This window comes from Pontibacter sp. GD13, from assembly GCF_058216355.1.
In genome coordinates, this window is record NZ_JBYZMQ010000017.1 from 1 (window position 1) to 44,733 (window position 44,733).

Annotated in this window: 51 protein-coding genes; 15 read left to right on the forward strand and 36 right to left on the reverse strand. The window is 49.2% G+C overall.

The window, feature by feature from the left end:
• Nucleotides 1–571: 571 nt before the first annotated feature.
• Entirely contained in the window at nucleotides 572–1,570 is a 999-nt protein-coding gene (locus AC4BAN_RS16595; protein WP_490565537.1) for a quinone oxidoreductase family protein, read from the reverse strand.
• A 173-nt stretch (nucleotides 1,571–1,743) separates the two neighbouring features.
• Here AC4BAN_RS16595 and AC4BAN_RS16600 point away from each other — a divergent pair, with 173 nt between their 5' ends.
• Nucleotides 1,744–2,244, forward strand: a complete 501-nt coding sequence (locus AC4BAN_RS16600) for a GNAT family N-acetyltransferase (protein ID WP_490565538.1) — start codon at nucleotides 1,744–1,746, stop codon at nucleotides 2,242–2,244.
• Nucleotides 2,245–2,305: 61 nt separating this feature from the next.
• Here AC4BAN_RS16600 and AC4BAN_RS16605 read toward each other — a convergent pair whose 3' ends face one another.
• Nucleotides 2,306–3,526, reverse strand: a complete 1,221-nt coding sequence (locus AC4BAN_RS16605; RefSeq protein ID WP_490565539.1) for a S8 family serine peptidase — start codon at nucleotides 3,524–3,526, stop codon at nucleotides 2,306–2,308.
• A 414-nt stretch (nucleotides 3,527–3,940) separates the two neighbouring features.
• Here AC4BAN_RS16605 and AC4BAN_RS16610 point away from each other — a divergent pair, with 414 nt between their 5' ends.
• A complete protein-coding gene (locus AC4BAN_RS16610) occupies nucleotides 3,941–4,705 on the forward strand; it encodes a peptidylprolyl isomerase (protein WP_490565540.1) in 765 nt (254 codons plus the stop codon).
• Nucleotides 4,706–4,775: 70 nt separating this feature from the next.
• Here the strand turns inward: AC4BAN_RS16610 and AC4BAN_RS16615 are convergent, their stop codons facing one another.
• Nucleotides 4,776–6,869, reverse strand: coding sequence for a M13 family metallopeptidase (locus AC4BAN_RS16615; protein ID WP_490565541.1), 2,094 nt, complete (start codon nucleotides 6,867–6,869; stop codon nucleotides 4,776–4,778).
• 159 nt (nucleotides 6,870–7,028) lie between these two features.
• Nucleotides 7,029–7,715: a TIGR04283 family arsenosugar biosynthesis glycosyltransferase gene (locus AC4BAN_RS16620; RefSeq protein WP_490565542.1), complete on the reverse strand. Its 687-nt coding sequence runs from the start codon at nucleotides 7,713–7,715 to the stop codon at nucleotides 7,029–7,031.
• 211 nt (nucleotides 7,716–7,926) lie between these two features.
• Between AC4BAN_RS16620 and AC4BAN_RS16625 the strand changes: the two genes are divergently transcribed.
• Together AC4BAN_RS16625 and AC4BAN_RS16630 are read left to right on the forward strand one after the other, a co-directional pair.
• Entirely contained in the window at nucleotides 7,927–8,352 is a 426-nt protein-coding gene (locus AC4BAN_RS16625) for a hypothetical protein (RefSeq protein WP_490565543.1), read from the forward strand.
• A gap of 74 nt (nucleotides 8,353–8,426) precedes the next feature.
• Nucleotides 8,427–8,711: an NAD(P)H-dependent oxidoreductase subunit E gene (locus AC4BAN_RS16630; protein ID WP_490565544.1), complete on the forward strand. Its 285-nt coding sequence runs from the start codon at nucleotides 8,427–8,429 to the stop codon at nucleotides 8,709–8,711.
• Nucleotides 8,712–8,775: 64 nt separating this feature from the next.
• Here AC4BAN_RS16630 and AC4BAN_RS16635 read toward each other — a convergent pair whose 3' ends face one another.
• Both AC4BAN_RS16635 and AC4BAN_RS16640 read right to left on the reverse strand, forming a co-directional pair.
• Nucleotides 8,776–9,309, reverse strand: coding sequence for a ferritin (locus AC4BAN_RS16635; RefSeq protein ID WP_490565545.1), 534 nt, complete (start codon nucleotides 9,307–9,309; stop codon nucleotides 8,776–8,778).
• 184 nt (nucleotides 9,310–9,493) lie between these two features.
• Nucleotides 9,494–9,844: a hypothetical protein gene (locus AC4BAN_RS16640; protein WP_490565546.1), complete on the reverse strand. Its 351-nt coding sequence runs from the start codon at nucleotides 9,842–9,844 to the stop codon at nucleotides 9,494–9,496.
• A 103-nt stretch (nucleotides 9,845–9,947) separates the two neighbouring features.
• On the opposite strand from AC4BAN_RS16640, the gene AC4BAN_RS16645 reads away from it, so the two are divergent.
• The gene (locus AC4BAN_RS16645; protein WP_490565547.1) at nucleotides 9,948–10,328 is read left to right on the forward strand and encodes a cupin domain-containing protein; all 381 of its coding nucleotides are present in this window, start codon (nucleotides 9,948–9,950) and stop codon (nucleotides 10,326–10,328) included.
• A gap of 19 nt (nucleotides 10,329–10,347) precedes the next feature.
• Here the strand turns inward: AC4BAN_RS16645 and AC4BAN_RS16650 are convergent, their stop codons facing one another.
• The 4 genes from AC4BAN_RS16650 to AC4BAN_RS16665 form a co-directional block, all read right to left on the reverse strand.
• Entirely contained in the window at nucleotides 10,348–11,337 is a 990-nt protein-coding gene (locus AC4BAN_RS16650; RefSeq protein ID WP_490565586.1) for a hypothetical protein, read from the reverse strand.
• Nucleotides 11,338–11,561: 224 nt separating this feature from the next.
• Nucleotides 11,562–12,308, reverse strand: a complete 747-nt coding sequence (locus AC4BAN_RS16655; RefSeq protein ID WP_490565548.1) for a LytR/AlgR family response regulator transcription factor — start codon at nucleotides 12,306–12,308, stop codon at nucleotides 11,562–11,564.
• Nucleotides 12,309–12,413: 105 nt separating this feature from the next.
• On the reverse strand, nucleotides 12,414–13,517 hold the full coding sequence (locus tag AC4BAN_RS16660; RefSeq protein ID WP_490565549.1) for a sensor histidine kinase: 1,104 nt from the start codon (nucleotides 13,515–13,517) through the stop codon (nucleotides 12,414–12,416).
• Nucleotides 13,518–13,626: 109 nt separating this feature from the next.
• Nucleotides 13,627–13,965: an MGMT family protein gene (locus AC4BAN_RS16665; protein ID WP_490565550.1), complete on the reverse strand. Its 339-nt coding sequence runs from the start codon at nucleotides 13,963–13,965 to the stop codon at nucleotides 13,627–13,629.
• 227 nt (nucleotides 13,966–14,192) lie between these two features.
• Here AC4BAN_RS16665 and AC4BAN_RS16670 point away from each other — a divergent pair, with 227 nt between their 5' ends.
• From AC4BAN_RS16670 to AC4BAN_RS16680, 3 genes are all read left to right on the forward strand, one after another.
• Nucleotides 14,193–15,266 carry an efflux RND transporter periplasmic adaptor subunit gene (locus tag AC4BAN_RS16670; protein WP_490565551.1) on the forward strand — a complete coding sequence of 358 codons (1,074 nt, stop codon included), beginning with the start codon at nucleotides 14,193–14,195 and terminating at the stop codon, nucleotides 15,264–15,266.
• Nucleotides 15,267–15,344: 78 nt separating this feature from the next.
• Nucleotides 15,345–18,473, forward strand: coding sequence for an efflux RND transporter permease subunit (locus AC4BAN_RS16675; protein ID WP_490565552.1), 3,129 nt, complete (start codon nucleotides 15,345–15,347; stop codon nucleotides 18,471–18,473).
• A 49-nt stretch (nucleotides 18,474–18,522) separates the two neighbouring features.
• Nucleotides 18,523–19,869 carry a TolC family protein gene (locus AC4BAN_RS16680; RefSeq protein WP_490565553.1) on the forward strand — a complete coding sequence of 449 codons (1,347 nt, stop codon included), beginning with the start codon at nucleotides 18,523–18,525 and terminating at the stop codon, nucleotides 19,867–19,869.
• A 102-nt stretch (nucleotides 19,870–19,971) separates the two neighbouring features.
• Here AC4BAN_RS16680 and AC4BAN_RS16685 read toward each other — a convergent pair whose 3' ends face one another.
• From AC4BAN_RS16685 to AC4BAN_RS16735, 11 genes are all read right to left on the reverse strand, one after another.
• Nucleotides 19,972–20,877, reverse strand: coding sequence for a DUF5777 family beta-barrel protein (locus tag AC4BAN_RS16685; RefSeq protein WP_490565554.1), 906 nt, complete (start codon nucleotides 20,875–20,877; stop codon nucleotides 19,972–19,974).
• A complete protein-coding gene (locus AC4BAN_RS16690) occupies nucleotides 20,861–21,409 on the reverse strand; it encodes a YceI family protein (protein WP_490565555.1) in 549 nt (182 codons plus the stop codon). The genes AC4BAN_RS16685 and AC4BAN_RS16690 overlap by 17 nt, the downstream gene beginning before the upstream one ends.
• A 124-nt stretch (nucleotides 21,410–21,533) precedes the next feature.
• Nucleotides 21,534–22,064 (reverse strand): c-type cytochrome, encoded by a 531-nt coding sequence (locus tag AC4BAN_RS16695; RefSeq protein WP_490565556.1) that lies wholly within the window; start codon nucleotides 22,062–22,064, stop codon nucleotides 21,534–21,536.
• Between the two features lie 117 nt (nucleotides 22,065–22,181).
• Nucleotides 22,182–23,330 carry a CHRD domain-containing protein gene (locus AC4BAN_RS16700; RefSeq protein WP_490565557.1) on the reverse strand — a complete coding sequence of 383 codons (1,149 nt, stop codon included), beginning with the start codon at nucleotides 23,328–23,330 and terminating at the stop codon, nucleotides 22,182–22,184.
• 112 nt (nucleotides 23,331–23,442) lie between these two features.
• On the reverse strand, nucleotides 23,443–24,003 hold the full coding sequence (locus AC4BAN_RS16705) for a fasciclin domain-containing protein (protein WP_490565558.1): 561 nt from the start codon (nucleotides 24,001–24,003) through the stop codon (nucleotides 23,443–23,445).
• Nucleotides 24,004–24,375: 372 nt separating this feature from the next.
• The gene (locus AC4BAN_RS16710) at nucleotides 24,376–24,645 is read right to left on the reverse strand and encodes a thioredoxin domain-containing protein (protein WP_490565559.1); all 270 of its coding nucleotides are present in this window, start codon (nucleotides 24,643–24,645) and stop codon (nucleotides 24,376–24,378) included.
• Between the two features lie 162 nt (nucleotides 24,646–24,807).
• Nucleotides 24,808–25,497: a cytochrome c biogenesis CcdA family protein gene (locus AC4BAN_RS16715; RefSeq protein ID WP_490565560.1), complete on the reverse strand. Its 690-nt coding sequence runs from the start codon at nucleotides 25,495–25,497 to the stop codon at nucleotides 24,808–24,810.
• Entirely contained in the window at nucleotides 25,494–25,865 is a 372-nt protein-coding gene (locus tag AC4BAN_RS16720) for a heavy-metal-associated domain-containing protein (RefSeq protein WP_490565561.1), read from the reverse strand. Before AC4BAN_RS16720 ends, AC4BAN_RS16715 begins: the two co-directional genes overlap by 4 nt.
• 29 nt (nucleotides 25,866–25,894) lie before the next feature.
• Entirely contained in the window at nucleotides 25,895–26,224 is a 330-nt protein-coding gene (locus AC4BAN_RS16725; protein WP_490565562.1) for a heavy-metal-associated domain-containing protein, read from the reverse strand.
• 57 nt (nucleotides 26,225–26,281) lie between these two features.
• Nucleotides 26,282–26,656, reverse strand: a complete 375-nt coding sequence (locus AC4BAN_RS16730) for a metal-sensitive transcriptional regulator (protein ID WP_490565563.1) — start codon at nucleotides 26,654–26,656, stop codon at nucleotides 26,282–26,284.
• A gap of 91 nt (nucleotides 26,657–26,747) precedes the next feature.
• Nucleotides 26,748–27,071, reverse strand: coding sequence for a four-helix bundle copper-binding protein (locus AC4BAN_RS16735; RefSeq protein WP_490565564.1), 324 nt, complete (start codon nucleotides 27,069–27,071; stop codon nucleotides 26,748–26,750).
• A gap of 921 nt (nucleotides 27,072–27,992) precedes the next feature.
• Between AC4BAN_RS16735 and AC4BAN_RS16740 the strand changes: the two genes are divergently transcribed.
• From AC4BAN_RS16740 to AC4BAN_RS16755, 4 genes are all read left to right on the forward strand, one after another.
• On the forward strand, nucleotides 27,993–28,808 hold the full coding sequence (locus AC4BAN_RS16740) for an SDR family NAD(P)-dependent oxidoreductase (protein ID WP_490565565.1): 816 nt from the start codon (nucleotides 27,993–27,995) through the stop codon (nucleotides 28,806–28,808).
• A gap of 100 nt (nucleotides 28,809–28,908) precedes the next feature.
• Nucleotides 28,909–29,673 carry an alpha/beta fold hydrolase gene (locus AC4BAN_RS16745; RefSeq protein ID WP_490565566.1) on the forward strand — a complete coding sequence of 255 codons (765 nt, stop codon included), beginning with the start codon at nucleotides 28,909–28,911 and terminating at the stop codon, nucleotides 29,671–29,673.
• Nucleotides 29,674–29,740: 67 nt separating this feature from the next.
• Nucleotides 29,741–30,217, forward strand: coding sequence for a hypothetical protein (locus AC4BAN_RS16750; protein ID WP_490565567.1), 477 nt, complete (start codon nucleotides 29,741–29,743; stop codon nucleotides 30,215–30,217).
• Between the two features lie 91 nt (nucleotides 30,218–30,308).
• A complete protein-coding gene (locus tag AC4BAN_RS16755) occupies nucleotides 30,309–31,430 on the forward strand; it encodes a lactonase family protein (RefSeq protein WP_490565568.1) in 1,122 nt (373 codons plus the stop codon).
• 43 nt (nucleotides 31,431–31,473) lie between these two features.
• Here AC4BAN_RS16755 and AC4BAN_RS16760 read toward each other — a convergent pair whose 3' ends face one another.
• Nucleotides 31,474–31,740 carry a nucleotide-binding protein gene (locus tag AC4BAN_RS16760; RefSeq protein WP_490565569.1) on the reverse strand — a complete coding sequence of 89 codons (267 nt, stop codon included), beginning with the start codon at nucleotides 31,738–31,740 and terminating at the stop codon, nucleotides 31,474–31,476.
• Between the two features lie 183 nt (nucleotides 31,741–31,923).
• Between AC4BAN_RS16760 and AC4BAN_RS16765 the strand changes: the two genes are divergently transcribed.
• The 3 genes from AC4BAN_RS16765 to AC4BAN_RS16775 are packed head-to-tail and all read left to right on the forward strand — an operon-like array spanning nucleotide 31,924 to nucleotide 33,823.
• Complete coding sequence (locus AC4BAN_RS16765) at nucleotides 31,924–32,349, forward strand: hypothetical protein (RefSeq protein ID WP_490565570.1); 426 nt, start codon at nucleotides 31,924–31,926, stop codon at nucleotides 32,347–32,349.
• Complete coding sequence (locus AC4BAN_RS16770) at nucleotides 32,327–32,848, forward strand: hydrogenase maturation protease (RefSeq protein WP_490565571.1); 522 nt, start codon at nucleotides 32,327–32,329, stop codon at nucleotides 32,846–32,848. Before AC4BAN_RS16765 ends, AC4BAN_RS16770 begins: the two co-directional genes overlap by 23 nt.
• 39 nt (nucleotides 32,849–32,887) lie before the next feature.
• On the forward strand, nucleotides 32,888–33,823 hold the full coding sequence (locus AC4BAN_RS16775; protein WP_490565572.1) for a hypothetical protein: 936 nt from the start codon (nucleotides 32,888–32,890) through the stop codon (nucleotides 33,821–33,823).
• A 276-nt stretch (nucleotides 33,824–34,099) separates the two neighbouring features.
• On the opposite strand, the gene AC4BAN_RS16780 is transcribed toward AC4BAN_RS16775, so the two are convergent.
• The 14 genes from AC4BAN_RS16780 to AC4BAN_RS16845 all read right to left on the reverse strand — a co-directional run bounded on the left by AC4BAN_RS16780 (nucleotide 34,100) and on the right by AC4BAN_RS16845 (nucleotide 44,335).
• Nucleotides 34,100–35,704: a PQQ-dependent sugar dehydrogenase family protein gene (locus AC4BAN_RS16780; RefSeq protein ID WP_490565573.1), complete on the reverse strand. Its 1,605-nt coding sequence runs from the start codon at nucleotides 35,702–35,704 to the stop codon at nucleotides 34,100–34,102.
• Between the two features lie 176 nt (nucleotides 35,705–35,880).
• Nucleotides 35,881–36,681: a DsbA family oxidoreductase gene (locus AC4BAN_RS16785; RefSeq protein WP_490565574.1), complete on the reverse strand. Its 801-nt coding sequence runs from the start codon at nucleotides 36,679–36,681 to the stop codon at nucleotides 35,881–35,883.
• A 25-nt stretch (nucleotides 36,682–36,706) separates the two neighbouring features.
• Nucleotides 36,707–37,645 (reverse strand): manganese catalase family protein, encoded by a 939-nt coding sequence (locus AC4BAN_RS16790; protein ID WP_490565575.1) that lies wholly within the window; start codon nucleotides 37,643–37,645, stop codon nucleotides 36,707–36,709.
• 434 nt (nucleotides 37,646–38,079) lie between these two features.
• Entirely contained in the window at nucleotides 38,080–38,334 is a 255-nt protein-coding gene (locus AC4BAN_RS16795; protein WP_490565576.1) for a type II toxin-antitoxin system RelE/ParE family toxin, read from the reverse strand.
• 378 nt (nucleotides 38,335–38,712) lie between these two features.
• The gene (locus AC4BAN_RS16800) at nucleotides 38,713–39,309 is read right to left on the reverse strand and encodes a hypothetical protein (protein WP_490565577.1); all 597 of its coding nucleotides are present in this window, start codon (nucleotides 39,307–39,309) and stop codon (nucleotides 38,713–38,715) included.
• A 109-nt stretch (nucleotides 39,310–39,418) separates the two neighbouring features.
• Nucleotides 39,419–39,742, reverse strand: a complete 324-nt coding sequence (locus tag AC4BAN_RS16805) for a type II toxin-antitoxin system PemK/MazF family toxin (RefSeq protein ID WP_490565578.1) — start codon at nucleotides 39,740–39,742, stop codon at nucleotides 39,419–39,421.
• Nucleotides 39,733–39,978, reverse strand: coding sequence for an AbrB/MazE/SpoVT family DNA-binding domain-containing protein (locus AC4BAN_RS16810; RefSeq protein ID WP_089320658.1), 246 nt, complete (start codon nucleotides 39,976–39,978; stop codon nucleotides 39,733–39,735). The genes AC4BAN_RS16805 and AC4BAN_RS16810 overlap by 10 nt, the downstream gene beginning before the upstream one ends.
• Before the next feature lie 104 nt (nucleotides 39,979–40,082).
• On the reverse strand, nucleotides 40,083–41,204 hold the full coding sequence (locus AC4BAN_RS16815) for a Fic family protein (RefSeq protein WP_490565579.1): 1,122 nt from the start codon (nucleotides 41,202–41,204) through the stop codon (nucleotides 40,083–40,085).
• Between the two features lie 482 nt (nucleotides 41,205–41,686).
• Nucleotides 41,687–41,923, reverse strand: coding sequence for a hypothetical protein (locus AC4BAN_RS16820; protein ID WP_490565580.1), 237 nt, complete (start codon nucleotides 41,921–41,923; stop codon nucleotides 41,687–41,689).
• Between the two features lie 178 nt (nucleotides 41,924–42,101).
• Entirely contained in the window at nucleotides 42,102–42,455 is a 354-nt protein-coding gene (locus AC4BAN_RS16825; RefSeq protein WP_490565581.1) for a DUF5615 family PIN-like protein, read from the reverse strand.
• Nucleotides 42,452–42,688, reverse strand: coding sequence for a DUF433 domain-containing protein (locus tag AC4BAN_RS16830; protein WP_490565582.1), 237 nt, complete (start codon nucleotides 42,686–42,688; stop codon nucleotides 42,452–42,454). Before AC4BAN_RS16830 ends, AC4BAN_RS16825 begins: the two co-directional genes overlap by 4 nt.
• A 127-nt stretch (nucleotides 42,689–42,815) precedes the next feature.
• Nucleotides 42,816–43,622, reverse strand: a complete 807-nt coding sequence (locus tag AC4BAN_RS16835) for a hypothetical protein (protein WP_490565583.1) — start codon at nucleotides 43,620–43,622, stop codon at nucleotides 42,816–42,818.
• A 97-nt stretch (nucleotides 43,623–43,719) separates the two neighbouring features.
• Nucleotides 43,720–44,094, reverse strand: a complete 375-nt coding sequence (locus AC4BAN_RS16840) for a hypothetical protein (protein ID WP_490565584.1) — start codon at nucleotides 44,092–44,094, stop codon at nucleotides 43,720–43,722.
• Nucleotides 44,095–44,176: 82 nt separating this feature from the next.
• A complete protein-coding gene (locus AC4BAN_RS16845) occupies nucleotides 44,177–44,335 on the reverse strand; it encodes a hypothetical protein (RefSeq protein WP_490565585.1) in 159 nt (52 codons plus the stop codon).
• Nucleotides 44,336–44,733: the final 398 nt, after the last annotated feature.

Consider the following 44,733-nt stretch of genomic DNA (forward strand, 5'->3'; position numbering starts at 1 on the left):
GCAGGTTCGCTATGGAAATCAGAAACCTGGCTATTGCCATCGTGGTGGCTCATTGCCAAGGAGACTTGGACAAGCTCTTTAAAACATAAAAAGTGGTCAGAATTTCTTCCGACCACTCCTGGGGCCAAAACGGCCCCTCTCTTTTTATAAGCATCAACCTGTTTGCGGGAAAACCCTCCTCCTAGCCGCCTATACTGGCAGGAGCAAAAAAACTCCCTTGCCACTTGGGGAGCCGGGCTGAAGTGAGGGGAAAGTATTTGGGCAGGTAGCCGTAATGCAAACCCTCCTCCTAGCCTCCTCCCAAAGGGAGGAGGGACATAAAAAATTGCCTTAATGATGTTCCGAATTCGAAGTTGATGGAGCAGGAAAAGTATAAAATCTGCCTGTTATTTACGGGAGTTCCCCTCCTGTTTTCAGGAGGGGTTAGGGGAGGTAAATTTTTACTTATCGCGCTGCGCACAGGTGAACTGCAACCAAGGTTATCATCCGTTAGGAACTGCAGAGTTACCAGCCCCATTGGCTATATAAAACGCTTGAGCCAAACTAACCCAATGCACTCCCAAAGTATACTTTACGCTATTTTCAGAACAATTTTCCCGAACTGCTTGCCAGCCTCTATGTAACGCATGGCTTCTTCTGCTTTCTCCAAGGGGTACACAATATTCACCACCGGGCGGATGCCTTTTTCATCCACGAGCTTCACCATTTGTGCGAAGTCTTGTGCGGTGCCCATGGTGCTCCCGTATATGGCCAGTTGTTTCCAAAAAATCTCGGCTGGGTTCAGCTTTCCGATCATGCCGGTGGTACCGCCATACATCCCGATACGTCCGCCGGGTTTTGCCAACTTTACCAGTTGCACAAAGCCTTCTCCGGCTGCGCCGTCTATTATAACATCAAAGCCGCCGACCAAGGCCTTTAGCTCTTTGCCCCACTGTTCTTTTTTGTAATTGGTGCCGCCTGTTGCACCCAGGTCTTTTGCCAGGCCAATTTTTGCATCCGACCCGGAAGTTACCCATACTTCGGCGCCGGCGGCTACGGCAAACTGAATGGCGAAAAGGGCCACGCCCCCGCCTGCGCCTGTCACCAACACCCGTTCCCCCTCCTGCAGCTGGCACTTCGTGAACAGGGTTCGGTAAGCCGTTACGCCTCCCAAAGGCAAGGCGGCAGCCTCCTCGAAACTCAAGTGTCCCGGTTTCTGATGCAGATTTGCTGCCTGCACTTTCACATACTCGGCAAAAGCCCCGTCTGCAGGCATTCCCAGCACTTTATACGCTACCGCATGCGCCCGCGGGTTGTTTCCCCAATCAGTTGACGGATCAACGATCACCTCCTGCCCTAGCCAGTTAGCATCAACGCCTTCCCCTACCTCTGTCACGATACCTGCGCAGTCGGAGCCAAGTATGGCCGGATATTCTTTCGTAAAATACTTGCCCTGCTGTATCCACACATCGCGGTGGTTCAGGGCGGCGGCTTTTACTTGCACAATGGCTTGGCCGGGGCCTGCTGTCGGTTGCTCTTTCTCTATCAGTGTAAAAGGTTTGCCTATGTCTTCCAGGTATATCGCTTTCATCAGGTTGTGGTTAAGAGCGCATGTTTACAATTTGACTTTCGGAAGCGAAACTTAAACATGTCCTCAGGTTCTGTGTTCGGTGCAAATTTACTATTTACGGACAAAGTATCAGGTTGCATTGGCAATTTGTGTAGCAGGTTTTAACTTGCACGCACAGCAGCCCGCTATACCCCATGACGCCTAGAACTTTTATACGCACTGCATCCCTGGCAGATATCCCGACCATTGTAGCATTGGCAGAGGCCACTTGGTCGCCTACATATAGCAGCATTCTGGCCAAAGAGCAGGTAGATTTTATGTTTGGGGTAATTTATACACCGGAGGCACTGCGACGGCAACTGCAGGAGGGACAAACTTTCCTGCTCCTTTATGAGAACGGCCAGCCCGTTGGGTTTGCCTCCTACTCTCTGAAAGAGCAGCAGGAGAAAATATTCAAATTAAATAAGATTTACCTGTTGCCCGATTGCCAGGGGAAAGGCTTGGGTAAGATGCTTTTAGCTGCCGCTGAGAACGCGGTAAAAGAAATGGGCGCCACCATGCTGGACCTGAACGTGAACCGCTACAACAAGGCCAGGGATTTTTACGAGCGATGCGGATACCAGGTGCACCAGGAGGAAGACATTGCCATTGGCCCTTACTGGATGAACGACTACGTGATGCGTAAAAAGCTTTAAATGAAAAAGGGGCAGCCATTGATTGGCTACCCCCTCTATTCACTATCCTTTAAAGGTAAGGTTATTTGTGTGCGATTGCATCTGGGTTACCATCCGGATCGCCAATTGCATAACCGCTTGTAGTAACACTGCCTAACAGCAACAATCCCGCAACGTGCGGGGAAGCCATAGAAGTACCGCTTATCGTGTTATAGCCGCCATCTTTCCAGGTAGACTGGATGCTAACCCCAGGAGCAGCAAAATCTACAGGAGGGTTACCGAAGTTTGAGAAATAGGCAAACTTGTCGTTCACATCAATAGCTGAAATTGTATAAATATTAGTACCATTGATATGGGCAGGAGAAGAATTGTTAGCATCCGTACTCTCGTTACCTGCTGCAAGTGCAAACTTCACCACAGAAGAACCTGCCAGGATGGCATCATCCAGTGCTTTGGAAATAGGTCCGCCTAAGCTCATGTTGGCCACATCCCCAGCTTTACCGTTGGCTGCCACGTAATCTACGCCGGCAATTACAGTAGAGTAAGCACCGCTTCCGCGTGAATCAAGCACTTTAACCGCTACTACTGTAGCACCTGCTGCCACACCTACAACGCCGATAGAGTTGTTGATCGCTGCAATTGTGCCCGCTACGTGCGAACCGTGTCCGTTTCCATCATCTGCAGAACTGGCATCTCTGCCAGTCGTAAACATGGTTCTGCTTCTGGCCACGTCCACGTTCAGGTCTGGGTGATCCAGATCGATGCCTGTGTCAATGATCCAGGCAGTTTTGCCCACGCCGTCTGTAGCCCCGCCAATTCTGGTAATGCCCCAAGGCGTTGTTTGGGCGGTTGGCGTACCACCACCTGAACCTGGCTTGCCAAGCGACACCACTCTATCCTGCTCAATATAAGCAACCCGTGGGTCCTTGCGAAGCACTTCTACCTCACTTGGCGTTAAGCTGGCTACAATACCGCTAATCGCTTTACCGTAAGCCTGGTCAATCACAACGTTCTTTACGCCATTGGATTGCAGTATTTCATGGCCAGCATTACGGGCCGCGTCCACGCGCTGCTCATATGTTGCATTCGGATCCATACGAAGGGTTTCGTTTTTGTGGAACACAACGATGTACTTGCCATTAATTAAGGCACCGTTCTGATTGTTAGCTTCAACTTCCTGCTGTGGGCTTGTAACTTCTGCGCCTTCCTGGTCGCAAGCTGTAAAAGTACAGGCTGCTGTTGCCATGGCTGCACCGAAAAGGATAGAGCGCATTGTGCCTCGGAAATGTAAAGGGTTTCTCATACTGTTTAAGGTGTTAAGGTTAAATAAAAGAGTGTATTAAATAAGTGACGTCATCTCTAAAGTATATATTCCAGATTTTATATGCAACATAAAAAGTGCTTTTTTATGTTAAAAATGCCCTCAGTTACGCTAGGCTAAAATTATATTTTTTCAGTGTTGCAACACCTAAAGGCCATTTTACGCAGTTCTACGCAATCTCCACTAACAGAAGACCTTAATTTTATTTGTGTAACATGCAGCTCGTGTTACACAGTAAAAGCCATTACGTTAAACCGGTTTAAAAAAGATACGTTCTGATCAAAATTCAACGATTATTACAACAAAAATAAATATATTTATATGAACACTTTCGCATAAAGTGCGCTTCACAGATAAGATTTCTTCGTAGCTTGGTAAAACAAAAAATCAGACAAAATGAAAAAACGACATCCCCTCATTTTCGTGGCTTGCCTCCTTCTGACCGCCGGATATCTAGTGGCACTAACCTCCTGCAACCAAGCCGGGCCGGAGCAGGAAGAGACCAACAGCGCCACCGAAGCGGAGCAGACGCTCAATCCGCTTACCTCCGAAACCACCGTAGCGGTGCTTACGGCTTACGAAAAGCAAAACCCGGACAGCATTGCTGTGATCAGCACACGCCTCGGCGACATTAAAGTACGCCTTTACCAGGATACGCCGCTGCACCGCGCCAACTTTGTACGGCTTGCCAAGGCAGGTTTTTACGATGAGGGGGAGTTTTACAGGGTAGTGAAGGGCTTTGCCATACAGGGTGGCGACTCAGATAACCGCGAGATGAAGAATGGGGCCTACAAGATACCGCAGGAAACGAATCCCAGACATATCCACAAAAAAGGCGCGCTTGCCATGGCCCGCTATGGTGACGAGCGTAACCCCGACAAAGAGTCATCCTCGCATAACTTTTACATTGTGCTCGGTGAGCCTGTACCGGAGGCTGAACTAAGGGCCTATGAGGCGCAGCACGGCATACAGTACACGCCCGCGCAAATTGAAACCTATAAAACCGTGGGCGGCGAGCCGGGCCTGGATACGGAATACACCGTGTTTGGCGAAGTGATAGCGGGGATGGATGTGGTGGAGAAGATTGCACAGGAACCTGTAGACGGCCAGAAATGGCCTAAGGAACTGGTAAAGCACACTATTAAAGTAACTAATAAGTAGGTATCTCCTATCTTAAAAACAGGAAGGGGCAGCTATTACAGCTGCCCCTTCCTGTTTTTAAGATAGGTATTTACCAGATCTTTATTCTGTTTGCGTCAGCTTTAAACATCGGATCGTTCTGCTCACACCCGAAGGCTTTGTAAAACTGAGGCATGTTAGATACCGGTCCGTTGGTTCTGAAGCGACCCGGAGAGTGGGGGTCAGTCAGGATCTGCCTGTTCAGGTACTCGTCGCGGGCATTGGCTCGCCAGATCTGCGCCCAGGCCAGGAAGAAGCGCTGCTCTGGCGTAAAGCCGGCAATCTTACCCGGGTTGTTTTTTTGCAGCGCCTTCTGAAGCGCGGTATAGGCAATGTTTAAGCCCCCGATGTCCGCGATGTTCTCCCCCATCGTCAGGTTGCCGTTTACGTGCAGGTTGTCCAGCACGGTGTACTGGTTGTACTGGTCGGCCACTGCGTTGGCGCGGGTGGTAAATTTATCCAGGTCTTCTTTAGACCACCAGTCTTTCAGGTTTCCCTCATAGTCATACTTGGCGCCCTGGTCGTCGAAGCCATGGGTGAGCTCATGCCCGATCACGGCACCCATTCCGCCGTAATTCACCGCGTCGTCAGCCTCCGGATCGAAAAAGGGAGGCTGCAGGATTCCGGCCGGGAACACGATCTCGTTCATAGACGGATTGTAGTAAGCGTTTACGGTAGGCGGCGACATAAACCACTCCGACCTGTCGATGGGCTGTCCGATCTTGCCAATATTATCCCGAAACGCATACTGGCTGGCGCGCATCACATTGGCAGCGTAGGAATCGCGTGTAATATCCAGGCCTTTGTAATCTTTCCACTTATCCGGATACCCGATCTTGGTCTCGAAGGCCTGGAGTTTCTGGAGCGCCTGCTTTTTTGTATCCTCACTCATCCAGTCCAGGCCCTGCACATGTTCTCTGAAAGCCTCCTGCAGGTTCTCTACCATGGTCATGGCCTTCTGCTTGGCTTCCGGCGAAAAAGCTTTCTGCACATAGAGCTGGCCAAGGGCCTCGCCCAGCGCGGCATCTGTGGTGCGGAGCGTGCGTTTCCAGCGCGGCTGCATTTCCGTGGCTCCGGTCAGGGTTCTGCCATAGAAGTTAAAGTTCTCCTGCACAAAGTCCTGACTTAAATAAGGCGCCATGGTGCGGGCCAGGTGCCATTTGGTATAAGTTTTCCAGTCGTTTAGCGGTTTATTTTTCAGCATGCCGTTCAGTTCCTTAAAAAAAGCCGGCTGCCCCACAATTATCTCTTTGGCCGCCTGTGCCCCCATGTCGGTCAGCATTTCCGTCACTTTCAGGTTAGGGTTCTGTTTTGCAAAGTCCTGAATCGTCATCTTGTTGTAGTTGGCGTAGGGGTCGCGCAGGTCCACGCGCGCTTTCGATGCCTTGGCCAGCTTCATCTCAATGTCCATCACCGTCCGGGCCTTCTTCTGGGCCGTGGTGGCATCGTCTCCGAGCAGCTGGAATGTATTTGCTATGTGGGCCAGGTACGCTTTCCTGATATTTTTTGAGCGGTCATCATCCTTTAAATAATAGTCCCGGTCGGGCAAACCTAAGCCCCCCTGCCCAGCCTGCAAGGCATATTGGGTACTGATCTTATCATCCTGGGCTACATACAGGCTAAAGAAACCACTGATCCCCTTTGCCTTCAGGTCGGCCACTGTCTGCGAGAGCTGCGCCGTGTTTTTTATGTTCGAGATACGGTCAAGCTCCGGTTTGATGGGTGTGATGCCCGCTTTGTCTGCTGCCACAGAGTCAAGGCCTACTGCATAAAAGTCGCCCACCAGCTGTGCCGCTGATCCCTTCGCAGCCGATGTGTTGGAGGCCGCCTCGTTGAGCAGCTGCCGCAACACGGCGTTGTTCTTTTCGGCCAGTTCGTTAAAAGAGCCCCAGCGGCTTTCGGAAGCCGGCACCGGATTGCTCTTCAGCCAGCCGCCATTTGCATACTCGTAAAAATCCTCGCAAGGATTTACGGTGGTGTCCAGATTTGCCACCTCCAGGCCATGGCCCATGTTCATGGCAGGCTCTTCGGAGGTTGCTGCTGCATCTGTTTCAGTTGCGGTGGTGGCGGTGGTACCCGTGCTACAACCCGTTAGCAGTAGACCTGCGGATAACGCTGCAGCAGAAAACAAGTATGTTCTTTTCATAAAGTTGATTTTTGTTAATTCCGACTAGTTGCGAGATGTTTGGATGTAAGTCCTCATTTCAGTATAGAGCTTAACATTGGTATTCCTTAGCCTTATACTGAACACGGCCCCGCATGTTGCACCACACCTATCAGCAGCTATTGGGCAGGGCTGAAACCGCTATTTACCTACCAGCCAATGATAGAGCTGCACCAGGGTATGCTGCGGCACGCCCAGGCGGTAAAGCCCGTAGATCAGAAAATAACCGGCCTGCAGTTTATACTTTCCGATCTGCTGATACTTCCTGGCCGAGGTCACTACCTGCTGCCGCAGCACAATGAAAGGGGCTTTTTCGCGCAGGCGCCCAATGATCTCCTGGTCCTCCAGCAAAAGCAGCTGCGCGTTAAATTTTCCGGCTTGCTCAAACAGGGTTCTTTTTACAAACAGGCTCTGGTCTCCAAACCGAAATGCACCCAGGCTAAACCGGGTGAACCAGGCGTTTAAGGCTAAGAACCAATGCGGGTCATCAAACCTCAGCCTGAAGCAGCCGCTCCCAAACTTATTATCCAAAGCATGTTGTATCTGCTGCTCAAACTGCTCAGGCGGATAAGTATCCGCATGCAAAAAGTATAAAACATCGCCCTTTGCCATAGCTGCCCCGGCATTCATCTGCGTTGCTCTGCCCCTTTTGTCACTCAGCAACACGCAGGCCCCTGCCGCTTTGGCTATCGCTGTAGTGCCATCGGTGCTCCCCCCATCGGCCACAATAATTTCTGTGTGCTTGCCTGCATGCAACCGCAGGTAAGTAACCAGTTTACCGATGCCAGCCGCTTCGTTATAAGTTGGTATAATGATGCTGAGTTTCAAATATGCGTGGCTAAGGGGTATTTGGTGTAGAAAGAATGGATCAACGATTCATACGAAGGTTCTAAAAAAGGGATGGTTTTGGGCAGGTAACTGCTCTACCTTAGCTGTGCGGGGTTCGCCAGTTTTGCCAGCACTTTAGCCCAGTGGCCCTCATTGCAATACCAGTGCAAAATACTTATATTTGTTCTGCCCAAGGTGCCTGATCAACCAGATGAAAATAATAAAAGAACTACGCTCCTCTACAAACAAACTGTACCTCACCATTTATTTTGATGAGCAGGAAAAATGGGTAGACAGTAACTGGTGCGGCTACGTTACACCAGAGAATGTGAAGCAAGGCTCCCTGGCGGTGCTGGATGCCCTTATCAAGTATAAGTCACCCTGTTACCTGAACAACAACACCGACCTGGTAGGCACCTGGGACCAGGCAGTTGAATGGATTGAGCAGGTATGGACTCCCCGTGCCGTGGCGGCGGGCTTACGCTTTTTTGCGCACGTCGTAAACGAAGAAGCTTTTGCTGCCGCCTCTGCCGCTGACATGTTGCGACGCGTAAGCGGCCAGTTTACCATGCAAATATTTAACAACAGGCAGGATGCCCAACTCTGGTTGCAGTCTTGTATGCTGGTAACCCAGTAAGTTTAACATCCCAAAATTTCACTTCCTGCTCCTGGTTTTAGGCTTTTAAGTCAAATAAAACCGTACAAACCTACATGAGCAAAAGTTTTAACACCCCGGACAAAGTCATTTATGTCTGCACCGGTAGTAAATGCAAGAAAAAGGGCGGCAAGGAAAACGGGAAGATCCTGCGTAACCTCATTAAAGATGCTGGTCTGAAAGGACAGGTGGAAATAGTGAAGACAGAATGCACCGATCGCTGCGACTATGCCCCCGTCATGTGTTTTCAGCCTGATAACCACTGGATGCAGCACGTAACCGAAACACAGGCCAGGAAGGCGTTCGAGGAGCATGTCCTGCACAAAGGCACGGAAGAATAAGCCACAAAAAAAGGCCTTTGGATGATCTCCAATGGCCTTTTTGCTTTATTTTGTACTAGCGTGCTTATTCATACTTTTTCTCATACGTAATTTTTGGCACGCGCTTGTCAATCTCGTACAAGCCAGTGCCTTCCTCGCCAATCACCTCAAAAAGCTCCAGGGCGCGGCGGGCCACATACTCCTCCTCGATCTGCTCTTTCAGAAACCACTGTAAAAACGAAAACGTTACGTAGTCTTTTGCTTTCTGGCACTTGTCCGCCATGCGGTTAAACGACTGCGTAACGGCGATCTCCTGCTGCAGCGCCTGTTCAAACACGTTCCTGAACGATTCGAACTCTACCTGCATGCTGGCTACATCCGGCGAAATGGCGCGGCCGCCCATATCTGACACAAACTTAAAAAGGCGCAGCATGTGCTCCCGCTCCTCATCCGACTGATTCTTAAAATAGCCGGCACTATAGTCAAAGCCATTCCGGTCGCACCAGCTACTCATAGACAGGTACATGGCTGACGCATCGGCCTCCATTTTTATCTGGTCGTTTAATATCTTCTCAATCTCCTCGGTAAGGGATGTTCTTAATCTTAATAGATCCTTCATAAAGTAAAAGGCGTTTAATGTGTTAATTTTGGCAGGGAAGTATAATCATGTTCCCTTTAATAAGTACCCTTAATTCAATTTTTAGTTGTTGGTAACACAGGCCCGCAGTAAATATGGAAGGAATCTAAATAGAAAAAGCACGGGCTGACCCGTGCTTTGCCTGATACCCGGAAAAAATTTGAGGCTATGCTACCTGCGCACTTAGGCAGGCTTGCAGCATGCTGTTGAGCTCCATCCGGAACAGGGCCTGCCCCAGTAACTCTTTTAATGCATGGATCTCGGTGCTGGTCAGCACAAAGCAACGCTCGCAGCCACATACCACAATGATCTCAAGGTCGCTGGAACGCGAAGTGCAGGTTACCATCCCCTCCAGGTCGATGCTGTCAACTGCATTTTTTAACCGCAAAAACGCTTCCACCTTCAATACCGTTGATGCGCCCAGAAATTGCACTACCACGCGGTTTCGCTTGTCGCATTGATATACAGCGCCTGCCGCTGAAGTATAAATTTCGCTCAATTGAATCGTAGTCTGCATCTTATCTGTTAAATTCGCTGTGGTGGCTGTACAGCAATGCAAAGCTACGCACTATTTAGAATCAGTCCAAATACAAATACATACTTTCTTAAACTCCCTCCGCATGAACGACAAACAGCAACTGGAAAAAGTGAACCTGGCCGACAAGTTCAGCCACATAAACGACCATTGGAACCCACGCATCGCCGGCGAGCTGAACGGACAGCAGGTAAAGCTGGCTAAGTTTATGGGTCCTTTTGAGTGGCACCACCACGAACACGAGGATGAGTTTTTTCTGGTGGTAAAAGGCCAGTTTGAAATGCACCTGCGCGACAAGGTGATCACCCTAAACCCTGGAGAGTTTCTGGTGGTGCCAAAGGGCGTGGAGCACAAGCCTGTGGCCCACCAGGAGGCTGAGGTGTTGATGTTTGAGCCTGCCGGCACCGTGAACACCGGCAACCTGGAGAACAGCGCACGCACCCGCAAAGACCTGGAGAGGCTCTAAAGGGCTTATATTTTATACTTTATACTTTCCCTTCCGCTACTTTGGGTGCCTTAACAAGGGTGGTTTTCAGGTTGAGGCGCACCAGGTCGCCCATGCACTTGCACTTCAGAAACTCATCCGACTGATGGTGCTGGGCCAGTTCCTGCTTCAGCTGCTCCACCTTTTCCGGAGTCGAGATGGTGTCGCTGCGCATGGTGTCTATCAGGTCTTTTAGGCGGTAACGCTCCGATTTAAGCCGGCGGAACATGAGGGTGCGCTCCTCGTTCTGGTACTGCTTTACCACATCGGGTTTCAGCAGGTCCATCACCAGGTCCACGATCACGTTGTTGTCTTTAAAGAACTGCGGCAGGTACATGGTCTTCTTGCCCTCGTAAGACTGCTGATCGAAGTCGATGGGGCGCACGCGGTATTGCTCGTCCTCGAAATCGGGCGTAACATCTACCACATAGTTATAGGAGCGCATGTCGCCGAGCAGGCGCACAAAGCAGCGTTCGTTAAACTTAACGAACTCTTTGGCAATACGCACCTTGTTGGCCACGGCCCTGTTCACGTAATCTTTTATAAAAACATCGCCCGGAATGCCGGCAATATGCTCTTCTATCAGCGAGTTGCCATCTACAAAGTAATTGATGCGGCTCGGCGACAGCACATGTTCCAGCTCCAGCCCATAAATGCGCGAGGCATCGGCCTTCTTCACATAAAAGTAGTCGTAGTTGTCGTTGAGCTGGTTCATGATCTGCACCCGAAACGGGTTGGAGTTGCCAAAGGTGCAGTAATCAATGCGCGACACGTACAGGTGCTCCATCACCGACATATCGCCATCCGTTTTAAGCAAGGCGTAGATCCTGGTGAGGCCACGGTTCAGCTCCTGCTGGGCATGCTGTTCGTACATCACCGACTCCCAAAGCGTGTCGTGCCCCTGCTTGTCATAGTAAGGAAAAGAGTCGGAGTAGTGCAGCAGGTCCTCGTAATGCACCGGCAACTGCGTTTCGCGGTCGTAGTGGTGCATGTATTTGCGCAACCGCTCAGACACAGCGTAGAAGAGCTTTTTTTTAGAGATGTACACGGGATTTTCTGAAGTTAAAGCGTTAAGGGTTTCTGGGCCCGGGCGTTTAGTTGTACTTATCTATCGGATGGATGTTGCCCAAGCGTAAACTGACCTGCCGCTACGCATCCGAAAGTATTTTTCACCTACCAGGTATACGCGTTATTCAAGGCAAGCCGCCACACTGCTCAGTTTTCCAGCAGGTTGTTTTGGTTGAGTACCTGCAGCACCTCGTTTTTATAAAAGCGCCCAATCGGGATCTCGGCTTTGCCAATGTCTACGGCGGTGGCAGAAAAAGCCTGTATTTTATCCAGGGCCACGATAAAGGAGCGGTGAATGCGCAGGAATTTATCTGCCGGCAGCTTCTCCTCTAAAAACGATATTTTCTGATACGATATGATTTCCTTCTGATCGGTTTTTACCCGGATGTAGTCTTTCAGGCTTTCGATGTACAGGATATCCGAAAGCAGCACCTTCACCATTTTCTTGTCCGCTTTCAGGTAAATAAAAGCCTCATTATAAGGGGCAGCAGGCAGCAAAGGCGCGTGTAAGGGCGGGTTAACCGCAGCCGCTGTTTTTGCTTCGGCAGCGTTCACTTTCGACACGGCCTTCAGGAACCGCTCAAAGGCAATGGGCTTCAGGAGGTAATCCACGGCATTCAACTCAAAACCCTCCACGGCATAATCGCGGTAGGCGGTGGTAAAGATTACCTTTGGCGGGTTTGCCAGCGACTTCAGAAAATCGATCCCCGTTAGCTTAGGCATTTGAATATCCAGGAAAAGCAGGTCGATGTGCTCTTCCTGCAGGCAGGAATAAGCTTCCACGGCATTGCTGCAGCGGCACACCAGTTCCAGGTTTTCCAGCCGCCCGACAAACGTTTCCAGCACATCCAGTGCCAGCGGCTCATCATCCACAATCATGCAGCGCAATTTCATAATTTAAGTTTAGACGTAAGACAGCAGCTAAAAGTCGTAGGAATCAAAAAATGGCCTTGTCCGGCTCTAGATGCCAGACTTGCCAACCAGCCTCCAAACCGTACCTTAAAACTCCAGTTCCAGCCGTGCCGCAAAGCTATCGGGTTCATCTTCTACCTCCAACACATAGCGGTCTTCATATAAAAGTTCCAGCCTGCGCTGCAGGTTCTTCAGCCCAATGCCGGTGGCCAGGTCGCGGGTGCTGCTGCTGGCTTTGTGGCCGCATTTACAGTTCTCCACCAACAGGGTCAGGCGCTCCTCGGTTATTTTCACATCAATGCGGATCCAGGCGTTGGCAGTTTCGGTGCTAACACCATGTTTAAAAGCATTCTCTACAAAGGGCAGCAAAATAAGCGGCGCAATCTGCTTGCCCGTAATTAGCCCTGTTACGGTAAACTGCACATCAACACGCGTGCCGTAGCGGATGCGCTCCAGGGCGATGTAATTCTTAATATACGCCAGTTCCTTCTCCAAAGGCACTTCGGAAGCATTGGCATCGTAGAGCATGTAGTCCATGAGGCCCGAGAGCTTGAGCACAACCTCCGGCGCGTTGTCCGATTTTTTTAGGGTAAGTGCGTACAAGCTGTTGAGCGTGTTGAAGAGAAAGTGCGGGTGAATTTGTGCCTTTAAAAGTTTCAGCTCTGCTTCCAGCTTATCCCGGGTCAGGTTCTGGGCTGCTTTCTGGTGGTTGTACCAGTTTTTAAGCAACGCGATCACGGCCGTGATGGCTACCAGGTAACTAATGTTCACAATGTTTTTAATGAACCGAAACACCGTCAGGTTATCTTCGGTGCAGGTAGTGGGGCAAAACAGCGGGTGAATTAAAAAAGGCAGCAGCACAAACTGCATCAAGGCCCCGATGGCCCCCATCAGCAAAAGCAGGTACACAGAAAACTCCAGGTAACGCTTCTGCAGCAAATAGCGGGGCATCAGGTAGTACATGTTAAAGTATACCAGCCCCATTTTAAAAGGCAGCTCCACCAACTCCACCATAAAGGCGTTGTAGTAATCATCGATGTAGCTGCCGTACAGCAAACCGAAGAACGAAACGTACACCGCCCAGAAGAACAGGTGCAGCACCACACGGTTCTGCGTGATCTTGCGCACATCCGGCAAGCTCCATGTGGCTCTGGGTCCGATCGCACTTGCCGTGTCCAGCTTTATCTCCATGCTACAAATTTATACTTTCTTCTGCTTGTCACCAGTTCTGTTGCAGTACTTTTAGACAGGTAGCCATACCGCTGTGTTCAGCAGTAAAGTATACTTGTCCGATAACCCCTTACAGCAACTCCTTCCCCGGGTCCCAGAACAGCTCATCAAACGCCACCACCTGGTTATTCTCCACTTTTACGCCCTCCTGCTCCAGCCGCTCCTGCATGGCATTGGGCGCTTCGAAATGCTGGCTGCCTGTCAGCATGCCCACACGGTTCACTACCCGGTGCGCCGGTATCTGCGTCAGGGGGTGCGAGGCAATTAACGCCCAGCCTACCATTCTGGCCGAGCCTTTGGCCCCCAGGTAACTGGCAATGGCACCATACGAGGTTACCCTGCCCTCGGGTATCAGTTGGACCACCTCGTACACATTCTGGAAAAAATTAGCCTTCTTATTCTCGCTCATACACGGTTATTCTTTTTCTGACTACTGTTTAAACATAGAAATAAACTGTTTGTCGCGTTAATTTACCTGTTTGTAGAGGATGTTGGGCAGCTATTTTATTTTAACCGGCAGAGTAGGTAATTTTAAACGTTTCACTGTTTTAATTGTCTAAGTTGTAACTATCATTTCGCAGCTTTGTTAATGCTTTGGCAATTAGCAAGATACCATAAAACCCGGAAAAAACTTACATGCGTACACCTGTAAAATCCATCCTGATTCTGGTGGCAGTAGTAGCCATAGGCTACCTGCTTTATTCAAAAATATTTGCCGGCGAGGAGCAGGCACCCCAGGCCACTGGAGGACCCATGGCTGAAAAAGTAGCGGTAGACGTGTTTGTGGTTTCCCCAACGGCGTATCAAAATAAAATTGTGTCCACGGGCACGGTGCTGCCAAACGAAGACGTAGAACTGCGCAGCGAAATAGCAGGCCGGGTAACCAACATCAACTTTGAGGAAGGCAGCCGCGTGCGAAAAGGGCAGCTGCTGCTAACCGTGAACGCCGCAGAAATGCAGGCACAGCTCCAGAAACTGCAGTCGAACCAGAAGCTGTACCGCGACATGGAGCAGCGCCAGCGCACCCTGCTGGAGAAAGACTACATCAGCAGGCAGGAGTATGACCAGGTGAACAACCAACTGGCCACCGCCACCGCAGACGTTCAGGCCCTGAAAGCCACCCTGGCGAAGGCCTACATCAGAGCCCCCTTTAACGGCGTAGTAGGATTGCGACAGGTGAGTGAAGGCAGCTACGTAACAGCCGCCACGCCCATCGCACGCATCGTGGATGTGAGTCCGGTTAAGATCGAGTTCTCCATCCCCGGCCGATACAGCCAGATGATAAAAGATGGCGATGTGATCACGTTCACCTCCGAAGGCAGCCCCGACACATATGAGGCGAAGATCTATGCCATCCAACCCAACATCGACCCCACCACCCGCACCTTACAGGTAAGGGCGCTGTTCCCGAACACAAACCAGGAAGTAAGGCCGGGGGCTTTCGTTAAAATAGGGCTGGGCCTGAAAGAGGTGGAAGAGGCGATCCTGGTGCCCACCGAATCCATCATACCCGAGGCTTCGGGCCATAAGCTGTTTCTGGTGAAAAGCGGGAAAGCAGTGCCGCAAATGGTGAAGATCGGGCAGCGCTCCGAAACCATGATCCAGATACTGGAAGGCGTTGCGCCCGGCGACACGATCATTCAGTCTGGCGTGCTACAGGCGCGCCCAGGGTCCGACCTCACCATCCGGCGCGTAAAGACTGGCGAGTAGGTGCAAATCGGGATGTGCGGCAGGCGGAAAAGCCGTTGGCCTGACACATCCTCTGTTTATTTTTGAAGTAGAAAAAGTATGGCAAGCTTATCATCCATAAGTATAAAACGCCCGGTACTGGCCATCGTGATGAGCATCACGATCATCGTATTCGGTATCATCGGAATCTCTTTCCTGGGTGTGCGGGAGTACCCCAGCGTAGACCCGCCCGTTGTAAACGTATCGACGAGTTACACGGGCGCCAACGCCGAGACCATCGAGTCGGAGATTACCGAACCGCTTGAGGAATCGATCAACGGTATTGCCGGTATCCGCACACTCACCTCCAGTAGCCGCGAGGGCAGCAGCAACATTACCGTAGAGTTTAACCTGGGCATAGACATGGAGGCCGCCGCCAACGACGTGCGCGACCGCGTAGCCCGCGCCCAACGCAGACTGCCCGACAACGCTGACCCTCCTACGGTATCGAAAGCCGACGCAGATGCCAACCCGATCATCTTTGTGGGTATCAAGAGTGCTACCCGCTCGCTGCTCGATATTTCAGCCATTGCCCAAAACGTGTTCAAGGAGCGCCTGCAAACCATACCCGGCGTAAGCTCAGTAGACATTTGGGGAGAGAAACGCTATGCCATGCGCCTGTGGCTGGACCCCGACAGACTGGCTGCCCTGCAGGTAACCCCTATCGAGGTGCAAAACGCCCTGGCACGCCAAAACCTGGAGCTCCCTTCCGGCAGAATTGAAGGCGCCACCACAGAGCTCTCTGTCCGGACCATGGGCAAGATCTCCTCAGCAGAAGAATTTAACCAACTCATCGTTCGGGAAGACGCAGACAGGCTGATCCGGTTCAGTGACATCGGGTATGCCGAGCTGGCACCTGAGAACGAAAAATCCATCCTGCGCCGCGATGGCATCCCGATGGTGGGCGTTGTGCTCATTCCGCAGCCTGGCTCTAACCAGGTAGAGATTGCCGATGAGTTCTATGTGCGCCTCGAGCAGATCAAACAAGACCTGCCGGAAGACATTGAAGTCGTGATCGGCTTCGACAACACGCAGTACATCAAGGCCTCCATCTCGGAGGTAAAAGAAACGATCTTCGTCGCCTTCGGACTGGTAGTGATCATCATTTTCCTGTTCCTGCGCGATTGGCGCTCCACGGTTATACCGGTGGTGGCCATTCCGGTATCCCTGATCGGCTCTTTCTTTATCATGTACCTGATGGATTTCTCCATTAACGTGCTTACCCTGCTGGGCATCGTGCTGGCCATTGGCCTGGTAGTGGATGATGCCATTGTAATGCTGGAGAACATTTACTCCAGGATAGAGGGAGGGCAACAACCCATGAAGGCCGCTAAAAAAGGTTCGGAAGAAATATACTTTGCCATTATCTCCACCACAGTGGCCCTGGCCGCCGTGTTTTTGCCGGTTATTTTCCTGGAAGGCATTACCGGGCGCCTGTTTCGGGAGTTTGGCATCGTAGTGGCCGGCTCTGTGATCATCTCCTCCTTCGTGTCGCTTACGCTAACCCCCATGATGTGCTCACGCATGCTCAAGCACCGGGAGCGCCCAAACTGGTTCTACCGTAAAACCGAGCCATTTTTCACCGCGCTTACCAATGGCTACCGCAGCAGTCTGGAGAGTTTTATGCGCGTGCGCTGGGTGGCCTTTGTGATTGTGTTTTTAGCCGCCGGAGCGATATTTCTGTTCATGAAAACGCTCCCGTCAGAGCTTGCCCCCGACGAGGACCGCAGTGGCTTGCGTGTGAGCGTTACCGGCCCCGAAGGCGCATCTTACGAGTTTATGGATGAGTACATGAGTGAGCTTACCCAAATCGTGAACGACTCCGTGCAGGGCATCGACAACATGGTGGCCATGACCTCGCCTGGTTTCGGGGGGGGAGGCTCCAACTCGGGTTTCCTGCGCGTACGGTTAGTTGATGCGGCAAAACGCAACCAGACACAACAGGAAATCGTGGACCAGATCTCCCGGCTTTCTACCCAGTTAACCGGTGCGCGCGCTTTTGGCTCCGGCGACAAAGGGCTGGGCGGCGGACGCGGTTCAGGGCAGCCGGTGCAGTTTGTGGTGCAGTCGCCGGACGGCTCCAAGCTGCGCGACATCATCCCGCAGATAATGGACGCGGCACGCCAGGACCCTACTTTCGGGTTTGTGGACGTGAACATGAAATTCAACAAACCGGAGCTGCGCGTGGAAATAAACCGCGAGAAGGCCCAGGCCATGGGTGTGAGCGTACGCGATGTGGCCCAGACCCTGCAGGCCGGCCTGAGCGGGCAGCGTTTCGGGTACTTTATTAAAGACGGGAAGCAGTACCAGGTTATCGGGCAGGTGGCCCGCGAGAACCGCTCCGCCCCCATCGACCTGCGCAGCCTCTACGTGAAGAACAACAACGGGCAGCTCATCCAGCTCGACAACCTGATCGAGCTAAGTGAAGAAAGCGCCTCGCCACAGCTCTACCGTTTCAACCGCTTTGCCTCGGCCACTTTCAGCGCCTCGCTTGCCAAAGGCAAAACCATCAGCGACGGTATTGCCGCCATGGATGCCATTGCCGACAAAGTGCTGGACGATTCTTTCCAGACATCACTTTCCGGGCAGTCGCGCGATTTCTCTGAGAGCTCCAGCAGCTTGCTGTTTGCCTTTATACTTGCCCTGGGCCTGATCTACCTGGCCCTGTCAGCACAGTTCGAGAGTTTCCGCGACCCGGTGATCATCATGTTTACCGTGCCGCTGGCTTTAGCAGGGGCTTTACTAAGCATCTGGTATTTTGGCGAGACGCTTAACATCTTCAGCCAGATCGGGATGATCATGCTGGTGGGCCTGGTAACAAAGAACGGTATCCTGCTGGTAGAATTCGCCAACCAGCGCAAGGAGGCCGGCCTCAGCAAACTGGAGGCCGCCACCGATGCTGCCGTGCAGCGTTTCCGCCCGATTTTGATGACGTCGATGTCGACTATACTGGGCACCCTGCCCATTGCCCTGGCCTTGGGTGCCGGTGCCGAAAGCCGCGTGTCGATGGGTATTGCCGTGGTGGGTGGACTGATCTTCTCCACGGGCCTTACCCTGTACGTGATTCCGGCCATTTACTCGTTTTTCTCATCTGCCGAGGCCAACCTGGCAGGCAGACACGACGAGGATGACGAGCAGGAGCACGAATTGCCGAAGCGCCAGCAGCAGGAGCCTGCCCTTACCCGATAAAAAATTACACAGAAACGACTCAGAGGTAAAACCATTGGATAAACGATTCATGTCTCCATTAAAAGCCGCAGCGCTGCTGCTTACCACGGCAGCCTTGCTATTGCCTGGCAAATCTGTTAGCCAGGATAAACTTACCCTGCCGGAGGCCATTCGCATCGGTCTAGAGAAAAACTACGACATCCGGATAGCCGATAAGCAGGATGAGATTGCCAGCAACAACGTAACGCTCGGGAATGCCGGTTTTCTGCCCACCGCAGATGGCCGCCTCACCAGGGATTTTACCAATAACAACATCCGGAACCAGTTTGAAGGCAACCCGGCACGCGAAGTAAACGGCTCCAAGACAAACGTGACCAACGCCAGCGTGCTGCTGAACTGGACCGTGTTTGACGGTGGTCGCATGTTTATCGAGTACAACCGCCTGCAGGCCCTCGAAAAGTCGGGGAAGCTCTTCACCAAGGCTACCATCGAAAACACCGTTGCCGATATTTCGGACGCCTATTACCAGGTGGTGCGCCAGGCACGCAAGATAAAAGCGATAGAGGACGCCATTGCCATTTCGGAGCAGCGTGTCGCCATGACCCAGGAACAGTACAACGTGGGCGTGCTTCCGAAAGTAGAGATCCTGCGGGCACAGGTAGACTACAATGCAGACAAGTCGGACTTGCTCCGGCAGCAGGAGGCGCTTCGCAACGCTAAAATAGACCTGAACCAACTCCTGGGCCGTGAGCCTACCATTAATTTCGACCCAACCGATTCGATAGTGGTCGATAAAACGCTGTCTGTGGCTTTAGAAGATGCCAGCCTGCTGGCAAGTAACCCCGCCCTGCGCCGCATTCAGCTGCAACGCGACATTGCCATTTACGACCTGCGCGCAGCCCGCGCACAACGCCTGCCTGTTATTGGTTTAGCCGGGAGCTATGGCTACAACCGCTCCCTCCAGGACCCTGTGATCTTTGGAAATACCGTAGGCACGAATGAAAGCAAGCGCGTAGGCTTTAACTATGGCGTGGTATTTTCGGTGCCGCTCTTCAGGGGCCTTAACATTAACCGCCAGGTGCAGAACTCCCGCATCACGATAGAAACAAGCTCACTGGCTTTTGAGCAGGAGCAAAACAGGCTGGAGGCCGAACTGGCGCGCGCTTACAGCCAATATGTGAACCGACTGGAATTGCTGGAGCTGGAAGAGACGAATATGGTGCTGGCCCAACAAAACGCAGACATAGCGCTGGAGCGGTATCGTTTGGGGCTGCTTACGGCCATAGAGTTGCGCGAGGCGCAGCGCAACCAGTTGGTGGCCGAGAACAGGTTAATCGATATCCGGTACGAGGCCAAAGCCGCCGAGACAGAGATTAAACGCCTGAGCAGCTCCCTGCTGCAGGAAGACACGCCGTAAAAGGCCCGGCCAAAGTATCAAGCCATGTTGCAAGTAGAAAAGGATAGCCGTGGCTATCCTTTTCTTGTTTTGGTAGAGGTGCTTTTACAAAGTACTGTAAGTTTATCTGCCACCAACGGCAAAGACGCGGGAAATGTTAAAACCGAACTTAAACTCCCCTTTTGACCACGAGGATGTAGTGTTGGGGATAAATACGTTTTCGATGATACCGGCATTGTTAGTGAAGAACATATGAAACACATGCCCTCCGGTTTCTATCTCGATACCCATCCCAAGAGGCGCATAATATCCGCTGCCAGCCTGCTGCCTTAGTTCCGAGAAAGTATAAAAGTAATCGGCCAGCAAGGCAAAGCGTTTGGTCAGCTTTAACCTGCCCCCTATCCCCACTGAGAAAAGGTCGTGTTCGTCAGCGGGGTTAATCAGGTAGTTACGGTGCTGGAGCAACGGCATCAGTTGCAGCGAGAATTGCTGACCGAACTTATGCGCAACCAGCACCTGGTACGTATACGAAAGCCGGTGCGCAAAATTAGCATACGCTCCTTCTATTCCTTTTTGTGGCGTTAGGGCGCTGCTAACCAACAGGGTGGCCGAAACCGGCATTTTATTATCCTGGGTCTGCGAAAAAAGTTTGTATTTAAAGTACCCGTCCAGCAGCTCCCCGATCTTGCTCCTGCCTGCGCCTACCGTAAAGCGGTCATTCACGCCGTACTCAAACGCTATCCGGATATCAGCCGACTGGTCCATGCCATACAGGGTGTGCACGCCACCGCCTTCACCGGCCACATCGCCGAAATGGTGCGTTACCCTGAAGTCCAGCCCCCTCCGCTTCACGGTTTCTATGGAGTGGCTGTTCACGATGCGGGTGGTTTTAAATGTGGCGAAAACCGGCTGGTGGGCATCTTCCACACTGTCAACGAGGCCATCGAGCAGGTGCTCCTGCGCGTAGCAGGCCGTGGCCGCGAACAGCGAAAGCAAGAGGGCAAGTATAGTTTTAGGACTTAGGTTCATAGAGCGCTTTTACCTTCACTTGTATGTTTTGAGAAATGTTGGTGAGTTTGTCGTTGGGGATGTCGATGGCATGGTCGTTTACCGGCACCATAAAAGTTGTGTTTAACACAATGCGGGTACCTTCAATTGTTAACACACCGGCAATGGTGCGCGCCTTCACCACCCCGTGTATTGCCAGATTACCGGATACAATCACATTGTAGGTGCCATCCTGCGTTAAATCCACGCCTTCCATTAATTTGCCCGTGAAGGTGGCGTTCGGGTATTTGTCACTTTCCAGGTATGTTTCGTTAAAGTGCTCCTGCATCAGTCCGTTCTTAAACTTAAAGGAGCGGATCGGAATTTTAAAGGCAACCTCTCTGCTGGAAATGTTAATAACAGAAACACCTTTACCCGAAACAGCAGCAATGTTCTCGAGCCGGGCTTCAGAGAAGAAACTGGACTCAAACTGCCTGGAGATAAACAATTCTTGTGAAAAGCCCTCTGCAGCAAGCAGTAGGAACAGCACCAGGCATAGTAAGCGCTTTTGCATAAATATCAATTTTTAAGGTATGGCGATCATTAAGAACTGGCATCCTCCTGTCGTGTATATCTGCTGAGGAACCTAAAAAGGAAATGATCCCGTTGGTTTGGAGTAGCACCGCTGTGGTGGGAAGTTAATTATTGGGTGCACCTGCTTTGATCCACGCCTCAATCTTCAGAATATCGCTCTCCGGAAGTGGGGCTTGTTTAAAAGGCATCCCGGGGTATTCTACGAACCTGATTCTGGCTTGCAATTTGGTTAAGCTGGCATTCGAAGTGCTCGGTTTCAAAGCATAACGCTTCAGTTCCTCATACTCGTTCAGGTAGGCAAAGCCAGCCCTATCAGGGTCTGTTGCGCTGGTTGTGTGGCAGTGGTAACAATTGGTTGCAATAATGGGCTGTATGTCCGCCTGGTAAGAGATGCCGGTAGTTTCAGGCTGTACCTCTGCTGCCTCATCGTAAGTGCAGCCAGTGTATATCAGTACAGGCAGGGCCATCAAAACAGATGCAAAGCCGGACCAGAAGCTTTTAGGAGTGAACATAACTGCTATGTGTAGAAAGTTAAAGTTTTGTATCTGGTAAGTTTTAAGCAGGTTGCGGCAAAGGAAACTGCTGCGCATGTAAAAGCTGTTTGTTTGCCCGGTGTAACAGTCGGGGTTCTGCATTTTGTGCGCGTTTGCTGTTAATGCAACCAGGTACTTAAAATTGAGGCTTTCGAGGGTTTTGTAGCAAATTTAAAAAGTGCTGCCATACTTCGTTTCTGGCAGCACTTTTTAAGATTACTATTTAACCAGTTGGGCACGTACCTCACCGCCGGCAAAGGCAGCTGAGTGAACGTTCAGATACCACAGGCCTTTAAGCAAATCTGCTTCCTGGGCTGCATTGAGGGTAACAGCGCCTGTCATGCCTGAAGCATACGGACCGGCAACTGCAAGTTCCACGTCGCCGTTTGCTCCGACAGCGCCTTTGTGAAAGTGCATCGCCGTTGGTGTTAAGCTTGCGTAGGCAATGGTGTAAGTAAGCTTCTTGTTTGACTTGTCGTACACGCCATAGAAGGTACCGGTTGCTGAAGAGCTTGTAGGTGCTACTTCAGCTGAACCAGATAGTTTGTTGCTGAACACAACTTTCTGGTCGGCCACTACCTGGCCTCTCACCTCGCCACCAGGCTGTGCGGCAGAGTGCACGTTCAGGTACAGATTGCCTGCCAGCAAGTCTGCTTCCTGCGCTGCTGTAAACGCAGCGGTAGTACCTTTCAAACCCATTATTTCCATAATTACATCACCGTTTACGCCAGCAGCAGCTTTATGTAGGTGCATGGCAGTAGCGGTTAAGCCATTCAAGGCAACGTTGTAGTCCAGTTTCTTGGTGGTTTTATCATAAACCCCATTAAAGGTACCTGTCGCAGCTGAGTTGTTGGCAGGCACTTCCTGCTTACCGGATAACTTCACGTTGCTCAGCACTACTTTGTCCTCTGTTACAGCCTGGCCTCTTAACTCACCTGCGGCATAGTTAGCACTGTGCATATTCAGATAAAACCTACCTGCCAGTAAATCGGCTTCCTGGGCTTCGGTTAGTTTAAAAGTGCCCTTCATGCCCGATGTATAAGGTCCTGCAACCTCCACTTCTACGCCGCCAGCCGCGCCAACCTCTCCTTTATGAAAGTGCATGGCCGTAGGTGTGGTGCCGGTGTAGTTGATGGTATAGGCCAATTGATTGCTGGTTTTATCATACTGCAGCGAGTACGTGCCCGAGGCATTGGATGTGTTTTCCGGAACCTCTTGCTGGCTGCTCAGCATCACGTTGTTAAAACTAACCATTTCTGCGACTGGCGTCATCGACTGCTCGTCTTTTTCACAACTTGTGCCTGTGATTAGTAAACCGAACAGACATACGGAAGCCATAAGCTTATGGGTAAAAGCTATTTTTTGCATTTTAGTGTTTAATTTAGGATTATTTTAAAAAGGATAGGTAGGTTGGAGGAACCCTCACCTTTGTCAAGGTTCCTCCGGGGTATGTATAGAAATTGCCAGGAATAAACTCGCTTTATTTAGGCAGCATCACTTTGTCGAGCACGTGGATCACGCCGTTGGACTGCTGCACATCGTACACCGAGATGTTGGCCGTGTTGCCCTGCTCGTCCATCAGCACGATGTTTCGGTCGCCGTTCATCCTGGCCGTAAGCGTGCCGCCGCTCACCGTCTTGAGCTCTGCCTTGCCTTTGCCAGCCTTGATGGCGGCCATCAGCTTGGCTGCGTCCATACGGCCCGGCACCACGTGGTAGGTAAGCACCGTGGTCAGCGTCTGCTTGTTCTCGGGCTTGAGCAGGGTAGCAACCGTGCCGTCGGGCAGGTTCTCGAAGGCGTCATTAGTCGGGGCGAACACCGTGAATGGACCCTTGCCCTTAAGTGTTTCCACCAGGCCGGCCGCCTTTACGGCCGCCACCAGCGTGGTGTGGTCTTTGGAGTTAACGGCGTTGTCCACGATGTCTTTGGTGGTGTACATGGCCTCGCCGCCCACCATCACTGTTTTAGGGGCCTGCGCCAGGGCAGGAGTTAACGTAGCCGCTCCGGCCACCAGCATCAACGATAAAATGATCTTCTTCATGTCTTTTTGTTTTAAGTATGGCTCACTTACGCCCCAAATGCCCGGCCCGGATTTACCATACCTGAAAAATATTTTACTTCTTTAATATTTAGAGCTGACAGTATATCGTAACGCACTTTTTATCAAGGGTTTAAAATATAAAGATTTAAAAAAATTTCTTACCGCTACTCTCCTTGTCATGATTTCAGGCTAGCCTGTTTTTCAATTACCGGGTACTGGTTGGGGTTTTGGTTGATCTTTATACCTGCAAGACTACTGGAACCTACAAACATGCCCTGCGCACAGGGCTTTAAGATTTACAGCATAACGCACAACAGCTCTCCCCTGCAGGCAAGGGAGAGCTGTTGCAACGGCTGCGGTATGGGCAGCATGTTAATTTTGGCCTATGCCTGCCTTGATCAGCTCCTCTTTTGTAACGGGGCTGTTCTGGCAGCAGTTCAGCAGTTTACCATCTACGGCCACTGCGGGCATGCGTACCACACCGTATTCTTTCGCTTTGTTCAGGCAGGACTTGTCATCGCATAGCTCTGCCATATTGTAAATGGTCACATCGCAGCTATCGCAGGTCAGGTCCTTCACCATCTGTACTACTGGTTCACATACCGGGCAACCGGCAGTAAAAATTTCTACTTTACGTTTCATATCTTTTGTTTTATTAGGTTAACATGTCGCTTTTTGCAAGATTAATATAAAGATACAGCCAGGTGGAGGGGGGTATACAAGTCCGTATGTCAAATATCTCCTTACCCTGACAAGCACATCAACTGGTAGTGATTGTGCTGCATAAACCTGCCTGTGTAGGGCCTACGGCATCAGATCCAGAAAAACCTTTCCGTAGTAGAAGCCCACAAAAAGCAGTGCACAGCCACTCACAAGCTGAATGCCTCGCCTGAGCCACGTCAGCTGCGCGAGCCGCGATACGAGCCCGGCAAAGAGGCCCACCAGCAGAAAGGGCAGCCCCCTGCCCAAACCGAAGAAGAATGCCAGCAACAGTCCGTAATAAGGATCAGCGGCGGCGGCGGCAACCGAAAGCAGCAGTAGCAGCGGCGCGGCAGAAGTGCCGAGGCTAAAGATGAACCCATAGAGGAAGGCTCCTCCTGCGCCGGGCTTTCGGAGCGAGGCCAGCTGCCTGACCTGCAGGCGCGGCCCGTAAAAAGCGAGAGCAGCGGCAGCCACCGAAACAAAGACCATCATCAAGGCCCAGTAGCGGCCAAACGACTCCGTCAGCACGATGCCCAGCCTGCCGGCAAGTGCGCCCAGCAGCGTCAGGTTTACCAGTATGCCCATGAAAAAGGCCACTGCGATGATGAATCCGCTCCGGGATTTGCCCCCCGTGTTACTGCTAACCAGGCCTGCCACGCCCAACCCTACCGGCAAGGTGCAGGGGCAAACCCCGCTGGAAACAATACCGGCGAGCAAGGCGATGCCCAAACTCAGGAAAGATACCTCCGTCATGCCCGTGCCGAAACTTTCAAAGAAGCTCTCTAAAGTCACTGCACTTCTCCTTCCGCTTCAGGCTCTCCCGCTTTGTACCCGATCTCGTTTATTGCCTCCCGCACCTGAACCGGTGACACCTCAGAGGGTGCATAGCTAAAGGTAACGTTACGATCCTGCAGACTGACTTGTACCTCTTGCACGCCATCCATGGATTTAAGCTTCTTTTTAACGCTGGCCACACAGGCGTTGCAGGTCATCCCCTCCACCGGTATGGTCGCTTTTTTAAGATCCGTGGCAGTAAGCTCCTGCCCCGTCATAGCCTGCGTTTCCTCCTGATTGGAACAAGCCCCTGCCACCACTGCCACAAAGAACAATGCGGCAAGCACAGCTTTGCGGCTAATCCGGCTTTGATTTTCTTGATTCATATGCTCTTGTTTTGATTTATTCTTGAATGCTAGGCCTCCAGCGGGGTAAAACCAGCGTTGCCAATGGCACTTTTAAGTTGCTCCTGCTTTACCTTGCCCGGATCATAGTTTATGTACACCTGCTTGCGGGCCACCTTCGGCTTTACTTCCTGTACGCCAGGAAGTTCTTTTAAAGCAGCCGTGATAGCACCGGCACAGCCTTCACAAACCATGTCAGGAAGTTTATAAACTACACTCGCCAGGGCTGTTTCCGGCACAGACAGCTTGCTCCTGTGCCAGCGGCTAAAAAAGAATACAAGAATGCAAGCAATCGAAGCAAAAAGTATAAGTAGCAGAAGTGGTATGAGCTGAATTTCCATTTTAATTCATTAGGTTATCCAAAACGGCATAAGGTCATTATTTATACTTTGTCTGTGTCAGTCTTTCTTCTCTGCCTTCAGATACTGTTCCAGCCACTGGGTAAGTTCCTCCAGTTCTTCCATTTTGTGGGTCAGCTCCTCCAGTTTCAGGTCCGGAAACTGCTGGCGGAGCGCCTCAATCCTTTCTTCGTTACCACAGTCGCCGGGGCATGAGTTGCGCGCATGCACGATCTGGATGGCCAGTGTCTTACGGTATACTTCATCCAAAAGCAGGTGGTGCGCCTTCTGCAGTCCGCTCTCCACAGACTTTAGCTGTAGGAGTATGTCTTTTGGTGATTTATCCTCATCCAGCATCCGGACGATGCCGTCTACCTGCCCGCTTACGCTCTTTAGGCGGTTCTTAATGTCTCTGGTTAAGTCTTTTGGTAACATGAAGTATGGTTAATCTGGCTGAATAAGTTCTCACACAAAAGACCTGGCACTAGCTGCCAGGTCTTATAGATGTATTTATGAAACAAATAACTTACGCCATCGCTTCGCATTTATCGGCACAGTCGCGGCAAATTTTAGCGCATTCCTGGCACACCTCGCTGTCGAACTTGGCGCACTCGTCGGCGCAGTCTCTGCACACCTGGGCGCACAGCTTGCTTATTTGCTTCAGGTAATCTGAGTTAACAGCACACATGCTGGCGCAGGCTGTGGCCACGTCAATGGAGTCCAGACACAGCTGGTGACATTTTTTCATGTCGGGCTCCCCCATGTGTACGTCCAGGCATACTTTACTGGCTGTAATGGAATTGTAACACGCATCGATACATGCTTGCATTTCTTTGCTGATGTTCTTCATAGCTTTAAAAATTTATTATTGGTTCAGGTCCTGCTTGCACGGCAGCAGGACATAGAAAAAAACAATCCGTGCCTTGTTTAAGGTTTAATGCAATGTATGGCACAGCAGAGGGGGTAAGCAAAATAAAATTTCAGTTTTTTTAAACCATAATTTTTATCCTCGCTTATACTTAGAGCATGTTTAAATATTATCAAGGAGGACTACCTCCCTCTCTAGGAACTTTATTACCCCACAGCCAGGATGCAGAGTCTCACCTCCTGGCGCATATGATATTAAAGCAAATACTTAAACAAGATGTGCCTGCTGGTTGTTTAAGTATTTGCTTAAATTTGCAATAGAGGTAAAACTGGTGGCGTAAAGTTTTAACATCAGAAAAGTATTATAACTGTTGCTGCCCTCCTGTTGCTGGCTTTAACATATTATGCCGGGGCGTATTTCCCGGAAAAAGGCGCTGCCCCGACAACTGCAATACCAGATCTCTATACCCAACTCGTTACGACTGTACCTGGAGATTCTAACTATACCCCTTAATAAATCCGCACCTGGTAACCTCGATACAGGATGCCAACGCCAGGATACTACAGACCGAAGAAGAAATGAGGACTAGCTTCTTTTTTTGACTAGCGGCATTTCTTAACAGATAAACATCTTTAGTGTAGCTACACCCGTTAATGTAGAGCGGGGATTCTCAACCAGGTGCTGAAGTCTTACACCCGGCCCAGGCTTCTTTCAGTGCCGATCTAGAGAAGGGGGGAAAATGGTAAGCATTATGTGCTACACCTACTTGAGGTCCCCTTTTACCAAGGCTGTCATTGCTGTGAAAAATAGGTTGCAGAAGTTGGAAAGGAAAGGCGGCTTGTCTAAATGTAAAGCAGCAATTATACTCGCTCAAAAAAACAAAAAGATACACCTGATAAAACTATGGATTTAAAAATTAAAGGCCGAACAGCCGTCGTTACAGGAGGTGACTCTGGAATGGGTCTCGCCACTGCTAAGTTACTAGCCAGAGAGGGCGTAAATATCGTCTTGAGCGACAAAACAAACAAGGAACTGGAAAAAGCCGCTGAAGAGGTTCGTCAGCATGTGAAAGACGGCAGTTCCGTTATTGCCGTAACGGCAGACGTAACCAAAAATGAGGAAGTACTACAGCTGGCCGCCCGGGCAAAGGAAAAATTCGGAGGCGCTAACATACTAGTGCACTGCGCGGGCATACGCGGTGCGGCCGGTGATTTCCTTACGCTCAGCGATGAGGACTGGTATAAATCCATTGATGTTGACCTGATGGGAGCCGTACGCGCTTGCCGGGCCCTCATTCCCCAGATGCAGGAAAAAGGCTGGGGCCGCATTGTACTCGTAGCTTCTGAAAACGCCCTCCAACCTTATCAGGAGGAGAGTCCCTACAACGCCTGCAAAGCCGGCATCATCAACCTGACAAAGTGCTTATCGAGAGCATTCTCTAAAGAGGGGCTCATGATCAACTGTGTCTCCCCCGCCTATGTAGCCACCCCGATGACAGAGAAGATGATGGAGCAGTTAGCTGAAAAGCGCAACAGCTCCAAAGATGAGGCTATCGAATGGTTCTTAAAGAATAAGCGACCCAACATAGTCGTAGATCGTCGTGGTAAAGCAGAAGAGGTAGCATCCGTTATTGCATTCCTTTGCTCCGAGCATGCCAGCTATATTACAGGGAGTAATTATCGCGCTGATGGAGGATCGGTGGCAACCGCTTTTGGCTAAGCCTTGCCAGTATTTTCTCTGCTATCTAAAAAGAGCAGCATGTCAGTTTCCATTAGTACCTACAGCTAGGATTCATTTCAAAAATGAAAATAATAAAAGCATGTCCGGAAACGATAAAATTAAACAATGGGGAAACAAGGAAGACATTTTAGTATTCCTGCATTACTTCGGCGGCTCAGCCCAAAGCTGGCATTGGGTGGCAGAACGGCTGTCAGACGACTATCGCTGCATAGCCGTAAACCTCCCTGGTTTCGGAAATGCCCCTGCTATGAGAGAACCCTCTATAGAGGGATTTGCTGAATATGTGCAGGAAGAATTAAGCTCTCTTAATATCAAAAGCTATACATTGGTAGGTCATTCTATGGGAGGCAAGATTGCCATGCAGCTGGCTTCCATTGCCCCTGATAGTACTGTCAGGCAGCTAATTTTAATAGCACCTTCCCCGCCTACTACAGAACCCATGACACAAGAGGAAAAAGAGCGTATGCTTCAACACCCAGACCGCCAGGTAGCTGAAAAGACTGTAAAAGGAGCCGTAAAGCAGCCCTTAACAGAAGAGCAACATGCGTTGGCTGTGGACACTCAGCTCGTCATTGACGAGGCTACCTGGAGATGGTGGCTTTTAGAAGGCATGGAACACTCCATTGCGGAAAAGATAAAGCCGCTCGATATACCCATTTTGGTACTTGCCTCCGAAGACGACCCTGTGATGACCACCGATGTAATTGAAGAGAGGGTGATGCAAGTCTTGGACGGGGCAAAGTTGGTGAACACCCGGCAGGTAGGGCACCTGATTCCTCTGGAAGCCCCGGAGTGGACAGCAGCGCAAATCAGAAATATTCTGGAGGCTGGAAAAGCAAAATAATAACGCCCTCCCCCAAAGCCCCTACATTTTAAAAATCAGATTAAAGACTATTAAAAACGAAAGCATTATGTCAGATAAGCATCCTGAACAAGAAAACAAGCCGAAAATTTCCTACTGGCATGTCTGGACAGACGATGAAGGCGTCAGTCATCAGACACGGGCCGAGCTGACCTCCTTTGAAAAAGAGAGTATGGGCGGCGACGCGGACCCGCAGTGGAACAATCACCTGCTGGCGTCCGGTGCCAAGGTACTCTTCACTGAGTTACCCGTTGGCTGGGTTGGCTCGTGGCATGAGAACCCCAAACCCCAGTGGATTATACCTTTGTCAGGAAAATGGTACGTGGAAACAATGGACGGGCAGCGTGTGGAGATGGGGCCTGGGGATGTCTCCTTTGGCGCCGATCAGAACTCAAAACCTAATGAGCATGGGCACAAGGGGCACATGTCGGGAACAGTCGGGCAGGAGCCTGCAAGGCTGATGATCGTGCAGCTCACGGACGAGAAGTGGATTGGGGCAAAGCCTGGAGAGCTCTCTGATAATTGAAGGACAAGGGTAAAGTGGTAGCAGTCTCTTCAAAAACCCTGACTTGGTTGCCAGACCGCATCAGAAAAGGAGATAAGCAGCGGAGGCAGATATGAACTCAAGAATAGAGGTAAATCCTATGGTAAATCAAACTGATTTGATGGTATATGTAGGCACTTATGCCGATGCCGAAAAGGATAGCATTTTTCTTTTCCGGCTGAACCCGCAGACAGGTGAGTTGAATCAGGTAAAAGGCTTCAGGGGGGGCAAAAACCCATCCTACATGACCTTTGATGAAGGGTATCGTCATTTGTATGTGGTGAATGAGCAGGAAGAGTATAAAGGAAAAGAAAGTGGGGCCGTGTGTGCCTTTTCTGTTAACCAGCAGACAGGTTACCTCAGGCTCCTCAACCGGGTTCCTTCTCAGGGAAGCGTGCCGGTGCATGTTACCATAAGCAAGGAAGGAAAAACTATTCTTATAGCCAACTATAAAACAGGCAGCATCGCTGTTTTTCCTATTCTGGAGAATGGGCAACTGGCAGAAGCTTCTGACCTGAGGCAACATGAGGGCGCCGGCCCAGACAAAGACCGGCAGAAATCTGCCCACGCGCACTACATCGCTTTTAGCCCAGACCACCGCTTTGTCTTCGTCGTGGATCTGGGCATGGATAAAGTGCTCCGCTACTGGCTGGATGCCGGCAAAGGAAACCTAACTCCTACCGAGCAACCGGTGGCGTACACTGCCAACCCTGGAACGGGACCCCGTCAGCTGTCCTTCCACCCGAACGGGCAGTACGCCTACCTCATTCATGAGCTGGAGTCGATGGTAACGGCGCTCTCCTATGACAGCGAGAAGGGTTCATTCTCAGAAATACAGACTATTGCAACTATTCCTGAGAACTTTAAGGAGCAAAATAAATGCGGAGGCATCAAAGTGTCATCAGACGGCAGGTACCTGTACGGCTCTAACCGCGGCCACAACAGCATCGTAGTGTATGCCATCGACGATGGCAGCGGAAAGCTTACGCACGTCGAAAATGTTTACTCAGGCGGGGAGTGGCCACGCGAATTCTCTCTGGACCTGACGGGAAACGTGCTGCTGGCGGCGAACCAGCGCTCAGATACCATTACCTCTTTCCGAATTAACAAGGCAACCGGACGCCTGACAGCCACAGGCCATCAGGCGAAGGTAGAGAAACCCGTGTTCATGCAGGTGGTGCCGGCGTTCAGTTAAGGAGTATATCCTGCTCAGGCAGCCATTGCAGAACAGGTTTCAATTAAGCCTTTACGGGTATAGCAATCCCTACTTTTTCCCAGGAAATATTGAGAGTGCCTTCTTCAGTCTCTTTCCTTTCCAGAACAGAAGAGTTTAAGGCTGGCGGCAAAACCGGGTTTCGCCCTAAGCCAAGCACCATCGACAAGTTGGGGTTTGGGTCACCGTCTATGGCCAGCACTTCTTTGCCATGCTTGCCAAACGTTCTGCTCAGTATGCCGCTGATGGTGGTCTTGCCCACACCTCCTTTTCCGGTGATTGCTATTTTCATACTATTTGTTTTATGCTGATTCCTCTCCCTAAACCATATTTTAAACGAATCTTTCGTTCGGCAAAATATCCATCAACCGCCTTGTTCATCTTTATACCCTCTCATGATGCTGCTTACTGAGTTAAAAACGCTTTGTCAGGATCTTTTCTGCTTATTTTGCGCTCCTAAACACGGGACTTAAACATGCCCTTAACAAATGCGCGGCAAAGGCTCCCCGGCCAGCAGACTAACAGCCCTTTTCCCGCCAATGGCACTACTCAGCTCTTTGATGGTGTAACAGCAGATGTGGTGCGTGTGACCTACAAGCCGGGCGCCGGCAGTGCCGCTGGGTTACACACCTGGTACTACTACTTTGACCCCAAGACCGGAAGGTTACTGGCCAACACCCTGAAAGACAAAGATGTTTTCACCGCCTCATCACAATATGCCCGCTTTAGCCAGGTAGGTGGTCTGCTGCTTCCCTCCGAACGCTACGGCTATAGCGTGGACGCAATCGGGATGCCGGTCAGGAGAGTATCCGTCATCGTGCAGCAAAACATGGTGTTCGACAAAGCAATTCCGGCAGCCAACTTTCAATTACCCCATCATGCAGATCAGGCAAGCCGATAAGATACTGGTGGCAGGGGTGGGGAGTGACCTCCGGAAAGACGATGGGTTCGGCGTAGAGGTGATCAGGAGGCTGGTTGAGGAAACCTTACCCACAAACGTTACCTTGCTGGAGGTAGGCACCGGCGGCATTCATCTGGTGCAGGAACTGTTTCGCGGTTTTGATGTGCTGGTAATAGTAGATGCCGTTGTCTGGGGCAAGCCACCAGGCACGATTCAATACAGAGAAGCCGTGGTAAGGGACATTGACCATCTGGATGCAAACAACCGGGAAGCGTTTTTAGCCGACATGCACTACACCAACCCGGTAAAAGCCATGATGCTGGCCAAGAAACTGGGTGTTTTACCAGCCAGGGTACTGCTTCTGGGTTGTGAAGCACAGGAAAAGGATGCTTTTGAGATGGGTCTTACTCCCGTAGTGGCGCAGGCAGTACCACAGGCAATCAAATGGCTTTCGACGTTTTGTCGTGAACCGGAACTATACGGCAGCATATTCAAGTAATTTTTGGCACACTATCTGAAAATATAAACTCGTATAACCATGAAAAAGGAAAATAACGATCCTGAGAGCGGTAAATGCACCGAGCCCAGAACTTCGTGGGAGCAGGAACTCGAAATTAGGGACCTTGTACATCCCATTGTGTTAAAACGGCGCAGGATTGCCCAATGGAGCCTGTTCGCTGTGGTTTTACTGTTACTGTCGGGGTTTGGCTGGTATGTGTGGAGCAGGCCCCCTTCCGGCGCAGAGCTGTTAAACGACATGGTAACCGCCGCCGGTGGACAGGATGCCTGGAACAGCATACAGGACGGGGTGTTGGAGCGGGTACACCAGCGGTATGATGAACTGGGCAACCCCACCACAGCCGTCCACGAAACCTTCAGCTTCAAAAAAACTAAAAATGGCCTCCGCCTTTTGGTTCGTGCCGCTCGGGAGAATGGGGATATTGTGCTGATCGGGAGAGATGCCACGGGGTTCTGGGCTGTGCTGAACGGGAGCGAGACCAATGCGAGAACCATCGCCAAAGAAATGAACATGATGTGCGAATCAGATATGTGTGACCCACTTTGTGCGACTGAGATGGCCTTTTACCGTTTCTCGCTTCCTTTCAAACTCACAGACCCCGGCGTGGTGGCAAGCTTCGGTGGATACGCTGAGTTAAACGGCAGGCAGATGCCCAAGCTCGATGTTACTTTTAAACAGGGAATAGGCAATGACAGGTGGGTATTTTTAGTGGACCCGGCCACTAAACTCATCCAGAAAATAGAACATTATGCCTCCGCCACCGGCACGCTGCCCCCGGAGGAGATTTACTGGTCTGACTTTAAGGTGAATAAAGGCGTGACTTTCAGCCACACCAGGAGCTACTACAGAACCAATGGCACTAAAATGGAGGATTACCGCATCATCAAAGTTGACTTTAACAGCAAGCTGGCAGACACCTACTTTGAAAAACCCGTGTATGTTGCAGGCAGATAGGCGCCGGTTTCGCCTCCTTTACAAACATGACACACGCCATGCCCAAGGCTTGGCAGATTACCCGAACCGTCCAGGTTTTTAAGCCAAGACACTTCCTTTAGGTTTTGTGCAGTTTTTTTGGGTGCATGCCAAAGCCAGAGCACGAGCAGGCAGACACAGTGCCTGATCGTGCTCTGGTTACACAGACCTGATTATGAACCCACTAAACCAGGCATTGCCAGTTCTGCATGAAGCAGAATGAGGCTTTAGCGGGCCTCGCTCAAAACTACCGAAAGACTACTTCTTTTTGCTTACCTTCCAGAGCACGCCTGTGAATGGGTGGGCAGTCATGCCAGTGTCTTCAAACTCCACAATGCCAAAATCTACTATGTACAAATCGCCCCCGCTGCTCCACTCCAGTTGTATGGGGCGCTCCAGGCCGCCGGTACCTTTGGCAGAGCCCGGTAAATTGTTCTTGTTATATATGTAGTCTTTCGCCTCGCCCGTTGTCAGGTTAACCTGCTGCACTTTAAATCCCGGCCAGTTATACTTAACGCCTGCAGGGGCGTTCTTTTCAGAGGGCACGCCTTTAGGCAATTTGGGATGAAACTCACTTCCTTTGAAGAATGGAATAATCACCCCGAATTCTGCCACCAATATATCCTGTTCCGGCACGCCAAAGTCGCTATTGCCAAATACCATGCCCTCGGCAGCGCTGTGCACGGGCAGCAATGCAATGGGCTGACGAGGCTTGTCTTTGCCTTTCAGTAGCCGTTGGTGTGTTTCCGGGGTCAGCGCGAATTTCCTTTCCTCCTTCTTCACCCCGAAGCGCTCGTCTGTAATCGGGATGCCACTGTAAAAATCGGGCCATCCGTACCATTCTCCCTGTATAATTTCATATACCGGCTCATAGTCGAAATACAAACCACGCGGCGGCATAGGGTTGGCACTGTTCATGGTGGTGATGAGCCTGCCGTCAGGCGAAAAGCGGTAGCCAAAGCTGGAGCGCAGCCCCCACGCGATACGATGTATGTCGCTGCCATCGGGGTTACAGCTAAAAAAAGCTCCGTTGCATATTTCCTCCCCTTTAATTTCCTGCCCAGGCTGTGTGGTCTGGCCGAGCGGCACGTATACGCCCGTCCTCACCGAGTCTGCATTCATGATAGTCACCTTGCTGGTTGGCACCCAGAAGTTCTGTCCAGTCAGGGTGATGTCCTCCCCTGGTATTTCATGGGCATCTGGCTTATTAAAGATGTCGATTACGTTTACCCAATGCTTCTCCTGCACACCTGAATTACCTTGCGTCGATAAGAAAAAGTACATTCTGCCGTCTTTAAAGATAGGTTTTGCGTTCAGGAACTCACCCCAGGAAGGCAAGCCGTTAACAATGGTCTTGAACTCCCCTGATGCGAGGTCGTAGGTGGAGTAGCGGCTGCGGTGCGCGATGTAGAGTTTCCCCTCGTGATAGGTGACACCGGTAACAGGCGGGATCAGGCCCTCCTGCATGGCGTTAGAGCTTGCTGCCTTCCGGATCTCCTGCATCGGCACTACCTTGTCGTAAAGCACTGTGGTGGTGCCGTTGGGCAGCAGTTTTAGAATACGGGCCTCTGGTGCGCTGGCCGGTTTAGTGCCGTAGGTGTGGCCACCTGCCTCGGCAATGTAAGTGTTTCCCCGCTCATCAAAGGTAACATCAACCGGGTATGATAAGCCGGTTGCCGCTGCTGTAATGGTATACCCTGCGGGCACTACCACATCGGCAGGTGTGATCTTGCGCTTACTGTCCTTCACTACTGCGCTTGCCTCTGTACCGGCATCCTGGTTTCCAAGCTGTGTTCCGGGATTGTTGCAGCCTACTATAAAAGTCGAGGCACAAATGCTTATAAAAAGAGATAAATGACGCATACAACCATCTATTTTGTAATTGAACCATGTAAACTAAGTGTAAACGCTTGATAACTAACCCTGTAGCCAGTAAAAAAGCGCCCAGGCTTGTTTACCCATTCGTCATATAAATTGTTTTATAAATACCTTTCCTACTTTTACAAAAAAATTGCGTCCAACTCCTTTATACCTTCGAATTATGCCTTTTCTTGCAGCATAATTTCGGCTAATTCCCGTTCCGTTACACTACCCCAATACCTGCTGTATTCTGTTTCGTCGGTTGTGTGCTGTGCCCCCTGTAGCTCCGGAGCAACCTGGTGCAGGGCTTTTTCAAGTGCATCGTAGGGCCTGTAACCAACAATCAGAATGCCTTGTTCCTCGCCTTCGCGCATTATAGTTAAAGCCGGAAACCTGTTTATACCATGTAAACGAACCATATGAAGGTCTTCTTCGAAGGCTGCTCTAGCTTGCTGGCTACCCATGTCCTGACTTAGCTTTTCGGTGTCGAGCAGATCCGGGTACGCCTGGCTTAGCTCCGTGCCTACTTGCTGCAGCACTTGCCAATCCGAAATGTCTTTGCCGTGCAGCATCACCGCCTCTCGCAGGCGGCGTAAATAATTTTCTGCCGCCACCTGCGACTGCAACTCAGCAGCTTTTACCGCGATGCAGGCAGGATAGGAAGATTTTGGAGGGTTTCGGAACCACACTTTATCGTCTATCGGCATGCCAGACTTATACTTAGCCTCCAGCCACAGCGGGCCCATCTGTAACGGGCGACTTACATTATTCATGGGGTCGCTAAAACTATCCCAGTTTGCGATAAGGCCACCCATGCGGTAGCGCCATTTAATTTTTCCTTTGAATTTAAAACGCAGTTTACGCCACTGAGGCTCCATAGCCCAGCTCCAACAACAAAGAGGGTCGGTGTAGTATGCTATCTCCACCGACCCTGCTTCCTGTACTTTAGCCTCTTTCAAATTACTCACTTTCTCAATCATGTATGTTCGGATACTGTATCCGATTTTACTTTTGCGGATATTCGCACCATTGGTTTTCACCGCTTGGTACGGCTTTCTTCACCTGTTGGCTGCGCTCCTGGCTCATCTCTTTGTCTTTTTTCTCCACCGATTTCATGGTGCGGTCAGTTCCCTGCGGTTCATGGTTCGTCATGCCGTTTGATTCTACTACATGCTTCAGCGGGTCCTGAATGTATTGCCAGGTTTCACCCAAGCCTGGGCTTTTACCTTCATTCCATGGCCCCTTGGCATCGGCCCCGCTACTCAAATTGAAGTAATTGTTGCTGAAGCGCGGATCGCCTTGCAGTACGCCTGGCGGAAAGTTTGGCTGTATAGTCTCTAAGGCTGCTTCAAACATCTGGAAGTGTGCCACTTCACGTGTCATCAGAAAGCTTAATGTCTCCTTTACATAAGGGTCTGTTGTAAATTGCATCAGGTACTCATACACGATCTTGGCCCTTGACTCTGCTGCAATGTTAGAGCGAAGGTCTACGGTTGGATCACCGTTGGCATTCACGTATGAGCCGGACCACGGCACGCCCTGGCTATTGGTAACAGTTGGTCCGCCGCCGCTCAGAACCAGGAACTGCGGGTTCATCATGGCATTGTGAATAAAGTCTTCCTTCTTAGCTTTACCATCCAGCAACTGCATGATCTCAGCTTCTTCGGCAGCGTTCTTAAGCTCTCCGTTTATCGGGCCTAATAGCATCTGAATAGTGGCCCCAACAATCTCAAGGTGGCTGAACTCCTCCGTGGCGATGTCCATCAGCATGTCATACTTGTCGGGGTGTGGCTGCCGCATGGCGAAGGCCTGTGTAAAGTATTGCATAGCGGCCGCCAACTCTCCGTTTGGCCCTCCGAACTGCTCCAGTAGCATGCTGGCAAAAGCCGGATCCGGTTTGGACACGCGGGCATTGAACTGTAACTCCTTAACGTGGTAAAACATTTATCCTCCAATTTTTAATAAAACAATGCGATCAGCTTTGTTAAACGAGGGAATGCTTTAGAAGTGTTATGCTATAAACTCCTGGCTCTAAGTAGAAGCAGGCAGCTTTTGTGGCGAACCAGACAGTATGAAGGTACTAACTAACTGGTATTTTTAGTGAATAGTTTTGCCCTATGCATATCTTTTTTTCGCGGCTTGCTTCTGGTAAGGCGTTAACCAGGACGGAGGTAAATTGTAATGGCCTACTTGTACAGGTGGATGCAGTTGGAGCACGCCCGACTTGTTCAACTTTGGGCTCAGGAAATGTCTTGGCAAGAGCGGTAACGTGTTGGTGCAGCCGATGGGCGTGGCGGAACCAAGCATAAAGGTTGAACTGGGTTGGCACATGCAATTTTTCAGACTATCTTTTTCTGAGGATTTTGCCTATTATCGAATCAGGCGAGAATGTAGATAGTTTCTTCATTCTGCTTATAAAGAATGGTGGTGTGTCTGTGCAATAAAAATCCCCCAATATCTTTTTCAGGACTTTCTAGTGTTCCTCTTTGCGGGTACTTAACGAGTAGTTCTAAAAGCTGGAACATTCTGTAAGTAAATGTTTGCGCTGCTTTTTCTCCAAATTCCTGCTGCAGATAGTTTTGTAAATCAGCTAATTGTTTGCTTGCCCGCTTGTTCCAGACTATCTGAGCCATTTAGAGTTTCTTCTTTTCATCTCTTCCTGACATATCCAGGCAGATTCGTTACCAATTTCGCTATCACTTGCTAAAACTTCTTGTTTCTGAGCTTGAGTTAAGCCAGCCCAAAGGCTTCCTTCTTTGTAATTTCTTCTGCTGGATAGAATCATGAAGATATCTTCTAATAATTTTTCATCATTAGTTGTATCAATCAGTTTATGCTAATCCTACTTTATAGCTGCCATATCTGAACTTTTTGAAAATATACGAATAAATTCAATTTTTATCCTTTTTAACTTTTATACGTGCCAACGTTTAGTATATGAAAAGTAGGCGATTTCGAAGCGAAGACTTATAATTTACTACTTCACCCGCTATTACCCATACTCATTGTTATCAGGTTGAGCTTTTATTCAGACTACTTTTCAACTTCTTTGTCAGCAGTATAATCACTGGTCTGATAAATCTATAGGTAAGAATTCCAATAGCTGCCAGTATGAGTATAAAAACGGCAGGCAATATTGCTCCAAAGGTATAGGTCATGCCAAGAATAAAGCCTAAAATAAATTCAGCGTAATATATGGGAATAATCAGGCTGAGCACTAATATGATGTAAGGAACATTGTCTAAAAAAGCGCTGTATCCATTCGTGAATGACGTTGCTATCAAAACTCCTAAGCCCAAACCTGTTACAAAAAGTCTTAAAGCCTGTCTGTGTAGATTGTTCGTTTGCTGTCCCCGTGAAGCTTGTATGCCTATTCTCTTTTCCGTTCTACCTATAAGTAACCATGTAAGAGTAGGAAGTATTAATCCGTTCCACCAGTTGGAGATTGCAGGCAGGTTTTGTTGTTGTAGAATATGATGACTGGCGACCCCACCATGAAAATGCTCCCAAATAAGTAAGGAGAGAACAAAAACAGTTACAATACCTGTAATAAGGATTTTGGTATATAACCTGTTTTGTCTTTGAGCGACCTCTTGTTTTATCATCATTTTCTTTCTTCCGTTTGATTATTAGCTTGACCGATAACGGTTTGTGCAGCCGTAGCCCTTAGCATCGCGAAGGGTTACGGCTGCACCGGGTTACCTATGTCGTTTTTTGTTAGTCCACAAAAGTTTCTTTTATCACACTTTTGCAGGAAGCGACTTCTGAAGGGTTTAGATTTCCTAGCACTTTAACAATGCGGACTTTGTCAATAGTCCTTATCTGGTCGATCACGACCCACCCCACTTTATTGTTGTGCTTCACTTTCACACGAGTAGGATAGCTACGGCTCTTGGTGGTCATCGGCGCGATAACTACTGTTCTTAGGTTATGATTAATCTCATCGGGGGATATCACTACACATGGCCTTGTTTTCTGTATTTCACTTCCTACAGTAGGGTCCAGATTGACCAGGACTATCTCATACTGACTTATTTCCATTCATCAAAGCTTTCATCGCCAAACACATCATCCAGTAAAAGCTGGTCATCTCCGTTCTCATGCATTTTCCTGAACGCTTTGTCCCAGCCTTTCCTTGGATGCTCAACTGGCTTTAAAATAATCTGACCTTTTTCCAGTATTAGCTCAACTTTATCCTTGATATTATACCTATCCAGAATGGACTTAGTCAGCCTTAATCCCTTGGAATTTCCTATTTGAATAATTGATACTTCCATAGTACTTGTATTTAATGTAATTACAAAGTTATTACGTTAACGCTCAATTACAAGACAAAGTTCTATAGATTACCATGAGAGGTAACGGCTGGGCTATGGTGCGTTTATGCACGATAGTTGGTGTTGAGCTTTCGTACTTTTTTGTTGTTCTCCAGTACTTCCATTAACCGCTGGTTTAGGTAGAGCTTTTCTTTTCCTACCTTAGTTGCCCTTAAAAAACCTTCATGCTCAAGCGCTATCAGGTAATTCCCCACAGTCTTTGGTGTTCCCATGTTCGCGTCGATCAGAAACTGGCGTTTAGTATAGGGTAGTCTAAACAAGATTTCTATCAACTCCTTTGAGTATACTTTGGGCAGTTTCTCCTTAATTTCTTCCGAGGTGGCCTCCATAACGGCCATGATATCCTCTAGTTTTTTAAGTCCGCTGGTAGCTGTTTTTTCGATCATGTCCAGCATGTAGAGTATCCAGCCCTCCCAGTCTCCTGCTTCCGTAACAGCTCTTAGCTTCTGATAGTAAGCCGCCTTATGATGGATGATATACTCACTTAAGTATAACGCGGGCACATCCAACAGCTTCTCCATTTTCAGGTAGAGTAGAAGCAGGATTCTCCCTGTACGTCCGTTGCCATCTATGAACGGGTGTATAGCCTCGAACTGGTAGTGCATTATGCCCATTTTGATGAGCGGGTCCAGGGTGCTTTCCTCGTTAATGAAGCGCTCCAGGTTTGCCAGTTTCTCGCGTATTACTGTTTCCCCTGCCGGCGGCATGTAGATTACTTCACCCTGCGTGTTGGATAAGGTCGTGCCCGGTGTGGCTCTGATCCCCGAGGTGTTCTGCTTTATACATTGCATGATCTCCACACAGAGGTTTGTTGTGATGAAGGGCCGCTCTTTGAGCTTTTCCAGGCCATACCACAAAGCCTCTTTGTAGCTTATCACTTCTTTTGCTGCCGTAGATTCATACTTCTTTTCGGCAACTACCGCTTTATAGAGATCATCATTGGTGGTGATAATGTTCTCTATTTCAGAGCTTGCCTTGGCCTCCTGCAAATGGATTGTGTCCAGGAAAAGGCTTGGATTGGGTAGGTTGCTGATAGCTCCGTTCAGCTGCGCCAAAGCCCTGCTTGCCTTAACGGTCTTTCGCATGACCTCCTTTGTTTCCAGATCTATCCCCGGAGGAAGCAGGGGCAAATCATTATAAGGTTTTTCTCTGTGAAATGGAGCCATAACGAGGGTAAACTTTACGCTTGTTTTAAAAACAAAGGTAAAAATAGTAATTTATTACACTTGTTATCTGTTCAGAGGTAATTATTACTCCTGTAGGTTCATTTCATACATTGCATGAAGTACAACGGGCTGGGCTATGAAGTGGCGTAGCCGAGACTAAAGACTGTGCAGGGTTAGGGCAGGTACTTTTTAAGTTCGTCAGGATTTCTTCTGGAGTCCCAGATTACTAATACTAATATTTATTCTTCTTTCAGCTCGTAAAAGATGGAGAAGGCACCTTTAATTAGAACACGTACTTCTGGTAATTAGAACACGTACTTCTGGGTCAGAGGTTTTGAGGCCTAAGAAATTATCGATTTGAAGCTTCTCTATTATATTAAAAATCTGGTCTGCCAGCTTTCTACTATAAGTATTGCTTCCGTTTCTTTCGTTGTAGAATGCTAAAGTTGCCTTAAAGTCAAGTCGAGCTTCTTTTGACCAGACTATGCGCTTTTTAGCCATGAGTCGATGTCCTGCTTTACTTCTTGCTGTGAAACAGTCTCTCCGCTTGCGTATTGCTGTCTTGCCCTGGCTATCTTCTCTTGCTCAAATTGGCTGATACCGTATAGGTCAGTCTCTACCTTGGCGTCTGTGAGTACTTTAAGAGCATTCAAAAAAGCTTCGTCGTTTATTGATTGGATGCGTTGGATGAGAATATTTTTTAAATTATTAGCTTCCATGAGGTATAAGATTGCTTGCTTAAATTTAGAAGCTGTTTAGAGTTTTAAAAATAGCCAAAACATCCGAAGGAAATAGACTCTAAGTGTAGAATCTCTTCTTTTTATTTGTATCAGCCCTAACGTCTGGGCTAAACAGTGGCAGAGCTACTGTTTAGGGGTGGCTAGGGAGAAGACATTTTTATGCATGAACCACAATTTCTGTTTTTGACATCTCCACTAACGAATGCTCAGCAAACAAGCTTGCAATTAATTCAATATGCTTTTCAAAAAGTTTTAGTAATTCGCTATTCCTGATATTCCCGGTTTTTACAATCAGCAGTTTAGGAGGTTCTTTTCTTAATACATAAGACTCCAGAAAGTCTGCATCTTTTGTTATAACTACAAAATGCTCGTCAGTTGCTAATCGAGTGATGTATCCATCTTGTGTTCTATTCTTATCCGGCAGCTCCAGGGTATGTATGGAATTTATTCCTTTAGAATTAATGAAGTCAGAAAGAGCTTTAGGCAATTGTGCATCAACTAGAAACTTCATGAAGCTATTCTATAGATACTTTTTATTTGGGTAAGTTTTGCAGCGTATTCAAGGCAGGCAAGAAAATCTTCCTTCTCTAGATCAGGATAATCTTCCAGAAGTTCTTCTACTGTCATACCCGAAGCTAATAGCTCCAGCATATTGTCAACTGGATACCGAAATCCACGAATAGTGGGTTTTCCGTGGCAGATATTGGGATCTATTGTTATTCTGTTTATCAGTTCTTCTTGCATATCCTGTTTTACTTTTAATTATCAAAAATAGCTGAAAATTAACTTACTTTTATGATTATGTTTTCCCCTAACGTGTTCGTGCTATAATGTGGTCAAGGCGTAGCCGAAGCCTATATTATGAACTTTGTTAGGTGTATGTTTTCTTCTTGTTTATGTTGTCGCTTAAGTAGTCTACACGCGTGTCAGCGCTGCACCTTACTGCCTCTATCTCACTATTTACTATTGCGGTTATCAACGATTCTGGGCCAGCCACAAGCGTAAAGTGCAAGTCCGTGTCTGTAAATACAAGCCAGGATTTGTCAGAAGCATACATATGGCCTATAAAGTCTTCTTCAAAATAATTGGAGGCATCCTCTAATGAACCCGACACAAGTTCAATCTTATAAATATTGTTCGGTGGCATCTGGTAGATACAAACTTCATGAGTTTGTGACGCAGAGCTTAAAACCGAAATAAGCTTCTTGAAAACAGGCCGCGGCAGATAGCCGCCTTTCGGGAACCAAAGATTCCATGGGTAACCTATCTCATCAAAGCGGGTTATATAGCTACCGGGGTTTATCTCATTGTGGAATATTAATTTGTATTTCTCTGCGATCTCCCGCCATGTTACATACTCCCATCTTTTAAGGTTGGGGTCAGTCATTCTTAATTTCAGGTTCAAGTCCCCACCACTAGCTTCCCAAGGGTCAGTTGTCTTATGGGTGCTTTGTCTATAGTTGAAGGTGATAATTTCCGAGAGGGCTTCCTTTAGGTCTGGGTCATTCTCTAAAGTGTCGGGCTCGTCAGTAGTGATTTCGAACGGATGGAATATCTTACAATATGATTCAAAAATTGGAGGCACATAATTCCCTATAGTGACTCCCTCGTCCTCAAAGCTCAGGGTAGATTTTACTTCATTAACCCAAGCTGCTTGCTCTATATTCAAATTTTTCATTATTCAACTTACACCTAACGTTACTCGTGCATAATGTGGGTGATGCGTAGCAGAAACCTATATTATGAACTTTGTTGGGCATTGTTGTTTTAGCAATTTACTTCGAGAATCTTTCTCCCATTTTCTTCAACCACTCTTCTCGGTTTCTGTCAACTACTTCTGATAATTCCATAAGAACTTCTTCACTTGCAACTTTCAGACATTTGTCAACAATGCTCGCTCTGCCATTTATTTCAGGATTATGAGAAACATATTCAAGTCCAATAAAAGCTGTCCAACGATGAACATTATATTGCCCTTCCATAAAGAAGCTAAAGAAGTTCTGAAGCCCATCATTTTTGATTATATCTCTTCCTAAAGTTATTACTCTTTGGTAATCATTATCTTTTTGTTTATCAAAGTCAAAAGGGTCTATTCCTTTTAAGTAAAGCGTTTTGCAGGTAAAAAGGAATTCGGTTTCTATGTCTCTCATTCTATACTTCTCAATACTGCCCAACGGTTCTGCTATGGTGCGTTTTCAATGCACTATAGGTCTTGTTGGCGTTTCGTGGTTCTTAATCTTTTCTTTTCCGCCCCTTCTTAACTTCTCTTTTCACTTGGCATTTCTTAGCGAGCCTGTTCAAAGTCGACTCTTCATCCTTAGCCTTTTCATCAAGTTTTTTTTTGGTGAGACCTTTTAAGTCTTTATAAGTTTCATGGTAGCTTCTTGACATAAGAACAGGATTGTTTTCTAGATTCTCTTTCTAAATCTGATAGTGAATGTCCAACTGATGATGCTTAAAATAACGAACAATAGGGAAATGAAACCATAAGCTACTAGCGCACCTGCATCATAAGTTACTAAACTAATTTCATCGAAATATTTTCCTTCTGAATTATAGTTTAGCCCTATTCGTGATAACCAAACCATTCCAAAGAATAGTCCGAGTAATAATGTAATTATATTAGTGGTCCAGAGAATTATCTTCTTCATCTTTTGCATGCACGCCAAAATAGGCCATAAGACGGTGAAGCTTGTGATGCTTGATTCAGTGTCTTATGGGTGTTGTTGGCCGGGGTTGTTTTTCCCTTTTTTCTCCCGGTACTGCGTGTAAAAATAAGGGAAAAACAA

Excerpts from the sequence above, each read along its gene's own strand:
- AC4BAN_RS16595 (WP_490565537.1), bottom strand. The coding sequence starts at position 1,570 with ATGAAAGCGATATACCTGGAAGACATAGGCAAACCTTTTACACTGATA.
- AC4BAN_RS16600 (WP_490565538.1), top strand. The coding sequence starts at position 1,744 with ATGACGCCTAGAACTTTTATACGCACTGCATCCCTGGCAGATATCCCG.
- AC4BAN_RS16605 (WP_490565539.1), bottom strand. The coding sequence starts at position 3,526 with ATGAGAAACCCTTTACATTTCCGAGGCACAATGCGCTCTATCCTTTTC.
- AC4BAN_RS16610 (WP_490565540.1), top strand. The coding sequence starts at position 3,941 with ATGAAAAAACGACATCCCCTCATTTTCGTGGCTTGCCTCCTTCTGACC.
- AC4BAN_RS16615 (WP_490565541.1), bottom strand. The coding sequence starts at position 6,869 with ATGAAAAGAACATACTTGTTTTCTGCTGCAGCGTTATCCGCAGGTCTA.
- AC4BAN_RS16625 (WP_490565543.1), top strand. The coding sequence starts at position 7,927 with ATGAAAATAATAAAAGAACTACGCTCCTCTACAAACAAACTGTACCTC.
- AC4BAN_RS16630 (WP_490565544.1), top strand. The coding sequence starts at position 8,427 with ATGAGCAAAAGTTTTAACACCCCGGACAAAGTCATTTATGTCTGCACC.
- AC4BAN_RS16635 (WP_490565545.1), bottom strand. The coding sequence starts at position 9,309 with ATGAAGGATCTATTAAGATTAAGAACATCCCTTACCGAGGAGATTGAG.
- AC4BAN_RS16640 (WP_490565546.1), bottom strand. The coding sequence starts at position 9,844 with ATGCAGACTACGATTCAATTGAGCGAAATTTATACTTCAGCGGCAGGC.
- AC4BAN_RS16645 (WP_490565547.1), top strand. The coding sequence starts at position 9,948 with ATGAACGACAAACAGCAACTGGAAAAAGTGAACCTGGCCGACAAGTTC.
- AC4BAN_RS16650 (WP_490565586.1), bottom strand. The coding sequence starts at position 11,337 with ATGCACCACTACGACCGCGAAACGCAGTTGCCGGTGCATTACGAGGAC.
- AC4BAN_RS16655 (WP_490565548.1), bottom strand. The coding sequence starts at position 12,308 with ATGAAATTGCGCTGCATGATTGTGGATGATGAGCCGCTGGCACTGGAT.
- AC4BAN_RS16660 (WP_490565549.1), bottom strand. The coding sequence starts at position 13,517 with ATGGAGATAAAGCTGGACACGGCAAGTGCGATCGGACCCAGAGCCACA.
- AC4BAN_RS16665 (WP_490565550.1), bottom strand. The coding sequence starts at position 13,965 with ATGAGCGAGAATAAGAAGGCTAATTTTTTCCAGAATGTGTACGAGGTG.
- AC4BAN_RS16670 (WP_490565551.1), top strand. The coding sequence starts at position 14,193 with ATGCGTACACCTGTAAAATCCATCCTGATTCTGGTGGCAGTAGTAGCC.
- AC4BAN_RS16675 (WP_490565552.1), top strand. The coding sequence starts at position 15,345 with ATGGCAAGCTTATCATCCATAAGTATAAAACGCCCGGTACTGGCCATC.
- AC4BAN_RS16680 (WP_490565553.1), top strand. The coding sequence starts at position 18,523 with ATGTCTCCATTAAAAGCCGCAGCGCTGCTGCTTACCACGGCAGCCTTG.
- AC4BAN_RS16685 (WP_490565554.1), bottom strand. The coding sequence starts at position 20,877 with ATGAACCTAAGTCCTAAAACTATACTTGCCCTCTTGCTTTCGCTGTTC.
- AC4BAN_RS16690 (WP_490565555.1), bottom strand. The coding sequence starts at position 21,409 with ATGCAAAAGCGCTTACTATGCCTGGTGCTGTTCCTACTGCTTGCTGCA.
- AC4BAN_RS16695 (WP_490565556.1), bottom strand. The coding sequence starts at position 22,064 with ATGCAGAACCCCGACTGTTACACCGGGCAAACAAACAGCTTTTACATG.
- AC4BAN_RS16700 (WP_490565557.1), bottom strand. The coding sequence starts at position 23,330 with ATGCAAAAAATAGCTTTTACCCATAAGCTTATGGCTTCCGTATGTCTG.
- AC4BAN_RS16705 (WP_490565558.1), bottom strand. The coding sequence starts at position 24,003 with ATGAAGAAGATCATTTTATCGTTGATGCTGGTGGCCGGAGCGGCTACG.
- AC4BAN_RS16710 (WP_490565559.1), bottom strand. The coding sequence starts at position 24,645 with ATGAAACGTAAAGTAGAAATTTTTACTGCCGGTTGCCCGGTATGTGAA.
- AC4BAN_RS16720 (WP_490565561.1), bottom strand. The coding sequence starts at position 25,865 with ATGAATCAAGAAAATCAAAGCCGGATTAGCCGCAAAGCTGTGCTTGCC.
- AC4BAN_RS16725 (WP_490565562.1), bottom strand. The coding sequence starts at position 26,224 with ATGGAAATTCAGCTCATACCACTTCTGCTACTTATACTTTTTGCTTCG.
- AC4BAN_RS16730 (WP_490565563.1), bottom strand. The coding sequence starts at position 26,656 with ATGTTACCAAAAGACTTAACCAGAGACATTAAGAACCGCCTAAAGAGC.
- AC4BAN_RS16735 (WP_490565564.1), bottom strand. The coding sequence starts at position 27,071 with ATGAAGAACATCAGCAAAGAAATGCAAGCATGTATCGATGCGTGTTAC.
- AC4BAN_RS16740 (WP_490565565.1), top strand. The coding sequence starts at position 27,993 with ATGGATTTAAAAATTAAAGGCCGAACAGCCGTCGTTACAGGAGGTGAC.
- AC4BAN_RS16745 (WP_490565566.1), top strand. The coding sequence starts at position 28,909 with ATGTCCGGAAACGATAAAATTAAACAATGGGGAAACAAGGAAGACATT.
- AC4BAN_RS16750 (WP_490565567.1), top strand. The coding sequence starts at position 29,741 with ATGTCAGATAAGCATCCTGAACAAGAAAACAAGCCGAAAATTTCCTAC.
- AC4BAN_RS16755 (WP_490565568.1), top strand. The coding sequence starts at position 30,309 with ATGAACTCAAGAATAGAGGTAAATCCTATGGTAAATCAAACTGATTTG.
- AC4BAN_RS16760 (WP_490565569.1), bottom strand. The coding sequence starts at position 31,740 with ATGAAAATAGCAATCACCGGAAAAGGAGGTGTGGGCAAGACCACCATC.
- AC4BAN_RS16765 (WP_490565570.1), top strand. The coding sequence starts at position 31,924 with ATGCCCTTAACAAATGCGCGGCAAAGGCTCCCCGGCCAGCAGACTAAC.
- AC4BAN_RS16770 (WP_490565571.1), top strand. The coding sequence starts at position 32,327 with ATGCAGATCAGGCAAGCCGATAAGATACTGGTGGCAGGGGTGGGGAGT.
- AC4BAN_RS16775 (WP_490565572.1), top strand. The coding sequence starts at position 32,888 with ATGAAAAAGGAAAATAACGATCCTGAGAGCGGTAAATGCACCGAGCCC.
- AC4BAN_RS16780 (WP_490565573.1), bottom strand. The coding sequence starts at position 35,704 with ATGCGTCATTTATCTCTTTTTATAAGCATTTGTGCCTCGACTTTTATA.
- AC4BAN_RS16785 (WP_490565574.1), bottom strand. The coding sequence starts at position 36,681 with ATGATTGAGAAAGTGAGTAATTTGAAAGAGGCTAAAGTACAGGAAGCA.
- AC4BAN_RS16790 (WP_490565575.1), bottom strand. The coding sequence starts at position 37,645 with ATGTTTTACCACGTTAAGGAGTTACAGTTCAATGCCCGCGTGTCCAAA.
- AC4BAN_RS16795 (WP_490565576.1), bottom strand. The coding sequence starts at position 38,334 with ATGGCTCAGATAGTCTGGAACAAGCGGGCAAGCAAACAATTAGCTGAT.
- AC4BAN_RS16800 (WP_490565577.1), bottom strand. The coding sequence starts at position 39,309 with ATGATGATAAAACAAGAGGTCGCTCAAAGACAAAACAGGTTATATACC.
- AC4BAN_RS16805 (WP_490565578.1), bottom strand. The coding sequence starts at position 39,742 with ATGGAAATAAGTCAGTATGAGATAGTCCTGGTCAATCTGGACCCTACT.
- AC4BAN_RS16810 (WP_089320658.1), bottom strand. The coding sequence starts at position 39,978 with ATGGAAGTATCAATTATTCAAATAGGAAATTCCAAGGGATTAAGGCTG.
- AC4BAN_RS16815 (WP_490565579.1), bottom strand. The coding sequence starts at position 41,204 with ATGGCTCCATTTCACAGAGAAAAACCTTATAATGATTTGCCCCTGCTT.
- AC4BAN_RS16820 (WP_490565580.1), bottom strand. The coding sequence starts at position 41,923 with ATGGAAGCTAATAATTTAAAAAATATTCTCATCCAACGCATCCAATCA.
- AC4BAN_RS16825 (WP_490565581.1), bottom strand. The coding sequence starts at position 42,455 with ATGAAGTTTCTAGTTGATGCACAATTGCCTAAAGCTCTTTCTGACTTC.
- AC4BAN_RS16830 (WP_490565582.1), bottom strand. The coding sequence starts at position 42,688 with ATGCAAGAAGAACTGATAAACAGAATAACAATAGATCCCAATATCTGC.
- AC4BAN_RS16835 (WP_490565583.1), bottom strand. The coding sequence starts at position 43,622 with ATGAAAAATTTGAATATAGAGCAAGCAGCTTGGGTTAATGAAGTAAAA.
- AC4BAN_RS16840 (WP_490565584.1), bottom strand. The coding sequence starts at position 44,094 with ATGAGAGACATAGAAACCGAATTCCTTTTTACCTGCAAAACGCTTTAC.
- AC4BAN_RS16845 (WP_490565585.1), bottom strand. The coding sequence starts at position 44,335 with ATGTCAAGAAGCTACCATGAAACTTATAAAGACTTAAAAGGTCTCACC.